Genomic DNA, 57671 nt, shown 5'->3' on the forward strand with positions numbered 1-57671 from the left:
CCCGACGTCGTCGACGACGTCGGGGCCACCGCCGTGCGCCCCGGGGGGTTCGTGCAGACCCTCGGTCTGCGCTCCTACGTCTCGCTGCCGCTGATGAGCGCCGAGGGCCTGGTCGGCACGGCCGTCTGCGGCGACGTCACCCGCAGCCGCACCTGGACCCCGGCCGACCGCGTCCTGGCCCGGCGCCTCGCCCTGCAGGGTGCCGTGGTCGTCGACAACGCGCGCCTGCGGGAGCTGGAGCAGGCCCACCTGCGCCAGCTGGAGCACCGCGCGTTCCACGACCAGCTCACCGGCCTGCCCAACCGGGCCGCCCTGCTGGGCGCGCTCGGCGACGCCCTCGACCCCGTCACGGGGGACGGCGGGGTGGCGCTGCTGCTCATCGACCTCGACGGCTTCAAGCGCGTCAACGACACCCTCGGCCACCACAGCGGCGACGTCCTGCTCCAGCAGGTCGCCGTCAGGCTGCGGGAGCTCCTGCCGGCGGGGGCGACGGGGGCGCGCCTGGGCGGCGACGAGCTCGCCGTCGCCCTGGCCGGCCCCGCCGCCGACCTCGCCGCCGACCTCGCCCGCGCCGTCCACGCGCGGCTGGGGGAGCCGTACGTGATCGAGGGCCGCACCGTGCGCACCGGCGCCAGCGTCGGCATCGCCCGCGCGCCCCGGGACGCCACCGACACCACCGGCCTGCTGCGCGCCGCCGACGAGGCGATGTACCGCGCCAAGCGCGCCGGCGACGGGCCGCGCACCGCCCGCTGACCGGCGGCGCCCCGCGCCGCGCTCAGGCGGGACGCGGGGCGTCGCGGAACGGGCCGCGCAGCGCGGCCCACTGCAGGAGCAGGACCGTCTTGGCGTCGGCGATGCCGCCGCTGCCCGCCATCTCGAGCGCTGCGGTGAAGGGCAGTTCCACGACCTCGATGTCCTCGCCCTCGTCCGCGACGCCGCCGCCGGGGCCGGTGCGGTCGGCCGGGGTGTAGGGGGCCGCGTAGCAGTGCAGGCGCTCGGTGACCGAGCCCGGGCTGGTCCAGAGGGCGAAGACGTGCTCGAGCTCGCCGACCTGGACCCCCAGCTCCTCGGCGGCCTCCCGGCGGACGGCGCCGGCCGGGTCGTCCCCGTCGAGCAGGCCCGCCGCCGTCTCCAGGAGCATCCCGTCCGGGTGGCCGTTGACGTACGCGGGGAAGCGGAACTGCCGGGTCAGCAGGACGGTGCCCCTGGCGGTGTCGTGCAGCAGCACCGTGGCCCCGTCGCCCCGGTCGTACGTCTCGCGCTGCTGCCGGGTCCACCGGCCGTCGCGCTGCCGGTGGTCGAACGTGGTGCGGCGCAGGACGTGCCAGGCGGAGGCGATCAGTTCCACGTCGCGCACGACGACGTCCGGGTTGCCGGTCAGGTCCCGGCCGGTCAGGTGCAGTCCGGTGCGGCCCCGCGCGTCGGGCACGTCGGCGCCCGGCCGGCCGGAGGGGGAGTGGGGTGGCATGCGGGGAACGTTACGCTGAAACGCGCAGGATCGTGCGGGAATGCGGAGGAGTGCGCATGCTGGTGGGTGAGCGCCGGGAACTGCTCGTGGCCCGGCTGGCGCGCGACGGCAAGCTCGTCGCCAAGGACGTGGCCGCCGACCTGGGCGTCACCGAGGACAGCGTCCGCCGCGACCTGCGCGAGCTCGCCGCCGCGGGCCTGTGCCAGCGCGTCTACGGCGGCGCGCTGCCGGCGAGCCCGGCCGTGGCGGACCACGCCCGGCGCGCGGGGATCGCCACGGAGAGCAAGCGCCGCGTCGCCGCCGCCGCCGCCCGGCTGGTCCGGCCCGGCAGCACCGTGCTCCTGGACGGCGGCACCACCGCCCTGGCCGTCACCCGCGCCCTGCCCGCCGACCTGCGCGCCACCGTCGTGACCCACAGCCCCACCGTCGCCGCCGCGCTCCTCGAGCACCCCGGCGTCGACGTCTACGTGCTCGGCGGCCGGCTGTTCAAGCACTCCGCCGTGACCTGCGGGGCGGCCACCGTCGAAGCGGCCTCCACCGTCACGGCCGACCTGTTCCTGCTGGGCGTCACCGGTGTGCACCACCGCGCCGGGCTGACGACCGGCGACCCCGACGAGGCGGCCGTGAAGCGGGCGCTGGCCGCCCGCGCCGCCGAGACCCACGTCCTGGCCAGCAGCGAGAAGGTCGGCGCCGCCTCACCCTTCGCGGTGCTGCCCCTCGCCGCCGTCAGCGGCGTCGTCACCGACGCGCCGCACGACCACCCCGTCCTGCAGCACCTCCGGGCGGCAGGGGTCCCCGTCGTCGACGCCCCCTGACCGGGGGACCGGCCGGCGCTCCGGTGTGCGTGGCGACCGCAGGGGGAGGATCGTGATCGGCCATGAGCGAGGTCCTCCAGCAACGAAGCTCCGACCACGGTTTCCTCGGCCAGCCGCGCGCCCTCGCCAACCTCTTCGGCGTGGAGATGTGGGAGCGCTTCTCCTTCTACGGGATGCAGGGCATCCTGCTGATCTACCTGTACTACTCCGCCGCCGAGGGCGGTCTCGGCCTCGACCAGACCACCGCCACGAGCATCGTCGGCGCCTACGGCGGGACGGTCTACCTCTCCACCATCGCCGCCGCGTGGCTCGCCGACCGCCTCGCCGGCCCCGAGCGCGTCCTGTTCGTCAGCGGCGTCGTCGTCCTCGCCGGTCACGTCGCGCTGGCCCTCCTGCCCGGCCTCCTCGGTGTCGGCGTGGGCCTGGTGCTCATCGCCTTCGGCAGCGGCGGCGTCAAGGCCACCGCCACCACCATCGTCGGCACCCTCTACGCCGAGGGCGACGAGCGGCGCGACGCCGGGTTCTCCCTCTTCTACCTGGGCATCAACCTCGGCGCCCTCGTCGGCCCGCTGCTGACCGGCCTGCTGCGCGACAACGCTGGTTTCCACTACGGCTTCGGCCTCGCCGCGGTCGGCATGGCCGCCGGCCTCGTGCAGTACTCCCTCGGCCGCCGCCGCCTGCCCGAGCAGGCCCGCCGGGTCCCCGACCCGCTGCCCGCCGACCGCCGCAGGCGCGTCGCGCTGCTGACCGCCGCTGCGCTCGCCGTGGTCGTGCTGCTGTGCCTGGTCGGCGTGGTGACCGCCGACCGCCTCGACACGATCGTCGTCGGGCTCGTCGTCGTGGCGTCGGTGTTCTACTTCGCGATGGTGCTCGGCAGCCGGCGCGTCGACACCACCGAGCGGCGCCGCGTGCTGGCGTTCATCCCCCTGTTCCTGGCCAGCGTCATGTTCTGGGCACTGTTCCAGCAGCAGTTCACCGTGGTCACCGTCTACTCCGACCAGCGCCTGGACCGCACCATCGCCGGCTGGGAGATGCCCGTGGCGTGGGTGCAGTCCATCAACCCGGTCTTCATCATCGCCCTGGCGCCCGTGTTCGCCGCCGTCTGGACGAAGCTCGGCAACCGCCAGCCGTCCACCCCGGTGAAGTTCGCCGTCGGCACCGCCCTCATGGGGGTGGCGTTCCTGCTGTTCATCCCGATGGCCGGCGGTGGCCCGGGCAGCGCCCCGCTGCTGGGACTCGTCGGCATCCTGCTCGTCTTCACCCTGGCGGAGCTGTTCCTGTCCCCGGTCGGGCTGTCCGTCACCACGAAGCTCGCACCCGGGGTGTACCGCACGCAGCTCGTCGCGCTGTTCTACCTGTCCATCGCGCTGGGCACCGCCCTGGCCGGGACGCTGGCCGCGTACTACTCGCCGGAGACCGAGCGCACCTACTTCGGGTTCCTCGGCGGCACCGCCATCGCGATCGGTGCGGTGCTGCTGCTCGTCAGCCCCCTGGTGCGGCGGCTGATGAGCGGGGTGCGCTGACCGCACGGCCGGGCACCCCGCCCGACACCGGGGTCAGACCTCCAGCACCAGGCGGTGCGGCACGAAGCCCTCGGCGCACCCGACGCGGGACTGGAAACCGCGGTAGCCGGCCTGGTTGCGCACGACGTCCAGGTCCACCATCCGCGAGTCGGCGACCTGGCTGCGGTGGCACCCCAGCGCGGCGGTCTTCTTGTCCAGCGCCGAGGTGATGTCCACGAACAGGTGCGGGCGGAAGCCGAAGCTGCTGGGCGACTCGTAGGTGAGGACCTGCCGGCAGTGCCGGGCCGCGCCGAGCGTGGCCAGGGCGACGGCCCGGTGGTCCTGGTGGGTGTCGTCCGCGCCGTGCGTGTAGACGACGTCGGCGGCCACGCTGCGGATGGCCGACTCGATGAGGTGCACCAGTTCCAGTTCGTGGTTGGACACCTCGCCGTCGCGCAGACCGCCCCACAGCAGGTCCGCGCCGAGGGTGGCGGCGGCGTCCTCCTGCTCGGCGATCCGGCCCAGCACGTCGCCGGGACCGGACTGGCCGTGGGTGACGACGAGCATGGTGACGCGGTCGCCGGAAGCGGCGTGGCGGGCGAGGGTGCCGCCGCAGCCGAGTTCGATGTCGTCGGGGTGGGAGCCGACGGCCAGGACGCTGCGCGGGGTGGTGGACACGGTTGGTGCTCCTCGAGGGTGTGGTTCGGTTCGGTTCGGTTCGGTGTGGTCAGGTGCCGGAGGTGAGCACGAGGGCGTACTCGGGCCACCAGGTGCCGGCGGCCGGGGCGCCGTCGCGGCAGTCGCCGTCGGACGTCCCGGGTTCCTTCACCCACAGGTAGGCGTCGGCCAGGTCGCTGCCGGTCGCCGTGGTGGGGGTGACCCCGATGCGCGCCGTGGGCGGGTTGCACCAGGCCTCGGGGTCGTCCTCCCGGGACGTCGCCCCGGCACCGTTGCGGCTGGTGTCGACGACGAAGTGCGCCCCGTCCAGGTACGCGGACAGCTCCTCGCCGTAGGCCAGGGAGTCCTCGGTGGTCTGGAAGTTCGACACGTTCAGGGCGAACCCGTCGGCGTCGTCGATGCCGGACGCCCACAGGGCGTCGGACAGGGCGTCCAGGTCGCTCACCCAGTCGGAGTTCCCGGCGTCCAGGTACACGGTCGTGGACGGCAGCGCCGCGAACGTCCCGACCGCCGAGGCGAGCGCGGCGTAGCGGTCCGCCGCGTCGACGTCGGTCGCGGAGCCGGAGACCACGTGGGCGACGGCGTCCGGCTCCACGATCACCACCGCGGGCCGGTCGCCGATGCCGGCGGCGACCTCGGCGACCCACGCCGCGTAGGCGTCGGCGTCGGCGGCCCCGCCGGAGGAGTAGTGGTCGGCGTCGCGGCCGGGGACGTTGTAGGCGACGATCACCGGGACCCGCCCGGCGGCCTGCGCCGCCGTCGTCAGCTCCTGCGCGCTGGCCGCCGGATCGGTCTGCTGGCCGGAGAACCAGGTCGCCACCGGGGCCTCGGCCACCACGGACAGCTGCTCGGCGCCGGCGGCGTCCCCCGCCGCCGCCCACTGGGCCACCTGCACCGCCGCGGGGGAGTCCGGCAGGACGTAGAACTCCGTCCCGGCCAGCGGGTTCACGGTGGCGGTGGCGGTGGCGGTGCTCGCGTGCGAGGAGCTGCCGGACGTGCCGGAGCAGGCCGCCAGCGCCCCCACGGCCATCGCCAGGAGCACCTGCCGCCTCAAGAGGCGTGCAGCCACGTGGTCACCCCGTACGCGTCCACGGCCAGGAGCACCGCTCCGGTGGCGCCGATCAGCAGGGCGTTGCGCAGCTTCAGGAACGTGGTGCGGTTCACCGCGTCACCTCCACGCGCTCCGCGGCGCGGGTGTCCGGCAGGACGACGACCCGGTGCGCTGCCGCCGGGGACTGCCGCGCCGGCACGGCGCGCTGCTGGGTGGGCAGAGCCACGCGGGTGCCGGGACGCGCGGCGCTGCGGCGGCGCGACCAGGTGCTGACCCTCCACATCACGATCGGCGCGAAGCACACCGCCACGTCCAGCAGCGTCCACAGCCGCAGGGCCGGGTAGTCGTGGTGCAGGGGGAAGGAGGCGATGAGGCAGCCCACCAGCAGCAGGCCCCACGCGATGTGCTGGCGGAACACCACCCAGCGGTCGCCCAGGGACTCCGAGCCCTTCGGGGTCACCTCGAACGGGACGGTGCGGTTGCGGATCGCGTCGACGAGCGCCACGACGTACATCGGGGCGCAGAAGATCGACACCAGCATCCCCAGGGCGCCGGTGCTGGCCTCCTCCTCGTGCGGGCTGACGTTGTAGCGGCGGTTCCAGAAGTACAGGCCGGCCTGCATGACGGCGGCGTTGGCGTACAGCACCAGCCAGGTGCTCGCCGCGACCTGCACGCCGCTGGCCCCGGTGACCAGGTAGGCGCAGAGGCTGAGGACGCCCAGGACCCAGGTGATCGCCGCGCTGGGGTAGTACGACATGAGCAGGAAGTAGTGCAGCGCGCGCTTCCAGCCGAGCCCCAGGGCGAACTTCCAGTACGTGCGGACCATCACCTCGTCGGTGCCGCGCGCCCAGCGGTTCTGCTGGGTGAAGTAGTCCGACCAGTTCGCCGGGCCCTCGCCGGCCGACAGCACGTCGGGGGTGTAGACGGACTTCCAGCGCCGGCCGGTGCGCCGGTTGCGGCTGGTGTGCCACACCAGGGAGGTCGCGGCGTCCTCGGTGATGGAGTCGGCGAGGCCGCCGATCTCGCGCAGCGCCGACAGGCGCACCGCGTTGTTGGTGCCGACGAACATCGGCACGCCCCACCGGTTCGCGGAGCGCTGCAGCACCCCGTGGAACAGGTACTGCTGGGACTCGCTGGCCTTGGTGACGAAGTTGTCGTAGTTCTGCCCGTAGACCTGCGGGCCGACGACGAACGCCACGTCCGGGTCGCGGAAGTAGCCCAGGAGGCGCTCGGCGAAGTCCGGTCGCGGGACGTGGTCGGTGTCGACCGAGAGCCAGAACTCGTAGTCGTGCCCGTGCGCGTCGAACCAGGCGTTGTAGTTGCCGTGCTTGGTCTTGCGGCGGTGCCGGCCGGTCTCCTGGTTCCACTCGGGGACGCCGTGGCGGGAGAAGTGCTTCACGCCGATGCGCTCGCACATGGCCCGGACCTCGGGGTCGTTCCCCTCGTCGAGCAGCCAGACGTCCATCGGGCCGTCGTAGCGGATGCGCTGGGCGGCGAGCAGCGTCTCCTCGGCCATCTCGACGGGTTCCTTGCCCGGCACGATGGTGGTGAGGAACGCGACGCGGCGGCCGGGTTCGGGGTGGACCGGGACGGGGTCGGTGAGGGCTGCGGTGGTGCGGACCAGCATGACCACGTTGACGAGGCGCATCAGTTCGACCAGGCCCACGGAGACCACCAGGGCCATCCCCAGCCAGTACAGCCAGGAACCGGTGTCGGTCGGCCAGTGCGACGGCAGGAGCATCCACGCGAAGAAGGTCACCTGGAACACCAGGGCCAGCGTGAGCAGCACCGCGGCGGGCAGGCGTCGCCCGTCGCGCCGCAGGATGCGCTGGTACTGGACCGTGTAGGGGCCGGGGGGTGGTTCGCGCAGCGGGCCGGCGAGTCGCGCGTGTGAGGCGTAGTCGTACTCGACGGCGGCGCCCTGGTTCTTCGGCAAGGGTTCCGTCCAGAGGGTCGTGCGGCCCCCGGTCGGGGGCCGTCGCTGGAACCACGAAACACGGCGCTCACAAGGGAACCCTGTGAGACGGCGGTGGTTTCCCTCGCCATCGACCTGGAGTAATTTGCCTGGAACCGAGGGTGATCGGCCGTAGCTCGGACGGGTGACGGCCGGCCCGCCTCCGGGCCGCTCGCGGCGAGGCGACGTCCTCGCCGGGAACGGTGACCCGTCCGCCCCGTCAGGAGTCCCCCCGTGCCCCAGCCCCGCAGGACCGCAGCGTTCCCCCTCCCGGTCGCCGTCGCCGCGACCCTCGCCGCAGCCGCCGTCACCGGCGGCCTCACCGCCGTCGCCGCTCCTGCCGCCGGCGCGGCGTCCCCCTGGACGCTGTCCTCCGGCTCCGTCGGCCGTGTCGACGGCGCCGGGGCGCACGTGTGGAGCAACGGCACCGCCACCACCAGCGCCACCAGCACCGCCTCGACCGGTGCGGGCGTCACCGGGCGGCTCGTGCTGCGCGCCGCCGCCGACCTGTGCGGGTCCGCCGCGCCGCGGGTCGAGGTCAGCGTCGACGGCGCCGTCCTCGGGCGCCTGGACGTCACCGGTGCCCTCACCGCCGGGTACCGCGACTACGCGCTGGACCTCGGCCCCGGCGTCCCCGCCGGCGCCCACCGCGTCGTCGTGCGCTACCTCAACGACCACCGCGGGGGCGGCTGCGACCGCAACGTCCACCTGCAGCGGGCCACCACCACCACCGCAGCGGCACCCACAGCCACCTCCTCGCCCGCACCCACGCCCAGCGCCACGGAACCGGCGTCGACTGCGACCGTGACCTCGAACCCCGCCTCCGTGACGACCGCCTCGCCCTGGACCGCGCCGAACCCCTTCGCCACCGCGGCCCCGTACGCCGACCCCGGCTACACCTCCGCCGCCGAGGCCGACGCCCGCCGCGCCACCGACCCCGCCGGCGCGGCCGCCCTGGACCGCATCACCCGCGGCGGGGTCTCCCTGTGGGTGGGGGACTGGAACAGCACCGCCACCGTCGCCGCCACCGTGCGCGCCTACGCCCAGCGCGCCCAGGCCGCCGGGCGCACCGGCGTCGTGACCACCTACGCCATCCCCGGCCGCGACTGCGGCAACCACTCCGCCGGCGGCCTGACCGCCTCGACGTACCCCGAGTGGAGCGCGCAGGTCGCCGCCGGCCTGCGGGGCACCCGCACCGCCGTCGTCGTCGAGCCGGACGCCGTCGCCCAGGCCGGCCTGTGCACCGACGAGGCCGAGCGCCTGGCGCTGCTGCGCACCGCCGTGCAGCAGCTGCGCGACGCCGGCGTCACCGCCGTCTACCTCGACGCCGGCAACTCCGCCTGGACCGGCTCCCAGGTGCCCCTGGTGGCGCGGCGGCTGCGCGCCGCGGGCGTCGAGCAGGCCCGCGGGTTCGCCACCAACGTCAGCAACTTCCTGACCACCGCCCAGGAGCGGGCCTACGCCGAGGCGCTGTCCGCGGAGCTGGGCGGGGCCCGCTACGTCGTCGACACCAGCCGCAACGGCGCCGGCAGCAACGGGGAGTGGTGCAACCCCGCCGGGCGCGAGCTCGGCGCCGCCCCCGGTGCGGTCGCCGACGGCAGCCGGCAGGACGCGAACCTGTGGGTCAAGCGGGTCGGGGAGTCCGACGGGCCCTGCGGCGGTGGGCCGGCCGCCGGCGTCTTCTGGACCGAGCACGCCATCGCCCTCGCCCGCTGACCCCCGCCCCGCGGTGGTCGTGCACGCGCGGGAGCCCGACCGTGCGGGACCACCGGGAGGGGGAGGGGTCAGGCGGCGGGGACCGGCTCGGGGTGGCGGGCGGTGCGCGTCGGCGCCCGGTGCGCGGCGACCACCGCGGACAGCAGCACCACCCCCACCGCCGCCGCCAGGCTGCGGTACGTGAAGAACGCGTGGATCTGCGAGTGGTTGCTCAGCGCGCAGTACCAGGCGGGCACCACCAGCGCCGGCGCCGCCGCCACCAGTGTGGCCAGCAGGCCCGCCCCGCCCCGGCGACGGGCGGTCAGCACCGCGCACACCACCACCGCGAGCGCCGTCAGCGCGAGCAGCGGGAGCGCCGTGGGGGTGTGCTCCAGCCACCACGTCCAGTTGGCCACCACGCCGGCGCCGAACTCCTGCGAGACGTCCCCGCCGTCCAGCCGGAACCGGCTCACCTCGCCGATGCTGGTGAGGGTGCCCGGGCCGTGCACCGCCGCCGCGATCGCCCAGCGCGACACCCACGTGAACGCGAACGCCACCGGCCACGCGACCCCCGCGGCCAGGGTGGTGCGCACCGGCGCCGCGAGCGTGCCGCGCCGGCGCAGCGCGACCGCCCCGGCCACGCCCGCGCTCGCCGCCCAGCTCATCGGCGGCACCGTCAGCAGGTCCACGTAGCAGAACAGCGCGCCCGCGCCCGCCGCACCCAGCGCGGCCCCGCGCCAGCCGCCGCGCGCGGCCACCGCGGTCAGCGCCACCCCGGCCGCCACCGCGGCCAGCGCGATGCCGTGGCTGAACGCCGCCGACGGCATCGCCAGCGCGTTCGTGGCCGCCGCCACCGGGAGCAGCAGCGCGAACGCCGCAGCCCGCCCCGCGCTGCGCGCCAGCGCCCAGAACGCCGCCAGCGCCGCCAGGGCGAACACCCCCGTCACCACCAGCCGCAGCCCCGGCACGTCCGTCAGCGCCAGCACCGGTCGCGTCAGCACCGAGTACCCGTTCCAGTAGCGGAAGTACGTCGCCGGCGGGACCACCGACTCCCCGGCGGCCAGCGCCTCGATCTCGGCCACGCCGTCCTCGCAGGACGACAGCCGGGGCCCGCCGGTGGCGCGGAACCACGTGCTGCGCGCGTCGTCGGCGGAACTGACCCCGTACCCCAGCACGACGCACTCGGTGAACCGGTCGGCCAGCCCGCCCACGCCGTCGGGGCCGTAGGGGGCGCCGTAGTCACCGGATCCGACGGCCTGCGCCAGGTGCCGCACGATCGGCTCGTTCGGCACCGCCTGCGCCGCCACCAGCAGCCCCAGGAACACCGCCTGCACGACCACCAGGCCCACGAGCGCCTTCGCGGCGAACCGCAGGACCGCCCTCACCGGCGCGGCCCGGCCGGCTGGCGGCCGGTGCGCACGTCCAGCTCCTGTGGAGCCGGGTGGCTCAGGTACGCCAGGCGGGACGCCTCGTCGGAGGCGCGGTGCACCGCGTCGAGGATCACGCCCACCGCGGCGACCAGCACCGCGATCATCATGAGGGCGGAGGCCAGGATCGCCGTGGGGAACTTCGGCACCAGACCCGTCCGCACGAACTCCCACACCACCGGCAGGCCCAGCGCCAGCGACACCGCGGCGACGAGGCCGCCCAGCACCGAGTGCACCAGCAGGGGCCGCTCCAGGTGCGCCAGGCGCGCGATCCAGCCCAGGATCGCCAGGCCGTCGCGGTAGGTGCGCAGCTTGCTGGCCGAACCCTCGGGGCGGTCGCGGAAACCCACCGGCACCTCCCGCTGCGGCACGCGCAGGTTCACCGCGTGCACCGTCAGCTCGGTCTCCACCTCGAAGCCCCGGGAGATCGCCGGGAACGACTTCACGAACCGCCGGGACATCACCCGGTACCCGCTGAGCATGTCCGTGACGGGGGTGCCGAACACCCGCGAGACCACCGAGTTCAGGGCGCGGTTGCCCGCGGCGTGCCCGCGGCGGTACGCGGTGAGGCTGTCGGGGCGGCGGGAGCCGACGACGTGGTCCAGGCCCTCGGCGACCAGCAGGCGCACGAGGTCGCCCGCGGCCGAGGCGTCGTAGGTGTCGTCGCCGTCGATGAGGACGTACGTGTCGGCCTCGACGTCGGCGAAGGCGCGGCGGATCACGTTGCCCTTGCCGGGACGCGGTTCGAAGCGCACCACCGCGCCGTGCCGGGCGGCGACCTCGGCGGTGCGGTCGCTGCTGCCGTTGTCGTACACGTACACGACGGCGTGCGGCAGCGCCGCCCGCAGGCCGTCCACGACCGCCCCGACCGCCGCCTCCTCGTCCAGGCACGGCACGACCACGGCGACCCGGCCGCCCGGTCCGGTGCCCGCCACCTCCCGCTCGACCCCCATGCCGCCGAGCGTAGGGCGTGCTCCGCGCCGCACCGTGCACCTCGCGTCACCCCGCGCCACCGTGCGCCACCGCGCGGGCGCGGCCCCCGGCGGTCCGCGCCTAGGCTGCCCCCGTGACGCGGGTGGGGGGGCCGGGGGCCGGAGGTGACGCGGCGACGCTCGGGGACCCGGTGGCCCTCGTCGGCGGGACGTCCCCGGCCGACCTGTCCGTCGTCGCCGGCGGTGCTTCCGCCGCCGTGCTGCTGGTCGACCTCGCGACCCGCACCGTCGTGCACGCCAACCCCGTCGCCGAGCAGCTCGCTCCCGGTGTGGAGCTGCCCGTCGGGCTGGACCGCTGGTCCGACGTGGCCGACCTGCGCGACGTCGACGGCGCCGCGTTGTCCGGCACCGGCCACCCGCTGTCCCGGGTGGCCCGCTCGCTGCCCGTGGCGGGGCAGGCCGTCTCGGCCGCCCGCGTCAGCGAGCTCGGCCGCCGGCGCGAGCCCCTGTGGGTCGTGGCGCTGCCGATGCTCGGCGCTCCCGCCCTGGCCGACCACGCCCTCGTGGCGTTCCTGCCGCTGAGCCGCCGCGAGGCCGCCCGCGACGCCGCCGACGCGGCCCAGGCCCAGGCGCAGGTCCGCGACCGGGCGGTGCTGGCGACCGGGATGTCCTTCACCGTGGCCGACGCCCGCTCCGGGGACGCGCCGCTGGTGTGGGTCAACCCGGCGTTCACCGCGATGACCGGCTACTCCCTGCAGGAGGCGGTCGGCCGGAACTGCCGGTTCCTGCAGGGCCCGGGCACCGACCGGGCCGCCGTGGCCGCCGTGGGCCGCGCGCTCGCGGCGGGGGAGGAGCTCACCGTCACCCTGCTGAACCACCGCAAGGACGGCACCGCCTTCTGGAACCAGCTGACGCTCAGCCCCGTCCACGGGCCCGACGGCGAGCTCACCCACTACGTCGGCATCCAGACCGACGTCACCGCCCGCGTCGCCGCCGACGACGAGCGCGACCGGGCGCTGGCCGCCGAGCGCACCGCCCGCGCGCAGGCCGAGGCCGCCCGCCGCGACGCCGAGGAGTCCCGGGGGCGCCTGGAGCTGCTCGCCGAGGCCACCAGCCGGCTGGCCGTCACCCTGGACGTCGCCGAGTGCCGTCAGCGGCTGCTGGACGTCGCCGTCCCCGTCCTGGCGGACTGGGCGCTGGTGATCGCCACCGACGAGCACGGTTCGGTCGCCGACGTCACGGCCCGCCACCGCGACCCCGCCCGCGCCGGCGACCTGCACCGCTACGTCGAGCACTGGGCGACGGCCCTCGCGCCCGGCCCCGTGCGGGCCACCCTGCTCGGCGGGGAGCACGCCCGGCGCATCAGCGACTACGACGCCGAGGAGCGCCGCCGCGAGCGCGAGACGTGGGTGAACGACGCCGCGGTCCTGGAGCTCAGCGACGCCCTGGGTGCGGCGTCGGTGCTGCTGGTGACGCTGCCCGGCCGCCAGGGCAGCGAGGACGTGCTGGCCCTCGTGCGCGGACCGGGCCGCTCCCGGCACACCGAGGACGACCTGCACGTGGCCGTCGACCTGGGGCGCCGCGCCGGGCTCATCATCGACAACGCCCGCCTGTACGGCGAGCAGCACCGCATCGCCGCCACCCTGCAGAACAGCCTCCTGCCGCACCTGCCGGCGATCCCGGGGGTGCGGGCGGCCGCCCGCTACCGGGCCAGCGAGTCCGGTGCGCGCGTCGGCGGCGACTTCTACGAGCTCATCGACCTGCCCGGCGAGGCCGTGGGCCTGGCCGTGGGGGACGTCGTCGGCCACGACGTCATGGCCGCCGCGGCGATGGGCCACCTGCGCGGCCTGCTGCGCGCCAGCGCCTGGGACACCACCGGCCCCTCCCCGGAGACGGTGCTGGACCGCGTGGACCGCCTGCTCGACGGCCTGGGCATGACGACCATGGCGACGCTGGCGTACGCCCGCGCCACGCCCGCCGAGGACGGGACGTGGCTGCTGGAGCACGCCACCGCGGGCCACCCGCCGCTGATGGTGCGCTCCCCGGACGGCCGGGTCGACGCCCTCGACGACGTGCACGGCCTGATGCTGGGCGTGCAGCCGACCGCGCGCGCCGGCGCCCGGCGCCGGCTGGTGCCGGGCTCCACCGTCCTGGCCTACACGGACGGGCTCGTCGAGCGCCGCGGCGAGGAGCTGACCACGGGCCTGGCGCGCCTGGCGCGCACCTTCGCCGAGGCGCCGCAGGACGTCGAGGGCCTGTGCGAGCACCTGCTGGCCCGGCTGGGGGACACCGACGACGACGTCGCGTTCGTGGCGCTGCAGCTGGGCCCGCGGTGAGCCCGCGGCGGGGCCGCGGGGGAACGAGCGGCCCCGCCGCAGCGTTGGCACCAGCAGGAGCGGTGGAACCGCAGCGCTCCTCGCCGTGCCTCCGCCCTCGGTGACGGGCACACTGGACGTGAACGCCAGCAGGCGCGGCGACGGACGCTGTCCCGCCCGCTCGAGAGGATGTCGATGACCGCTTACACCCCCGCCACCCCCGCCACGACGCCGGCCCCCCAGGGCCCGGCGGCTCCAGGGGCCCGACCCGCGGCCCGGCGCAGCGCGACGCCGTACGGCAAGCTGACCGCCCTGGTGCAGGAAGCGGGGTTGATGCGCCGAAGGCGCGGGACGTACTGGACGCGCATCGCGGCCACCACCGTCGCCTTCGGCGCCGTGGCCGCCGGCACCGTCCTGCTGCGCGACTCCTGGCTGGTCCTGCTGCCCGCTGCGGCTCTCGCGGTGGTCATCACCCAGTTCGCCTTCCTCGGCCACGACGCGGCGCACCGGCAGATCTTCGCCACGCACCGCCACAACGAGACGGCCTCGCACGTCTTCGCCGCCTTCGTCGCGGGCCTGAGCTACGGCTGGTGGATGGGCAAGCACACCCGCCACCACCAGGCGCCCAACCAGCGCGGCGTCGACGGCGACATCGAGTCGGGTGTCATCTCCTTCCACGAGGAGGCCGCCGCCAGCCGGCGCGGGCTGCTGCGCTGGTTCACCCGCCACCAGGGCGTGTTCTTCGTGCCGCTGCTGGCCTTCGAGGGTTTCGTGCTGCACATCGAGAGCACCCGCTCGCTGCTGACCGGCAAGCGCACCAAGCGCCGCTGGGTGGACGCCTCGCTGATCGCGACGCACTGGGCGATCTACGCGTCCTCGGCCGTGCTGCTGATGGGGCCGTGGAAGGCGCTGGCGTTCTTCGGCGTGCACATGGCCGTGTTCGGCTTCTGCATGGGCGGGGCGTTCGCCCCCAACCACGTGGGCATGCCGATCATCCCGCGCGAGAAGAAGGTGGACTACATCCGCCGCCAGGTCCTGACCTCCCGCAACATCTCCGGCGGCTGGTTCGTCGACCTCATCATGGGTGGGCTGAACTTCCAGGTGGAGCACCACCTCTTCCCGAGCATGCCGCGCCCCAACCTGCGCCGGGCGCAGCCGTTCGTGCGCGACTTCTGCGCCGAGCACGGCATCCCCTACACCGAGACGACGTTCATCGGTTCCTACCGGGCGATCATCAGCTACCTGAACGAGATGGGCCTCGCGGCGCGCAACAACTTCACCTGCCCGGCGGTGCAGCAGCTGCGCAGCTGAGCGGTGGCACGCTTCTTCGGGCCGTGCTACGGTCGTCGAAGTCGCTGTTCTCGATGTGCTGACAACACCCCGGGGATCGATACCGAGGGTCGCATGCTTTCCACCTGGTCAGCCCCTCTGCGACGAGCTCCGCACCGGAGCGCAACACCCGAGGAGGCCTCATGGCTCAGGGAACTGTGAAGTGGTTCAACGGCGAGAAGGGCTACGGCTTCATCGCCCCCGAGGACGGTTCCGCTGACGTGTTCGTGCACTTCAGCGAGATCAACGGCAGCGGTTTCCGCAGCCTCGAGGAGAACGACCGCGTGGAGTACACCGTGACGCAGGGCGCCAAGGGCCCCCAGGCGAGCGGCGTGACCCGCCTCTGATCCACTGCTCCACCCGCGGCCCCCGATCCCTCCCAGGGATCGGGGGCCGCGGTGCGTCCGGGCCCCGCGCGCGGCGTTGCGCCGACCGGATGACGTACCGCCCCGCGCGGCCCGCGGACCTGCAGCGCACGCCGCCCCCTGCCGAGGACCCGGGGGTGAGCAGCACCGCCGTCACGGCCACCGCGGCCCTCGTCGCGACGCGAGTGGCCGGCGGGCGCTCCCGGCGGCGCCGGCTGCGGGTGCGGACCCCGTGAGGGCCGCACCGCGCCGCGGGACGGGCGCCGTGCTCGCCGCCGCGTTCACCCTCGCCACCGCAGCCTCCGCGGTCCTGGCGCTGCTGCCCGGCGGTGCCGCGGCCGCCGGCGCAGTGCAGGCCGCCCTGTGGGTCGCCGTGGTCGCCGCGCTGGTGGCGCGCGCCGTGCGCGGCCCCGGCGGCCGCCGCGTCTGGGCGGCCTTCGCCGTCGGCACCGGCGTGCTCGTGCTGGCCCGGCTCAGGCTGTACACCGCCACCGGCAGCGCCGTCGTCGACCCTGCCGCCCTCGACCGGCACGGCCCCCTGGTGCTCGTCACCCTCGCCGGGTACGCCGCGTTCTACGCCGGGCAGGTCGCGCTGCTGCGCGACCACTTCCGGCGGCTGCGCGACCCCTGGCTGGACGGCGCCCTGGGCGTGGTGCTGCTGGCCGCGGTCTGCTCGGCCCTGTTCCTGGAACCGCTGCAGCGGGCGACCGGGACCGGGGCCGCCGCCAGCGCCGCCGCCGTGGGGCGCCCCTCGCTGGACGTGCTCGTCGCGGTCCTGGCCCTCACCGCGTGCGCCCTGGTGGGCCGCCGCGTGGACCGGCGCCTGGCGCTGGTGGCCGCCGCCCTCAGCGTCCTGACCCTCGCCGACGTCACCGACCTGGTGCGCCTGGCCGGTGCGGCGAGCCCCGCGGGCGCCACCCACCGGCTGTCCGTCGCGGTCGACGTGGCCCGGCTGGCGGCGGGAGCGCTGCTGGTGGCCGCGTCCCGGCAGCCGGCGCCGGTCGTGGCGCGACGGCGGTCCCTGCGCGGCTGGCCGGTGCTGATGGCGCCGCTCGCCGTCCTGCCCGGCAGCGTGGCGCTGCTGCTCGTGGACCAGCACCGCGAGCTGCCCACGGCCGCGGTGGTGCTGGCCTTCGCGGCCGTCGGCGGTGTCACCCTGAAGGTCGTCCTGGTGTTCGCCGAGCTGCTGCGCCTGCTCGACAGCCACCGCGAGGCCGTCACCGACGAGCTGACCGGCCTGGCCAACCGCCGGGGACTGCTCCAGCGGCTCGAGAGGACCACCGGCCAGGGCGCCGGGCTCCTGCTGGTGGACCTGGACCGCTTCAAGGACGTCAACGACACCTTCGGCCACCACCGAGGCGACGACCTGCTGCGCGCCGTGGCCGCGCGCCTGACCGCCCGGCTCCCGGACGGGGCGCTGCTGGCGCGCCTCGGTGGGGACGAGTTCGCGCTCCTGCTGCCCGGCGCGGGCGCCGGGCGGGCCCGCCGCACCGCCGACGCGTTCCTCACCGCTCTCACCGAGCCGTTCGAGCTGGGGGGCCTGACCGTGCACCTGGGCGCCAGCATCGGTGTCACCGCGTCCACCGGTGCCGCCGGCGGCGACGCGCTGCCCGGCGGGGACGTCGAACTGCTGCGGCAGGCGGACACGGCGATGTACGTGGCCAAGCGCACCGGTGGCGGCGTCGCCGTCTACGACGAGGCCGTGGACCGCGCCTCGCGCGAGCGGCTGGTCCTGCTGGAGGAGCTGCGCGCCGGCATCGCCGCCGGGCAGCTCGTGGCCCACTACCAACCGCAGCTGGAGGTGCGCACCGGCCGGGTCGTCGGCGTGGAGGCGCTGGTGCGCTGGCAGCACCCCCGGCGCGGGCTGCTGCTCCCGGCGGTCTTCCTCGACCTCGCCGAGGAGCGCGGCCTCACGGGCCCGCTGACCGAGGCGGTGCTGCGCCAGGCCGTCGCCGAGGCGGTGCGCTGGCACCGGGCGGGCCGGCCGCTGCGCATCGCGGTGAACCTGGCGACCGGCTCCCTGCTCGACCCCGGCCTGGCGGGCTTCGTGCAGCGCGTCGTCGCGGAGGCGGGGCTGGACCCGGCCGCGCTGCTCCTGGAGATCACCGAGACGACCCTCATGCGCGACCCCGAGCGCAGCCGCCGCACGGTCGCCGAGCTGCTGGCCGTCGGCGCCGGCGTCAGCATCGACGACTACGGCACCGGCTACTCCAGCCTGGCGTACCTGCGCGACCTGCCCGCCGCGGAGCTGAAGCTGGACCGCACGTTCACCGCGCGGGTCGCGCACGACGAGCGCTCTGCCGCCATCGTGGCCGGCACGGCAGACCTGGCGCACAGCCTGGGGATGCGGCTGCTCGCCGAGGGCGTCGAGGACGCCACGACCCTGCACCGGCTGAGGGAGCTCGGGGTGGACGAGACCCAGGGGTACCACCACGCCCGGCCCATGCCGGCCGCCGAGCTGCTGGCGTGGCTGGAGCGCCACGCGCCCCGCTCCCTGCCCTCGGTCGTCCTGCAGGGCTGAGCACCCGAGCGTGCAGGACCACCGCGAGGGGGAGGCGGGGGGTGGCGTCAGTCGACGCGGTGGACCTCCACCCGGCGCGCCACGGCCTCCACCGCGTCGGCGTGCCCGGTCCCGTACCCCCGCCGCGTCACGTTCACGGCACCCGCCGCGGCCGCCGTGCGGATCGCCGACAGCACGTCGGCGCCCTGCGCCAGCCGCGCCGCCACCGCCCCGCTCATCGAGTCGCCCGCCCCGCGGAACTGCACCGCCGTGAAGCTCGGCACCTCCAGCCGGTGCGCCCCCGACTCCGTGAGCACCAGGGGCGGTTGCGCGGCCCGCGTCACCAGCACCGTGCCCGCCCCCCGCTCCCGCAGCCGTCCTGCGCGCCGCAGCAGCTCCGCCTCGTCGTCGGCCCCGGCCTCACCGTCCTCGCCGGGCAGCTCGTCGTGAGCGATCTTGAGCAGGTCCACCCCGCCCCGCAGTGCGTGCTCCAGCGCGGCTCCCGACAGGTCCGCCACGACCTTCGTGCCCTGGCCCCGCGCGTCGGCGGCCAGCCGGCCGAACACGTCCGCGGGCAGCACCGCCTCGTGCTCGGGACCGGTGAGCACCAGCACCGCGCTGTCCAGCGCCGACGTGATGGCCGCCGTGTAGAGGTCGTCGATCTCGTGGCGGGTCAGGCGGGAGCTCGACGCGGCCACCCGCCCGCCCTTCTCCGCGTCCTGCTCGCCCTCGTAGCCGCGGTGGTCCAGCACCACGGTGGCGCTCGTTCCCGCGGTGCTCACCGCGCGCGGCTGCAGGCCCTCGTCGGTCAGCAGCGCCGCCAGCGCGGTCCCCGCCTCGCCGCCCAGCGGCAGGCACAGGCGCACCCGCGCCCCCAGGTGCGCAGCCATCCGGGCGACCCAGACCCCCTGCCCACCCGGGTGCAGGTGGATCTCCACCTCGCCCCCCGTCGTCGGTTCCACCGTGACGCGCAGCGTCGGGGAGGGGGCGAACACGGTCACGCTCCGACTCACACCCAGAACGTACGGTCGCAGGCCGTGCCGCGCCCACCGAGGGACCACCCCGGACCGGCGTCCCGGGACGCTCAAGGTGGCGCCTCCGGCTGCCGACGGCTCCAGGGACAGCGGACCCGCGCCCGGGAGCCGCCCGGACCGGGGAGAACCATGGCCCACGACGAGACCGCGGAACCCGCCGGCACTCCCGCGCGCGGTGCCCAGACCGTCGCACCCGTGCAGGCGTCCGCGCTGCGCTTCGCCGCGTCGATCCTCGGTGAGGCGAGCTACACGCCGCAGGCCGAGCTGAAGGGCACCCTGTCCGCGCCCTCGCGCGTCAGCGAGCCGGTCGCGGAGCCGGTCGTCCAGCCGGTCGCGGCGCCGCCCGCTCCCGCCGAGCCCGCTCCCGCCGAGCCCGCCCCCGCCGAGCCCGCCCCCGCCGAGCCGGTCGCGGACCGGGCCGCGGAGCCCGTCCCCGCCGAGCGCGGGGGCTGGTTCGGGCGCCTGATCGCCAAGCTGCTCGGGCGCGGCTGAGGGCTCAGGCGCCCGCGAGGGCGAACGCGTCGTGCAGCGCCCGGCGCGCCCGGGGCACCCGTGCGCCGGTCACCGCGTGCCGCGGCGGGCGCGGTGGCCGGCGCACGGTGCTGAACGCGCCGTGCAGCAGCACCCGGTCCCGCTCCACCGCGGGGGAGCGCCGGTGCATCCCGCAGGGGTCGGCGAACACGACCGTGCCCGCGGGGCCGCCGGTCGCCTCGAACGCCCGGGGCACCGCACCCTCGCCGCGCTGCCTGCGGTGGGTGCCGCGCACGTAGTGCAGCGGCCCGTCGCCGTCCTCGTCCGCCGTCAGGGAGATCCACACCTCCAGCACGGGCCGCCGGCCGCGCGGGGCCCGCTCCCAGCGCCGCGGCGGTACCGGGCTGCCGGTGGCCACCTCGAGCCAGCCGGTCGGCTCCACGGACCGCACCGCACGGCCGCAGTACGCCTCGGCCACGCCGCCCAGGACCGGGTGCAGGAGCAGCAGGCGGCACGAGGTGGCGGGTGCGTCGTCGCCCAGGAGCGGCACGCGGTCCGCGTCCGGCGGGCGGGCCCAGGGGTCGCCGCCGGCCTGCAGCAGGCGTCGCTGCGCGCAGACGTCCCGCGCCCGTCGCTCCACGAGCGCGTGTGCGCAGTCGACCACCTCGTCCAGCACGCCGCTGTCACCGGTGAGCGCGGCCACGCTGGTGGTGGCGATGCCGTCCCGGCGCAGCTCGGCCACGACGCGACCGGCCTCCGGCAGGACGACGGTCCGCTCCCGGGACCACCGGCCCGTGCCGCGCCCGGCTCTGCCGCCGATGTGCGCCGACGTCTTCACACTCGACCTCCTCGCGGTGATCACCCGACACTATCGTGTCATTGCGTAAAACACTGGTGACTCACTGCAGTCGAAGGGGTCGTGTCCCACCAGCCCCCTTCCGGGGGGCGAGAGCGTCGCGCCCTCCCCGGAGCCCACGGGAGGGGCTCAGGGGAGGGGCTCAGGGGAGGGCGAGGAGCACCTCCGCCAGGGCGTCCACGCCCGGGGCGACGAGGTCCGGGGCCGGCGAGGCCGACGGGTACGGCCGCCCGTCGCGGTCCAGCCACGCCGTCGGGAACCCAGCGCGCGCCGCGCCGTCCAGGTCCCACGGGTGCACGGCCGTGAACAGCGACCCCGCCGCCACCAGGCCGCACGTCCGCAGCGCGTGCGCGTACGCGTCCGGGTGGGGTTTCCAGGGCCCGGCGTCCTCCACCGACAGGACGTGCGCGAAGTCCCCGCGCAGTCCGGCGCGCTCCAGAAGGCCCTCGCACTGCACGGCGGAACCGTTCGTGAACGCGACCAGGGCCAGCCCCGCACCGCTCAGGCGCCGGACCCCCGGCGGCACGTCGGGGTGCACGGTGAACTCGGAGAACGCCCCCAGGGCGAACTCGACCGCCTCGTCGAGGTCGCGGTCCAGGTGCTCGCGGACGCCCGCGGCGCCCAGGTCGGCGCGCAGGACGTCCTCGGCCACGCGCCGGAACGGCACGGGCGCGCCGGCGAACGTGCGGGCGAAACCGTCCCGCAGCACGGAGGGCAGGAAACGCGAGTGGACGGCCTCGGCGGGGGCGCCGAGACCGTCCAGCCTGCGCCGCAACGCCGTCGTGTCCGACAACGTCTCGTTGACGTCGAACACGACGGCGTGCGGCCGGGTGCTCAGGGGCACCGCTCGACCTCTCAGCGGCGCACCGAGCGGCGGCTGCTGCCGGCGAGGATCGAGACGCCGATGGCCGCGAGGACCACCTGGATGGCCAGGGTGATCCAGCTGAAGCCGTCGTCCGTCAGGTTCAGCGCTGCGCCGATGGCCAGGCCGATGAGGGCCGCGACGATGCCGACCAGGATCGTCATGATGATCCCGATCTTCTGCTTGCCGGGCAGCACCAGGCGTGCCAGGGCCCCGATGACGAGGCCGACGATGATGGCGGAGAGGAACGAAATGCCCACGGTCCGTGCCTTTCTCGAGTGTTGTCCCGGAATCGGTTCGCCGAGAAGCTAACCCCGCCGGGAGCTTCCCGCCTCCCGAGATCGTCGAAACCCGGCTCGCCCCGGGAAAGCGTCGCGCGCAGGGCTTTCCCGGGCGTGCTCCCCGCACCCCCCGCCGCCGGTCCCTAGGGTGGTCACGCCGGCACGAACCCACCGCGAGAGCAGGAGCGCACCATGCCCGACACCCCGGCCGTCCACGTCGGCCCCGGAGAGCGGAAGGACCTCGAGGAGGCCGTGCGGCGCGCCGGTGGCCGCGTCACCGCGCTCGACGACGCCGACGCCGTCGTCTGGGCCGCAGGCCCCGGCGAGCTGCCGGACCTGCCGGACTCGGTGCGGTGGGTGCAGCTGCCCTCCGCGGGCATCGAGAGCTGGTTCTCCGCCGGGAGGGTGGACCGCGACCGCACGTGGACGTCCGCCGCCGGCGCGTACTCCGAGGCCGTCGCCGAGCACGCCGTCGCGCTCCTGCTCGCCGGCGTGCGGGGGCTGGCCTTCTCCGCCCGCGCGCGCACCTGGGACGCCGAGGCGTCCGCCGCCCCGCAGACGACGCTGCGCGGCTCCACCGTCGCGATCATCGGTGCCGGCGGCATCGGCCGGGCGATGATCCCGGCTCTCACCGCCCTGGGCGCCACCGTCCTCGCGGTGACGCGCCGCGGCCGCGACGTGCCCGGCGCGGCCGAGACCCTGCCCGCCGACCGCGTGGAGGAGGTGTGGGGGCGCGCCGACCACGTGGTCCTCGCCGCCCCCGCCACCAGCGGCACGAAGGCCCTCGTCGGCGCCGAGCAGCTCGCCGCGCTCGGCCCGCGGGGCTGGCTGGTCAACATCGCCCGCGGCAGCCTCGTCGACACCGGCGCCCTCGCCGACGCCCTCTCCCGCGGCGCGATCGCCGGCGCCGCCCTCGACGTCACCGACCCCGAGCCGCTGCCCGACGACCACCCGCTGTGGAGCGAGCCGCGGGCCCTGATCACCCCGCACGTCGCGAACCCGCCGCAGCTGCAGACCGGCGGCCTGGCCGCCCGGGTGGGGGAGAACGTGCGCCGCTTCGCCGCGGGGGAGGAGCTCGTCGGCGTCGTGGACGTCGACGCCGGCTACTGACCCCGGCTGCTGACCCCGGCTGCTGACCCCGGCTGCTGACCCCGGCCGCTGACCCCGCCCCCTCGATCGCCGAGGGGGCGGGGAGCAGGGCGGCGGGGTGGCGGGGGACGGGCGGTCGCGCCACGGTGGGGGCGTGCAGACGTTCCTCCCCTACGCCGACTTCGCCCGGTCCGCGGCCGTCCTCGACGCACCGCGGCTGGGCAAGCAGCGGGTGGAGACCCTGCAGGTCCTGCGGGCGCTGGAACTGCCCGACTACGGCTGGGTGAACCACCCCGCGGTGCGCATGTGGCGCGGCTGCACCCCCGCCCTCGTCGCCTACGGCCTGGCCTGCGTCGACGAGTGGACCCGCACCGGCCGCGCCGACTCCACCCGCCGCCTCATCGCCGAGTTCGCCCCCGAGGTCGTCGGCCGCACCCAGGACGAGCTCGCCGCCGACGGGCTCATGCCGTACTGGCTGGGCGACGAGGCCCTGCACCTCAGCCACCGCTCCGCCCTGCTGCGCAAGGACCCCGCCACCTACCGGCCGCTGTTCGGCGACGGCGAACCCGACGACCTGCCGTACGTGTGGCCCGACCCGCCCTCCCTCGAACCCCGCGCCCGCGCCGGCGGCCGGCTCGTGTGGGTGGTGCGCCCCTCGTCCCCCGAGGCGCTCGCGGAGTTCCTCACCGACGGCGTCGTCGGCCTGGGCACCGAGTCCGGCGTCGACGTCGACGTCCGCCTGGCCGAGGAGGGCACCACGCTGCGCCAGCTGCTCAAGCAGGTCGCCCCCGGCAAGCGGCCCGGCAAGGACCTGCGCGTGCTCGACACGTTCGTCCACGAGCTCGCCCCCGGCGACGAGGTCGCGCTGCCCGTCGAGCGCGAGGAGGCGCTGCTGCTGGGGGAGGTCCTCGGCGGGTACGAGTTCGACGGGCGCAAGGGCGTCACCGCACGGCACCGCCGCCGGGTGCGCTGGGGAGGGCGCGTCACGCGCTCCGACGTCCAGCCGCCGGCGATGCTGCAGGACCCCCGCAGGCTGTTCTGCGTGGACGTCTCCGCGTGAGCCGGCCCGTGCGCGGGTAGGGGACCCGCATGGCCGACACCGCTCTGCTCGACGTCGACGGCACCCTCGTCGACACCAACTACCAGCACGCCCTCGCCTGGTTCCGCGCGTTCCGCCGCCACGACCTCACCGTCCCGATCTGGCGCATCCACCGCGCCATCGGCATGGGCGGTGACCAGCTCGTGGCCTCGGTCGCCGGCGACGGGTTCGAGCGGTCCCACGGCGACGACGCCCGCGAGGCGTGGGTGGAGGAGTTCGACCGCCTCCTGCCCGAGGTCCAGCCCTTCGACGGCGCGCGCGACCTGATCGCCGAGCTCGGCCGGCGGGGGTGGAAGGTCGTGCTCGCCTCCTCCGGCAAGGGCAAGCACGTCGACGCGTTCCTCGACCTGCTCGACGCCCGCGAGCTGTGCGAGGCCTGGACCTCCTCGGACGACGCGGAGGCCACCAAGCCCGCCCCGGACCTGTTCCAGGTGGCGCTGCAGCGCGTGGAGGGTTCCTCCGGCGTCGTGCTGGGCGACTCCACGTGGGACGTCGAGGCCGCCGCGAAGGCCGGTCTGCCGGCCGTGGCCGTGCGCACCGGCGGGTACTCCGTGGAGGAGCTGCGCGACGCCGGCGCGGAGGCGGTGCACGACTCGCTGCGCGGGCTGGTCGAGGCCCTGGACTCCACCCCGTTCGCCGCGCCCACCCCCTCCTGACCCGACCCGCCCCACCCCGCCCCCCGACCGCCGGGTGGGGCGGGGTGGGGCGGGGTCAGGAGCGGACGGCGCGGGCGCGGCGGGGCACGAGCGGGGTGGTGGGGAGCGGGGTCGCGGGGGTCGCGGCGGCGCGGACCGCGGCGGCCACGTCCAGCACCCCCGTGCCGTACCCCGCCGGCCACGACGGGCGCGGTGCGGCGGTGGTGCGCAGCAGCTCCTCCACCCGCGCCGGCGTCGCCGCCGGGTCCACCGAGCGCACCAGGGCGGCGGCCGCCGCCACCTGCGGCGCGGAGAACGACGTGCCCGTCACGGCGTGGTACCCGTAGCCCTGGCTGGCCGGGCCGCCCGCGGGGATCCCCTCGCCCGGTGCGCTGACGTCCACGGCCGGGTTGTGCTGCGCCCACGCGGCGGCGCCGCCGTCGCGGGCCGAGGCCGACACCGAGACGACGCCCGGGTAGGAGGCCGGGTACTCCACCGGGTTCCCCCGGTCGCCGGTGTTCCCCGCGGCCGCCACGACGACCACCCCCTTGCCCAGCGCGTAGTCCACCGCGTCCGCGGTCACCGCGCTGTAGCGCGGCCCGCCCAGGGAGAGGTTCACGACGTCGGCGCCGTGGTCGGCGGCCCACACGATCCCCTGCGCGACAGCGCTGCCGGGGCAGCCGTCCGGTGCGCACACGCGCACCGGCAGGACCTCGACGTCCGGCGCGACGCCCGCGGCACCCTCCCCGTTGCCGTGCGCGCCGGCGACCACGGTGGCGACCTGCGTGCCGTGGGTGCCGATGTCGGTGCCCTCCGCGAAGTTCGCGCCCGGCAGCACGCGTCCCGCCAGGTCCGGGGTGGCGGGGTCGACGCCGCTGTCGAGGACGGCGACGGTGACTCCGCGACCGGTCGTGGTCGGCCAGGCCGAGAAGGCGCCGACCTCGGACAGGTGGGTGGCGTGGCGCAGGAGCGGGTCCGTCGCGAGCAGCCCGCGCACCTGCAGGCGCTCGGCGGCGACCGGCGCCAGGTGGTACGTCGTGCGGGGTTCGGCCGAGGACACCGACTCCAGCGCGGTGAGGCGCTCGGCGAGGCGCTCGGCGGCCGCCGCGTCGGGGGCGGTGACGGTCTCCACGACGAGGCGGTCGCCGACGTGCCGCACCAGGTCGACGGGGACGCTCCCGCCGGCCGGGAGCGCGGTGGCGGGAGCGCAGGGCAGCGCGGCCAGCGCGCAGCCGAGGGCGACCGCGGTGGCGCGCCGCGCGGGGCGGGCCGCGGTGCGGTGGTGCTTCGGCACGGGGGGCTCCCTGGTCGGCGGGGACGTCCGGAGGGGCATCGGCACGTGAGGGGTCGGGCTGGAGGGGTCCTTGCCGCCCGGCGCCGGGACGGGTACGGTCCTCCTCGATACGCATCGACGGCGAGCGTGGAGGAGGCGACGTGGCTCGGGTCCCGACCAGCAAGGACGTGGCGCGCATCGCCGGCGTCTCGCAGAGCACCGTCTCCTACGTGATGAGCGGCAAGCGCCCCATCTCGGAGAGGACCCGCCGGCTCGTCGAGGACGCGATGGCGCAGTTGACGTACCAGCCGCACGCGGGGGCGCGGGCGCTGGCCAGCCAGCGCACCCACGTCGTCGCGGCCGTGGTGCCGTTCCGCAGCCCCCTGAGCGCGCACGGGCTGATGGCGTTCGTCGAGGAGATCGCCCTGGCCGCCCGCGCCCACGACCACGACCTGCTCATCGTCACGGCCGACGAGGGACCCGGTGCCCTGCAGCGGGTCGCGGGTGGTGCGCTGTGCGACGCGGTCGTCGTCATGGAGGTCCGCGCGCAGGACGAGCGGGCCGCGGTGGCGCGGGCGATGGCGCGGCCGACCCTGTTCATCGGGGTGCCGGACGACGCGGCGGACCTGCACTGCATCGACTTCGACTTCGAGACCGCCGCACGCCTGCTGGTGGCGGAGCTGGCCGGCGCCGGTGCGCGCGAGGTGGCGGTGCTGGGCTGGAGCCCCGAGGTCGAGGAGCGCGGCATCAACTACGTGCCGCGGTTCCGGGCCGCCGCCGCGGCGGCGGCCGCCGAGCACGGGGTCGCGCTGCGCTGGTGCGCGGTCCCGGCCGGGCAGGAGGCCGCCGAACGGTGCCTGGCGGACCTGCTGGCCGGGCCCGGTGCACCGCCGGGGCTGCTGACGACGACGGGCACGCAGGAGGTCGTCAACGCCCTGGTGCGCCGGGGGCTGGTGCCGGGGCGCGACGTCGACCTCGTCGCGCTGGCCACCGACGCGGAGGCCGAGGCGCAGTCCGTGCCGCTGACGGCGGTGTCCACGCAGCCGCGGGACGTGTCGCGGCAGGCCATGGAGTGGCTGTTCGCGCTGCTCGAGGACCCGTCGGCCCCCGGCGAGGTGCGCCGGGTGCCGGCGCAGCTCACCCGCCGGCGCTCCGTGCGCAGCGCCGGCTGACCCACCGCGGTTCCAGCAGGGGCCGCAGCACGACGTTCATCGATACGCATCGACGACCGATCGCCGACAGCCCGCACAGCCGCGGGCAGGACGAGGAGAACGACATGGCTCGACGAGGAACCGTGCGCGCAGGCGTCGCCGCCCTGGCGCTGCTGCCCCTGGCGCTGGGCGCCTGCGGCGGCGGCAGCGGGGGTGGCACCACCTCCGGCGACCCGAACACCCTGCGCGTGCTGGACTACCACAACGACGACCCCAACAAGACGGTGTGGCAGGGCCTCCTGGAGGACTGCGGCACCGAGGTGGGGGTGACGGTCGAGCGCGAGTCCGTGCCGGGGGAGACCCTCATCTCCAAGGTGCTGCAGCAGAGCTCCTCGCGCACGCTGCCCGACGTCCTCATGCTCGACAACCCCGACCTGCAGCAGATCGCCGCCACCGGCGCGCTCGCCCCGCTGGGCGACTACGGCGTCACCACCGAGGGGTACGCCGAGGGCGTCGTCGACGCCTCCACCTACGAGGGCGAGCTGTACGGCCTGCAGCCGGTCACCAACACGATCGCCCTGTTCTACAACGAGGCGATCTTCGAGGAGGCCGGGCTGCAGCCGCCCACCACCTGGGACGAGCTGCGGACCACCGCGCAGGCGCTCACGCAGGGCGACCAGTACGGCGTCGCGTTCTCCGCCATGAACAGCTTCGAGGGGACCTGGCAGTTCCTGCCGTTCATGTGGTCCAACGGCGGCGACGAACGGGACATCGCGACCTCCGAGACGGAGGAGGCGCTGCAGCTGTGGGTGGACCTGGTCTCCTCCGGGGCCGCTTCGAAGTCGGTCGTCACCTGGGGCCAGGCCGACGTGGCCGACCAGTTCAAGGCGGGCAACGCCGCCATGATGGTCAACGGCCCGTGGAACTTCGGCTCGCTGGCCGAGAACCCCGACCTGGAGTACGGCATCGTGCCGATCCCCGCGCCCACCGCCGGCACCCCGGTGGTCTCCCCGTTCGGCGGGGAGACGTGGACGGTCCCGCGGACGGGCGACGAGGAGAAGCAGGCCAAGGCCGCGGAGTTCGTGCAGTGCCTGAACTCCGACGAGAACATGGTCGCGGCGGCCGTCGGGACGAACACCGTGCCGACCAAGCCGGAGCTGACCGACGAGGCCGTGGCCCAGGTGCCGGCGCTGGCCTCCTTCGCCGAGCAGGTCCCCGACCTGCGCTCGCGCACCGGGCAGCTGGGCGAGGAGTGGCCCGACGCCGCCACGAAGATCTACACCGCGGTCCAGAACGCCCTCGTGGGCGGGATGACCCCGGCGGACGCCCTGCGGCAGGCCCAGGATGGCTGAGGTCCACGCCGCGGAGCGGGCACCCGGCCGCACGAGGGCCCCGGGGGGCCCGGCCCCCGCGCCCCGGCGCGGCGGGCGGAACGTGCGCACCCGGCTCGTCGAGGTCGCCTTCCTGGCCCCCGCGGTCGCCTACCTGCTGCTGTTCTTCGGGTACCCCGTCGTCAAGAACGTCGTCATGGGGTTCCAGGCCTACACGACCTCCACCTTCTACACCGGTGAGGCGCCGTGGGTGGGCCTGGACAACTACACCGCGGTGCTGTCCTCGGCCGTCTTCGACCGGGCGCTGCTGAACACCGTCCTGTTCACGGTGGGCTCCATCGTGGGGCAGTTCGTCCTGGGGCTGGCCATCGCGGTCTTCTTCCGCCGCCGCTTCCCGCTGTCCGGGTTCCTGCGCTCGCTGATGCTGCTGCCGTGGCTGATCCCCATGATCGCCGCCACCGCCGTGTGGCGCTGGATCCTGGACACCGACAACGGGGTGCTGAACCGGCTGCTGACCCTCCTGCCCTTCGTCGAGGCGCGCCCCGACTGGCTGACCAGCACCACGCTCGCGCTCGTCGCGGTCATCGGCGTCAACATCTGGCTGGGGATCCCCTTCAACATGACGATCCTGTACGGCGGTCTGCAGGAGATCCCCGACGAGCTGTACGAGGCGGGGGCCCTCGACGGGGCCACGGGGTGGCGAGCGTTCCGCCACATCACCTGGCCGATGCTGCGGCCCGTCGTCACCGTGGTCCTGGTGCTCGGGGTCGTCTACACCCTGAAGGTCCTGGACGTGATCCTGGGGCTCACCAACGGCGGCCCCGCGAACTCCACCCAGACCATCGCGACGCTGTCGTACGCCGTGTCGTTCCGCCAGTTCGACTTCGGGCAGGGTGCCGCCCTCGGCAACATCCTCGTCCTGCTCTCGCTGGCCTTCGCCGTCGTGTACCTGCGGATGAACCGCCGCGCCGTGGACGAGTGAGGAGAACCGTGAGCACCACGACGAAACCCGCGGCGAGCACCGCGCCCGGGGGCCGGCGCGCCCGGGCCCGGCAGCCGCGCCGCCTCGGTCACACCGTCATCGGGGTGGCCATCATCGCCTTCATGCTGTTCCCGCTGTACTGGATGCTCAACGTCTCCCTGCAGCCGGCCGGGGGAGCGGTGGCCACCCCGTGGCTGCCGTTCGACCTCACCCTCGACGGCTACGCGACCGCGATCCGCGAGCAGGGCGGCAACCTCGTCACCAGCCTGCTGGTCGGCCTGGGCAGCGTGGTGTTCAGCCTGCTCATCGCCACGCCCGCCGCCTACGCGATGGCCCAGTTCGAGCTGCGCTGGGCGACGCCCGTGCTGTTCGGCATCCTCATCACCCAGATGGTCCCCGGCATCGTCGTCGCGAACGCCCTGTACAGCGCGTACAGCGACCTGGGCATGCTCAACACCATCGGCGGGCTGATCCTGGCCGACTCCGCGGCGGGTGTGCCGTTCTCCATCCTCGTCATGCGCGCCTTCATGGGCGGGATCCCGCGCTCCATCGTGGAGGCCGCCTACGTCGACGGTGCCGGGCACGTTCGGGCCTTCGTGTCCGTGGTGCTGCCCATGGCGCGCAACGCCCTCATCACCGCCGGCCTGTTCACGTTCCTGTTCGCGTGGGGCGACTTCCTGTTCGCCCTCACGCTCACCACCACCGAGGACGTCCGTCCGATCACGCTGAGCCTGTACACGTACGTCGGCAGCTTCGTGAACGACTGGTCCCCGATCATGGCGACGGCTGTGCTGTCGTCGCTGCCCGCCATCGCCCTGCTGCTCGTGGCCCAGCGCTACGTGGCGACCGGGGTGACCGGCGGAGCCGTCAAGTCCTGAGGGACGAAACCGAACCACGACAGTCCCGAGGAGGACCCGTGACCGACCCGATCCGCGTGACCGTCTGGGGCGAGAACCGCCACGAGCAGCTCGAACCCGAGGTCGCGAAGCGCTACCCCGACGGCATGCACGGCGCCGTCGCACAGGGCATCGAGGCCAACCTGGGCGAGAGCGCCGTGGTCCGCACCGCCACCCTGGACGAACCCGAGCACGGCCTGACCGAGGAGGTCCTGCGCGGCACCGACGTCCTCACCTGGTGGGGGCACGCCGCCCACGGCGAGGTGTCCGACGAGGTCGCCGAACGGGTGCAGCGCCACGTCCTGGAGGGCATGGGCCTGATCGTCCTGCACTCCGGGCACTGGTCGAAGGTGTTCACCCGGCTCATGGGCACCACGTGCACGCTGCGCTGGCGCGCCGAGCACGACCGCGAGCTGGTGTGGACGGTCGACCCCACGCACCCCATCGCGCAGGGCGTCCCCCACCCCATGATCATCGACGAGGACGAGATGTACGGGGAGTTCTTCGACATCCCCGCGCCCGACGAGCTCGTGTTCATCTCCTCCTTCTCCGGTGGAGAGGTGTTCCGCTCCGGCTGCACCTTCAAGCGCGGGCACGGCAAGATCTTCTACTTCCGTCCCGGTGACCAGGAGTACCCCACCTACTTCCACGAGGGCGTCCGCAAGGTGATCTCCAACGCGGTCGAGTGGGCCGTCACCCGGCGCCCGGAGCGGGCGCTGCCCACGCTGCTGCGCTACGAGACCGAGGACTTCTACAACGGCCACGGCTACCGGGGGGCGCTGCGCGCGGACGCCGGGGAGGCGTCCGAGTGAGCAGCGGGGCGGGCGAGGTGCTGCGCGTCGTCCTCGTCGGCGCCGGCGGCATGGGGCGGGCGTGGTTGCGCACGATCCTCGCCGACCCCGACGTGGAGCTGGCCGGCGTGGTCGACCTCGACCGGGACGTGGCGGCCGCGGCCGTCGCCGAGGCCGGGGTGCCCGGCGTGCCGCTGGGCCGCGACGCCGTCGACCTGGCCCGGGCCACCGGGGCGGACGCCGTCGTCAACGTCACGGTGCCGCGGGCCCACCACCCGGTGACCACGGCGGCGCTGTTCGCCGGGCTGCCGGTGCTGGGGGAGAAGCCCGTCGCCGAGGACGTCGCGCAGGCGCTGTCGCTGGCGGCCGCCGCGCAGGTGACCGGCCGGCTGTTCGTGGTCAGCCAGTCGCGCCGCTACAACGCCCACCTGTTCGCGTTCAAGGAGCAGGCGCGGGTGCTGGGGCAGCCGGGCGTGCTGACGACCGAGTTCTTCAAGGCGCCGCACTTCGGCGGCTTCCGGGAGGAGATGGACCACCCGCTGCTGCTGGACATGGCCATCCACCCCTTCGACACCGCCCGCTTCCTGCTGGACGCCGAGCCGGTGTCGGTCTACTGCGAGGAGTTCAACCCGCCGGGCAGCTGGTACGCCGGGGACGCCGCGGCCAGCGCCGTCTTCGAGATGACCGGTGGTGTGCGCTACGCCTACACCGGCAGCTGGTGCGCGCCGGGCCTGGAGACGTCGTGGAACGGCTCGTGGCGGCTGTCCGCCTCGGGCGGCTCGGCCCTGTGGGACGGCGAGGGGCCGCCCGTCCTGGAGGCCGCCGACGGGGTCGTGGCCGCCGCCGGCGAGGACCCGGGCCGGGAGATCGCCGGTTCGCTGCGGGCGTTCGCGCGCGCCCTGCGCACGGGGGAGGTCCCGATGGGGGAGGTCCACGAGAACGTCATGAGCCTGGTCATGGTGGAGGCCGCGGTGACCTCGGCCACCACGGGCGCGCGGGTGCGCGTGGACGACGTGCTGGAGCGGGCGCACGAGCGCGCCCTGGCGCAGGAGCGCCGCGAGGACGTGCGGGCGGTGCTGGGGTCGTGGACGTCGGTGCGCGACGCCCTGGCGGCGCGCGTGCCCGCCGGCTCCGCCCGGCCCGCCGCCTGACCCGCCCGCCCCCTCGCCCCCTCCCCCCGCCTCGTGGTGGTCGAGGGAGTGGCGACGTCCTCGACCACCGCGAGGTGGGGGGTAGGGGGGCGGGGTGTTCCGGGAGCTGAACCGGATCAGTACGATCGCCGCGACGACGAGGAGGTCCCAGGTGTCCGAGCCCACACCGAACGAACTGCCCGAGCTGGGGGTGGCCGTCGTCGGCCACTCCTTCATGGGCGCCGTCCACTCCCACGCCTGGCGCAGCGTCGACCACGTCGGTGAGCCGCGCTTCCGCACCCGCCGGGTGGCCCTGGCCGGGCGCGACGCCGGCCGCGCCGCCGCGGCGGCCCGGCAGTTCGGCTGGGAGGAGGGCGTGGACGACTGGCGCCCGCTGCTGGAGCGCGACGACATCCAGGTCGTCGACGTCCTCACCCCGGGCGACAGCCACGCCGAGATCGCCATCGCGGCCCTGGAGGCCGGCAAGCACGTCATCTGCGAGAAGCCCCTGGCCAAGACCGTGGAGGAGGCCGAGCGGATGACCGCGGCCGCCGAGGCGGCCTCCGCGCGCGGCGTGCGCAGCATGGTGGCCTTCAACTACCGCAAGGTGCCCGCCATCGGCCTGGCGCAGCAGCTGGTCGCGCAGGGCCGTCTCGGCGAGGTGCGCCAGGTGCGCGCCCTGTACCTGCAGGACTGGATCGTCGACCCGGAGTTCCCGCTGACGTGGCGGCTGCAGAAGGACCGCTCCGGCGCCGGTGCGCTGGGCGACATCGGCTCGCACATCGTCGACGCCGCGCAGTTCATCACCGGCCAACGGCTGGTGGGCGTCAACGGCACGCTGGAGACGTTCGTCAAGACCCGCCCGCTGGAGGCGGCCCGCACCGGCCGGAACACCGGCCTGGGCGCCGAGGCCTCCGCCGAGCGCGGCGAGGTCACCGTGGACGACGCGGCGGTGTTCTTCGGCCGCGGCGACGGCGGCGCGCTGATGACCTTCGAGGCCACCCGCATGGCGCTGGGCCGCAAGAACGGCATGCGCATCGAGGTCAACGGCTCGCGCGGGTCGCTCGCGTTCGACTTCGAGTCGATGAACGAGCTGTGGTTCTTCGACGGCGACCTGCCCGACGCCGAGAACGGCTTCCGCCGGATCCTGGCGACCGAGCCGGAGCACCCCGGCGTGTCGAACTGGTGGCCGGCCGGGCACGGCCTGGGCTACGACCACCCGTTCGTGCACGAGCTGCAGGAGTTCCTCGGCGCGATCGCCGACGGCCGCGACCCGTCGCCGTCCTTCGCCGACGGCCTGCAGGTGCAGAAGGTGCTGGAAGCGGTGCAGCGCAGCGCCGAGAACTCGTCCGCCTACACCGAGATCTGAGGAGAGCGACGATGCCTCGTCCCGTGACCCTGTTCACCGGCCAGTGGGCCGACCTGCCGTTCGAGGAGGTGTGCCGGCTCGCCTCCGAGTGGGGCTTCGACGGGCTGGAGATCGCCACCTGGGGCGACCACCTGGACTCCGCCCGCGGTGCCCGCGACGACGACTACATCGCCGAGAAGAAGGCCACGCTGGAGAAGCACGGCCTGAAGGTGTGGACGATCTCGTGCCACCTGACCGGCCAGGCGGTGTGCGACCTCATCGACGAGCGGCACCGGGACATCGTGTCCGAGCAGGTGTGGGGCGACGGCGACCCCGAGGGCGTGCGGCAGCGCGCCGCGGAGTACGTCAAGGACACCGCGCGCACCGCCGCCAAGCTGGGCGTGAAGACCGTCACCGGCTTCACCGGCTCCTCGATCTGGCACACGGTGGCGATGTTCCCGCCCACCCCGGAGTCGATGGTGGAACGCGGCTACCAGGACTTCGCCGACCGCTGGAACCCCATCCTCGACGTCTTCGACGAGGTGGGCGTGAAGTTCGCCCACGAGGTGCACCCGTCCGAGATCGCGTACGACTACTGGACGACGAAGCGGGCGCTGGAGGCCATCGGCCACCGCGAGGCGTTCGGGCTGAACTTCGACCCCAGCCACTTCGTGTGGCAGGACCTGGACACGGTCGGGTTCCTGCGCGACTTCGCCGACCGGATCTACCACGTGCACTGCAAGGACTCCAAGAAGCAGCTCGACGGCCGCGCGGGCCGTCTGGGCTCCCACCTGCCGTGGGCGGACTCCCGTCGCGGCTGGGACTTCGTCTCCGTCGGGCACGGCGACGTGCCGTGGGAGGCGATCTTCCGCCAGCTGAACCAGATCGGCTACGAGGGCCCCACCAGCGTGGAGTGGGAGGACGCCGGGGTGGACCGCCTCCGCGGCGCCCCGGACGCGCTGGCGTTCGTGCGCCGGATCGGTGAGCTGATCCAGCCGCCGTCCGCGGCGTTCGACGCGGCCTTCAGCTCCAAGGGCTGAGGGGGCCGGCCCGCTCAAGGTGGGCCGCCTCCCGGCCGATGCCGGATCCTGGTGCGTCCAACCCCGGGCGCGCGCGAGGAGGCATCGGCCGGGAGGTGGTCGCCCTGCGCACCGCGGAGCGTCTCACCCCGCTGGTCGGGGAACCCGCCGCCCTCGGGCGGCGCCCGTGGCTGCGCCGTGCCGTCTTCGCCTGCCTCATGGCGGTGGCCGTCGTCGCGGGTCACGCTGCCCAGTTCGCCGGCACGGTGCCGGTGCTGTCGCCCGTGCCCGCCGTGGCCGTGCTCTGGTTGGCGGGATCGCCCGGGCGCCGCGCGCGGGCGCTCGACGCCTGCCTGCTCGTCGCCGTCACGTCGCTCGTGATGCTCGTCACCGGCGCACCACCGGCGGGCGTTCCCCTGCTGGCCGCCGCCATCACCGCGCACGGGCTCGCCAGCGCCTGGGCGTACCGCGCGCTGCGGCCGGCGGGGCTGGAGCTGCACGCCCCCCGCGACCTTCTGGTCCTCGCCGTGGGCACCGCGGTCGGCGCGGCCGTCTCCGTGCCCGTCGCCCTGCTCGCCTTCGCCGGCGTGCCCGATCGGCTGAGCCCGGTGTCGGGTGCGCAGTGGCTGCTGCACGGTGCCGTCAGCGCCTTCATCGTCCTGGCCGCCGCCCTGCGGATCGGCGGTGGTCCCGCCGGCGAGCACCGGCACGCCTCGGCGCTCGAGCGCTGCGGCATCGTGCTGAGTTCCGCGCTGACGTACGCGCTCGCGTTCTGGGTGGTGCCCGGGTTCGCGATCATCTCCTGCCTGCTCCCCGTCGCCGTCTGGGCCGCGCTGCGCGAGAGCCTGCGCGCCGTGACGGTCCACCTCGTCGTCGTCTGCGCCGCCGTGGTCGTCGCCGTCCGGGCGGGGTACGACCCGTGGGCCGCTCTCCCGGCCCCCCTGCAGGTGGTGGCCGCCGAGGTCTACCTGGGGGTGATGGCCCTGATCACGCTCGTCCTGGCCCTCTACCGGGCCGAGAGCGAGCGCAGCGCGCGGCGCGTGCGCGAGCAGGCCGACCTGCTGGCGGCGGTGTTCGCCTCCACCAGCGACGCGGTCACCGTGCTGGACGCCCGCGGGGACGCGGTGCTGCGCAACCCGGCGGCCGCTGCCCTGTTCGGCGACGTGGGCATCCCCGGGATGGCCGCCCCGGAGTCCGGGTACGGCTTCTTCCGCCCCGACGGCACGCGGGTCGAGCGCGAGGACCTGCCGGTGGTGCGGGCCCTGGGCGGGGTGCCCGTCGACGGCGTCGAGGGGCGTCTGGTGACGCCGGCCCACCCGGCCGGTCGCCTCGTCAGCGTCAGCGCCCGCCCGCTGGCCGTGGCCCCGGGGGCGTCATGGAGCGGCGGGGCCGTCGCGGCCCTGCGCGACGTCACCGAGGTGCGCGCGGCGACCGACGAGGTGGCCCGCGCCCACGACCTGTTCGCGAGCGTCCTGGACGCCGCGACCGAGCACGCGATCGTGGCCTGCGACCCGCACGGCGCCATCACCGTGTTCAACGAGGGCGCCGAGCGCGTCCTCGGCTGGACGGAGCCGGAGGTGCTGGGGCGCGGCGTGCTGGAGCTGTACGACTCGGCCAGCCTGCAGCAGGTCGCGGACCAGCTGCGGATGCGCGGCCCCGCGGACTTCTTCACGGGCGATCTCGGCGGGCGGCCGGTGACCTTCCGTGCCCGCTACCGCCGCCGCGACGGCAGCCTGGTGCCGGTGAGCGTGACCTGCGCCGCCATGACGGACGACGGCCGCGTCACGGGCTACACCACCCTGGCCACCGACATCACGGCCCAGCTGGCGGCCGAGCAGCGCCTGGAGGAGTCCGAGGCGCTGTTCCGCGCCGCGTTCGACCGCAACCCCGTGGGCATCGTGCTCGCCGGGATCGAGGACGGCGGGCCGGGCCGGGTCCTGCGCACCAACCGCTCGGTGCGCCGGTTCTCGGGGCACCCGCAGGAGTCGCTGCTCGGCCTGTCCCTGACCGACCTCGTCGAGCCCGCCGGGGGCGGGCGGTTCCGCGACGCGCTCGCGGCGGTGGTCTCGGGCGCGGTGCCCGAGACGACCCTGGACGCGGCGTTCACCCACGCCGAGGGCGGCGCGGTCGTCGGCGAGGTGACCGCGACGTTGCTGCGCCCGCGCGACGGCGAGCCGCTGCTGCTGTGCCTGCTCGAGGACGTCACCGAACGCCGGGCCGGCGAGGAGCGCCTCGTCCACCAGGCGCTGCACGACGCCTTGACCGGCCTGCCGAACCGGACGCTGCTGCAGGACCGGCTGGAGGGGGCCATCACCTCCGCGGCCCGCGTCGGCGGGGGCCTCGGCGTGCTCTACCTGGACCTCGACGGGTTCAAGGCCGTGAACGACACCGCCGGTCACGAGGCCGGTGACGCGCTGCTGCGCCGGGTCGCGCACCTGCTGCTCACCTGCGTGCGCCCGGGCGACACGGTCGCGCGCCTGGGCGGCGACGAGTTCGCGGTCGTCTGCCCCGGACCGGTGCGGGAGGCGGACCTGGTGGCCGTCGGCGAGCGCGTCCTGGACCGGCTGCGCTCCCCGGTCCGGCTGCAGGTCACGGGCGCGACCCTGGACGCCGTGGTCGGCGCGAGCATCGGCGTGAGCACCGGTGACGGGACGTCCGCGGTGCCCGCGCTGCTGCACGAGGCGGACGCGGCCATGTACGCGGCCAAGCGCGCCGGCGGGGGGCGGGTGCACGTGCACGGCCGTGCGCGGGGGCGCGCGGGTGAACCGGTGGCTGCCGCGGACGTCGGCCGCGTCGACAGCAGGTGACATCGGTACCCAGCGGCTGTGGCCTGGGTCACAGGCGTCTCGTGGAGATCCTGTGACCTGGTTGGGTCGAGGTCATGACGACGTCCCCCCGCCGCCAGCGCCCCACCCTGCCCGCCACCTTGACCTCCGCCACCCTCGCCGCCGCCGCGCTGACCGCCGCGGCGCTGTGCGGCGCCGCCCCCGCCTCCGCGCACGAGCTCCTCCCCGCCGCCCCCGCCCCCCTCGAACCGGGCGTGCAGCTCGTCCTGGACCGCACCAACGCCGCCCGCGCCGACGCCGGGTGCGCTCCGCTGGCCGTGGCCGAGGCCATGACCGACACCGCCACCGGCCACAGCGCCGAGATGGCCGCCACCGGCCGCATGACCCACGTCGGCGCCGACGGCAGCACCCCCCGGGTCCGCCTGGCCGCGCACGGCGTGCAGCCGTGGCGCACCGCCGAGAACGTCGCGCACGGCTACGACGCGGCCTCCGTCGTCGAGGCCTGGCTGGCCAGCCCCGGGCACCGCGCGAACATCCTCGACTGCCGCCTGACGCTCGTCGGGATCGCCGAGGCCCCCGGCGCCACCGGGCCCTACTGGACGCAGGTCTTCGCCGGCTTCTGAGCAGCTCCTGAGCCGCCCGGGCCGCTCCCCCCGAGGTCCCAGCGGCACCAGCGGCACCGCCGGCACCACCCGTTCCAGCCACCCGCCCCGCCCGGGGCGCGCGACGGGCTCCAGCGCGCGCCCCGGGCCCACCCGCGGCATCCTGCGGGAGCGGGAAGCGCCCGGGGAACCGGGCGCGGACGGGGTGCGTCGGACCGGAGGCGCATCGAGCGCAGCAGCCGGGGAGGACGCCGTCGTGTCGGGAGCACCGTGGCAGGACCACGCCGCCGCGCAGCTCACCACCCGTGCCCTGCAGGGGCTCTGCGCCGTCCTGGGTGTCGTCCTGGTCGTCCTCGTGGCGCTGCTGGCGCTGCGCACCCTCGGCGGCACCGGGCAGCCGGCCCTCGGCGCGGACGTCGTGGGCGTCTCCGCCCCGGGCGCGGGCCCCGGGACCCCCACCCCGACCGCCACGGTCCCCGCAGGCTCCGGCGCCGCCCTCGTGGGGGAGCGGGCCGCGGCCGACGAGCGGGCCCTGGCGACGCTGCGGGAGCTGCGCCGGCAGGGCCTGGCCGAGCACCCGCCCCAGGGGCAGTGGGTCGCCCAGCTCGCCGCCAAGAGCGTCGGCACCACCGACCCGGTGCAGACCGCCGCCAACGGCAGCAGCACCTTCTACGCCACCGACATCCTCGAGCAGACCCGGCGGATCGCCTCCCGGACCGCCGGGGGCGACGTCTTCGTGCTGGCCAGCACGGACTTCGCCCCCGGCACCGTCGACGCCCGCGGCAACCCCTACTGGACGACGTTCGCCACCGGGCCGTTCGCCGACGCGGACGACGTGCGCACCTGGTGCGACAGCGTCTTCGCCTCCACCCCCGCGGACGAGCGCACCAACGTCTGCTTCCCCGAGCGGCTGCTCCCGCCGTCCTGACCGGCGCCCTCGCGGCAGCCCTCGGGAGCGCCGGGGCGGGGGTCAGAGGCTGAGGCTGGGGTGCAGCTCGGCCACCGTCCAGGTGCGCCGGCGGTGGCAGGCCAGGGCCGTGAGCGCCAGCCCCAGCGCCCCGAAACCGGCCAGCGCCGCCACGTCCAGCCACACCGCGCCGGACGGGCCGGCGCTGACGAGGTGGCGCAGCCCGTCGGTGGCGTAGGTCATCGGCAGGTACGGGTGGATCGCGCGGAAGAACGCCGGGGAGGTCTCCACCGGGTAGGTGCCGCCCGCGGCGGTCAGCTGCAGGACCAGCAGCACGAGGGCCGCGAGGCGACCCACCCCGCCCAGCAGGGCGTTCAGCGCCTGGTGCAGAGCGGTGAAGGACACCGCCACCAGCGCCGTGAACACCACCGTCGCCAGCGGCGAGGGGGACTCGACGCCGACGGCGATCAGCAGCACCGCCACCAGCACCACCGCCTGCAGCACGCCGAGCACCGCACCCGGCAGCAGCCCGGCCACCGCGGTGCGCACCGAGCCGGCCGTGGAGGCCAGCGCCCGGGCCGACACCGCCCGCAGCACCATGTACGTCACCATGCCGCCCACCCACAGCGAGACCGGCACGAACAGCGGCGCGAGCCCGTCGCTGTAGTGGGCGACCGCGTGGGCGCGCACCCGCTCGGCCTCGACCGGGGCGGCGACGACGCCGGCGCGCTGGGCGGCGTCCGCCTCGTCGTGGGCGGGGACCCCCGCCCGCCCGTCGGCCAGCTGCCCGGCCAGGGTGCCCGCGCCCTCGGCCAGCTGCCCGGTGCCGGCGGCCAGGTCCCCGGCGCCCGTGCGCGCCTGCGACGCGCCGCTCAGCAGGGCGCCCGCGCCGTCGTCGACCCGCGCCGCGCCGACGGCGAGCTGCTCGACGCCGTCCGCTGCGGAGCGCGCACCGGCGGCCACCCGCCCGGTCCCGCCGGCCAGCGCCGCGGCGCCGTCGGCGGCGCCCGCGACGCCCTGCTGCAGGGCGGGGGCGGCTCCGGCCAGCGCCGCGGCGCCGCCGGCGACGGACGCGGCCCCCGCCGACAGCTGCTGCGCGCCGGCGGCGAGGGCGTCGACCTGCTCCTCGACCCGCCGGGCGGTGCCCGCCAGGTCGGTGGCGGCCAGGGCGTCGCGCAGCTCCTGCAGGCGCCGCGCAGCCTCGGCCAGCTCGGCGTCCCCCGGGTTCGCCGCCGCCAGGTCCCGGGCCCGCTCCACGAGCCGGTCGAGGGCGGGCAGCGCCTCCTCGGCGGTGGAGCCCAGCTCACCGAGGCCGTCGGCGGCCTCGGCGGCCCGCGCGGTGGCCCCGGCGACCTGCGCGGCCCCGGCGGCGACGTCCTGCGCCCCGTCGGCCAGCCGGCCGGTCCGCGCGGGCAGCTCCGCGGTGGCGGTGCGCAGCTCCTCCAGCCCGACGCTCAGCGCCCCGGCGCCCGAGGCGGTCTCACCGGCACCGGTGGCGAGGGCCGCGGTGCCGTCGGCGAGGTCGCCCGCACCCGTGCGCAGCGCCCCGGTGCCGTCGACCAGCTCGGCGGCACCGGAGCTCAGGTCCCCCAGCCCCACGACGAGCCGGTCGGCCCCGTCGCCGGCCTCGCGCGCACCCGCGGCGAGCTGCTCGGCGCCCTCGGCGGCCTCGCCGAGGGAGTCGTGGATCGAGCGGAACGCGACGTAGACGTTCTCCAGGTGGTCCTGCGTGGCGCCGGTGGCGACCCGGGTGCGGATCGAGGTCGCCACGGTGTTCGCGACCTGGCCGATGACGTAGTTCTCGGAGTCGTCGGTGGTCACGCTGAGGCGCGCCTGCTGCGGGTCGTCGCCGCCGGCGGAGGCGAGCGCGGCGGAGAAGCCCTCCGGCACCCGCAGGACGGCGGCGTAGGTGCCGTCCTGCAGACCCCGCTCGGCCTGGGCCTCGGTGGCCTCCTCCCACGTGAAGCCGGCGTCCGCGCCGGGGCCGGTGAGGGTCCGCACCAGGTCGGCCCCCGCGTCCAGGGTGCGTTCGGCGCCGTCGGCGCCGGCGACCCCCACCGCCTCGTCGGCGTCGACCACCGCGGCCCGCAGGTTCCCCAGCTCACCGACCGGGTCGTGGTTGGCGGACAGGTACAGCCCGCCGTACACCAGCGGCACCAGCACGACGGTGAGCAGCGCCAGGCGGGTGATGACGGCGCGGCGGAACCGGGCCAGCTCCAGGCCGGGCAGGGAGAAGCGGGGCGGGCGTGCGCGTCGCGGGGCGGGCATCAGGCGTCCTGGAGGTCGAGGAGGAGGGTGTCGGCGTCGGCGCCTCGGGGCAGGTCGGGGTCGTCGGTGCAGCTGGCGACGACGGTGAGGGGTTCGGTGGAGGTGCGCCGCAGGACGGTCAGGGCCTGCCACGCCCGGCGGCGGTCCTCGACGCGGCGCAGGGAGTCCACGTCGTCCACGACGAGCACGTCGGGGCGCCCCACGAGGGCCAGCACGACGCCCAGCGCCGTGCGCTCCAGCGGGTCGACGTCGCTGACGAACTCACGCCGGTGCAGGGGCGGCACGGCACCGCCCGATCCGCCCGTCCCGGCCAGGGTGCGCTCGACGCGGTCCAGCAGGTCGTCGACCTGCGCGCGCCCGGTCCACGGGCGCCACCACGGCTGGTGCAGCACGAGGCGCTCGGCGACGTGCTGCTCGACGGTGAGGGCGTCGTCGAGGTCGTTGACGCCGCGCACCTCGCCCAGGGCGACGCGGCGGCGCACGGCGCCGGCCCGCGCGGGCAGGTCGTGGCCCAGGACGCGCAGGGAGCCGCGGGTGGGGCGCATCCGCCCGGCGAGGGTGAGCAGCAGCGACGTCTTGCCGCTGCCGGTGCGGCCGCGCACCACGAGCATCGAGCCGACGGGCAGGTCCACGTCCACGCCGGTGAAGACGTCGCGGCCACCGCTGCGCAGGGACAGGTCCCGGGCGCGCACGGCCAGCTCCACGTGGCGGCCGCTCACCGCGCACCCGCGGGCAGGGGGGCGGAGAACGCCTCCAGCACGGCCGTGAGCAGGCGCACCTCGAAGCCGCGGCCGGGCCCACCGGCCGCGGCGCCGGGAGCGGTGGCGCCCTCGTGCGCGGCGAGGACGGCGCGGGCCACCTCGGCCGCCGGGGCGGTGGCGGTGCGCCCGGCGCGGGTGAGGCCCTCGGCCAGCAGCGGTGCGAGCTGCGTCAGCAGCTCCTCGCGCGCGGTGGTGAGCACCTGCGCGGCGGCGGGGTTGCGCAGCGCCTGCGCCGAGAACTCCGCCCGCACGGCGAGCCACTGGCGGTCCACGGGGAGCAGGTCCAGCACGCGGGCGACGAGGTCGGGCAGGCCGGTGGGCTCTCCGGTGCGGGGCAGGCGCGCGCGGACGTGCCCCAGGACGCGGCCGGCCTGCTGCGCGAACAGGGCCGCGACCACCTCGTCCATGCTGGCGAAGTTGGAGTAGAAGGCGCCGCGGGTGAAGCCGGCGCGCTCGCAGACGCCCTCGACGCTGCTGCGGGCCAGGCCCTGCTCGGCGAGCAGCTCCAGGGCCGCGGCCAGCAGGCGGGTGCGGGTCTGCTCGCGGCGCCGGGTGGTGCGGGGGCCCCGGGGGCGTGCGGGGTGCGCCGGCGGGTGCGCGGGGGCGGTGGTCACGGGCGGAGCGTACGCCCCTCTCGATGCATTCCGTATCGGATGCGGAGTGGATCGCCGCGGCTCCGCCCGATGTGGCCGGACCACTCCCGCGGGCTGCTTAGGCTGGCCGGGGGGTTGCGCGGCGCAGGCCGCGCGCAGCGAGCGGGGGATGAGCACGTGCACGATCGGCAGGACCGGCCGGCGCAGCAGGACGCGGTGGGACGCCGCAGGCGCAGTCCCCGCGGGCGCACCCGTCTCCTCGTCGGCCTCGGTGCCGGCGCCGCCGTCCTCGCCGGGGGCTACAGCGCCGCCGCGCTCGTCGCAGGCGGCCAGGCCCCGCGCGGCACCACGGTCCTGGGCGCCGACGTCGGCGGCATGGACCGCTCCGCGATCGAGCGGGCCCTCGCCGACCCCGCCGCCGCGGTGGCGGCCCGGCCCGTCGCCGTGCGCGTGACCAGCCCCACCGGCGACGTCGACGGCACCGTCGACCCCGCCGCCGCCGGGCTCGCCGTCGACGTGCCCGCCACCGCCCGCGCCCTCACCGGCCCCGCGTGGGACCCCCGCGAGCTGTGGCACCACCTGGCCGGCGGCGGCGAGGAGCAGCCCGTCACCGACGTCGACCGCGCCGCGCTGCGCACCGGTCTGCAACCCCTCGCCGAGGCCGTCGAGCAGCCCCCCGTGGAGGGTGCCGTCACCTTCGAGGTGCGCCCCGGCGCGGACGGCGCGCCCGCCGCCGTCGAGCCCGTCCCCACCGACCCCGCCCCCGGCCGGGCGCTGGACGCCGAGCGCGCCGCGGACGCCGTCGCCGGCGTCTGGCCCGCCGACGAGCCCGTCGAGGTCGCCGCGCGCGTCGTGCGCCCCGCGCTGAACGGCGAGGACGTCACCACCGCCCTGGAGCAGGTCGCCCGCCCCGCCGTCGCCGGGGACCTCGTCGTCGCCGGCGGCGGGCGCGAGGTCGTCCTCGCCCCGCCCGCCTTCGCCCCCGCGCTGGCCGTGCGCGCCGTCGACGGCCGGGCCGGGCTGGTCGCCGACGGCGCCGCGCTGGAGGCCGCCGTCCTGGCCGCCGACCCCGCCTTCGAGACCGCGCCGCAGGACGCCCGCATCGAGGTCACCGACGCCGTGCCGAGCGTGGTGCCGGCCGTCGAGGGCGCCGACGTGCCGCCCGACGCGCTGGCCGCGGCGGTCGTCGCGGCGCTCACGGCACCGCCGGCGCAGACGCCGTCGGGTTCGCCGTCGGCGACGGCGACCCCCGCCGCGCCCGCGCCGCCCACCCGTCGCGCCGAGGTGACGCTCGTGCCCGCGCCGCCCGCGCTGGGCACCGAGGAGCTGGCCGGCCTGGGGATCGTCGAGCAGATCTCCACCTTCACCACGAACCTCACCTCCGACCGCGACCGCACCGAGAACATCCGCATCGCCGCGGCCGCCGTGGACGGGACCCTGCTGCGGCCGGGGGAGGAGTTCTCCATGAACGACACCGTCGGCGAACGCACCCCCGCCCGCGGCTACAACCGCGCCGGCGTCATCTCCAACGGCCGCCTGGTCGAGGGCTACGGCGGCGGCGTCTCCCAGCTGTCCACCACGCTGTTCAACGCGGTGTTCTTCGCCGGCCTGGACGAGATCGAGCACAAGCCGCACTCGTTCTACATCTCCCGCTACCCCGAGGGGCGCGAGGCGACGATCGACTGGCGCAGCATCGACAACCGCTTCCGCAACGACTCCGGGCACGGCGTCTACATCACCGCCGGCATCAGCGGGAACCAGCTCACCGTGTCGATGTACGGCACCAAGCGCTGGGACGTGCGCGCGGAGAAGAGCCCGCGCCGCAACATCCGCACCCCGCGCACGATCTACGACACGAGCTCGGACTGCTCCCCGCAGTCGTCGAACACGGGTTTCGACGTCACGGTCACGCGCGTCATGACCCCCGTGGGGGGTGGTGCGGAGCAGCGCGAGAGCTGGACGACCACGTACAACGCGCAGAACCGCGTGGTGTGCGGGCCCGACCCGGCGACGGTGCGGCCCAGCCCGACCCCCACGCCCAGCGGCACGACGTCCACCACCGCCCCCACCACTGCGCCCACCGCCGCGCCCCCTGCCCCGCCCGCGTCCCCGGCGGGGTAGGGGCCCGCCGGCACCGACCTGGCCGCGCGGCTGCCGGCCGCCGACGCGGCGACGGACGAGTTCAGGAGCAGCGGCGCGCAGCCCGCTCCGCTGCTCAGCCGGCGTCGCCGAACAGCGGTTCCAGCACCGCGCGGGCCGCGGCCACGTCCCAGCCGCGGGAGGCCACCCAGGTGTCGTCGCCGTAGGTGTCCAGGTAGCGCGCGCCGCCGTCGCAGACGAGGGTGACGACGCTGCCGCTCTCGCCCGCGCGGCGCATCCCGTCCACCAGCCGCAGCGCGAGCGCGAGGTTCGTGCCGGTGGAGGGGCCCGCGCTGACACCGAGGCGCTCGTGCAGCAACCGGGTCGCGGCCACCGACTCCGCGTCGGGGACGGTGGCGACGAGGTCGATGACCGACGGCACGAACGACGGTTCCACGCGGGGCCGCCCGATCCCCTCGATCGCCGACCCGGGGGCGGTGACGTCGCGGGAGCCGGTGCGCCACGCCTCGGCGAACGCCGAGCCCTCGGGGTCGGCGACGGCCAGGCGGGTGCGCCGGCGCGTGTGGCGGCAGTACCGCCCGATCGTGGCGCTGGTGCCGCCGGTGCCGGCACCCACCACGATCCACTCCGGTTCGGGATTCTCCTCCATCGCCATCTGCTCGAAGATCGAGGAGGCGATGTTGTTGTTGCCGCGCCAGTCGGTGACGGTGGAGGCCATCGCGAACTGGTCCAGGTAGTGCCACCCGGGCCGCGCGCCCAGCTCCTCGGCCACGGCGTACACCTCGCCGGGGTGGTCCACCAGGTGCAGGCGCCCGCCGTGGCGGCGGATCAGCTCCAGCTTGGCGGCGGCCGTGGTGCGCGGCACGACGGCGAGGAACTCCAGGCCCAGCATCCGCGCGAAGTACGCCTCGGAGACCGCGGTGGACCCGCTGGAGGCCTCCACGAGCGTCGTGCCCGGGCCGATGTCGCCGTTGGCCAGGCCGAACAGGAACAGCGAGCGCGCCAGGCGGTGCTTCAGCGACCCGGTCGGGTGGACGGACTCGTCCTTGAGGTAGAGCTGCACGCCCCACTCCGGCGGCAGGGGCAGCACCCGCAGGTGCGTGTCGGCGCTCCGGTTGCCGTCGGCCTCCACCAGGCGCACCGCCCGGTGCACCCACGCCCGTGCCCCGCCCCGGGCGGTGCCGCTGGCCCGGGCGGTCACCGCTGCCCGTCCCCGTGGCCGTCCGCGCCGGGGGTGACGGGGTGGGCCGCGGCCCCCGCCCGGGCGGTGAGCTCGGCCAGGTCCGCGTCGTCGGTGGAGCGCCCCGGCGCGTCGATGGCGAGCAGGACGTTCGTGAGCATCCCGCGGGCGACGAAGGCGGTGGCCGCCTCGGGGTCGCCGAGGCGGTCGCGGACCGTGCGGTAGACGTCCGCCACCGCCGAGCGCGCCAGCGCCCCGATGGCCGGGTCGGAGCCGGCGGCGAAGCCGTGCATGAGGACCAGCAGGTCGTCACCGTCCCGCACGAGGTCCAGGTGGGCCCGGCCGAGCGCGTCGTCCGGCGCCTCGTCGGCGGGGGCGGCGCGGAAGGCGTCGACGGTCCGCTGCGCGGCCCGGCTGAACAGCGCCTCGAACAGCGCTCCCTTGCCGCCGAAGGCGCGCACCACGTACGGCTGGGAGACGCCGGCGGCCCGTGCGATCGCGTCGGTGCTCGTCCCGGCGAAACCCCTGCGGGCCACGACACCCGCTGCGGCGTCGAGGATCTGCTCCCGGCGGCCCTCCCGGGACATCCGCCGGGCCGGCGCGGTGGCCCGTGGTTCCTCCAGCACCGGCGCAAGGTATCACTCGATGCTCCGCGCCCCGCCGGGGTCGTCGGCGGGGCCGCGGCCGATGCCCGGCGCGGTGTCGTCCGGTGCGCCCGGGACGACCGTCGCCACCGGGTCCACCGCGTGGGCCGGGTGTCAGTCGTCCGAGGGGACCGGCCACAGGTCCAGGTCCACCCCGATGCCCGGCAGGGCGCGGTCCAGCTCCTCGCGCAGCTGCTCGCCCTCGCTGGCGTACCGGTGGCACGAGCCCGGCGAGTCCCACCCGCACAGGTCGGCCGGGTGGTGCTCGTCGAAGTACTCCTGCCAGCGCAGCAGGCGGGTGCGCAGCGACTCGTCGAGGCCGAGGTGGTCCAGGTGGGCGGTGGACAGCACGAACGCGCCCACGTCGGCGGGCGCCCACACGGGGGTCGGTGCCTGGTAGTCGCTCATCAGCCGCAAGCGCTCGAACACGCAGTCGAGGGTAGATGCCTCCCGGGGGTGGTCTCGACCACTGAGCGTGGTCCGCTGGTCGCCCCGTGGCCACCTGCCGGTCGCGCGGCGTCCACTAGCGTCGCGGGCGACCGCCCGTCGACGTGTGGAGGGACCCGTGCAGGAGACCGTGCAGCAGGCCGTCGTGCAGCAGGCCGTCGTTCAGGACGTCGGGGAACGCGTCGTGGAGGACCGCCGCGCCCCCGGGCCGCACGGCGACGTGGACGTGCGCGTCCACGTCCCGCGCGGCGCACCGGTCTCGGCGCTGGTGTGGGCCCACGGCGGCGCGTTCGCCCGGGGCGACCTCGACATGCCCGAGTCGGACGCGGTGGCGCGCTCGCTGCAGCGCGCCGGGCACCTCGTCGTGACCGTCGGGTACCGGCTGGCCGGCGACGGCACCCGCTACCCCGTGCCCTCCGACGACGTCCTGGCGGCGTGGCGCTGGGGCCGGGGCCTGGCCGCCGCCTCCGGCGTGCCGGCCACCCGCACGTTCCTCGGCGGCGCCAGCGCCGGCGGGAACCTGGCGGCAGGCGCCGTCCTGCGGCTGCTGGAGGCGGGGGAGGAGCTGCCCGCCGGGGTGGTGCTGGCATACCCCACCCTGCACGCCGTCCCGCCGGCCGCCTCCCCGGCGGCGCTGCGGGCCCTGGGGACCCTCCCCGAGGGCGAGGAGCGCTGGGGCCCGGACGCCGTGCGGGAGATGTACGCCGGCTACGTCGGCGGTGACCCGGCGGGTGCCCCGGCCGCGGTGACGCCCGGCACCGCGCCGCTGGAGGGGTTCCCGCCGGCGCTGGTGCTGGTCAGCGAGGTGGACGGCCTGCGCGGGTCGGCGGAGGACTTCGCGGCCCGGCTGGTGGCCGCGCAGGTGCCGGTGGCGTGCGTGCTGGAGCCCGGCACCCGCCACGGCCACCTGAACCGGCCCGGGGAGCCGGGCTTCGGCGCGAGCGTGCGCCGCGTCGACGCCTGGCTGCGGGCGGCGCCCGACCTCGCCGGTCCCGCCTGAGGCGGCCCTCGTCCCCCGCCTCGGCGGTGGTCGAGGAAGTCGCGGCTCCCTCGACCACCGCGGACCACCGCGGACCACCGCGGGGGTCGGGGGTGGGCCGGAGGGGTGAGGTGGGTGCGCCGGAGGTGCGGTCGGCGGCAGTGCGGTGCTACCCACGAGGGGTGGAACGCCGGAACCTCCTCCTGCGGGCGCTGCTGCGCGGCGCCTGGGCCGGTGGCGGCCTGAGCGCCGTCGCGGTCGCGACCGCGTGGGCGGTCGCCGTCCTGCGCCGGGTCGACGGCCCGGTGCACGCCCTGGACGCCGTGCCGCTGCTGCTCGCGCCGGCCGGGGTGGCGCTCGGTGCCGCGCTCGGCGCGGTCACCGGCCTGGCAGCCGCGGTGGTCCTGCTCGCGCTGGCGCGCGGGCACCTGCGCGTGCACCCCTCACGGGTGGTGCTGGCCGCCCTCGTCGCCCGCGGCCCGCGGCGGCGCCCCGTGCGCTGAGGCCCGCCGCGAGCGCCCCGGGGTCACCAGCGGGAGTGCACGTGCTCCGCGACGAGCTCGTCGTACACCTCGCGCACCGCGCGCTGCTGCTCCTGCGTCGGCGCCGGCAGGTCCGCGGCGGACGCGTTGCGCCGCGCCTGCTCGCCGTTGCGGGCGCCGGGGATGACGACGCTCACCCCCGGCTGCTCCACGATCCAGCGCAGCGCGAAACCCGCCAGCGGGGCGTCGCCGGCGACCGCCGCGAGGCGCTGCGCGGCCCGCACGCCCACCTCGAACGGAACCCCCGCGAACGTCTCGCCGACGTCGAACGCCGAGCCGTCCCGGTTGTAGCTGCGGTGGTCGTCGGCGGCGAACGTGGTGTTCTCGTCGTACTTGCCCGACAGCAGCCCGGAGGCCAGCGGGACCCGCACCACCACGCCCACCCCGGCCTCCGCCGCTGCGGGCAGGAACTCGGTGACCGGCTTGAGTCGCAGCGGGTTCAGGATGATCTGCACGCTCGCCACGTTCGGCCGCGCCACCGCCGCCAGGCCCTCGGCGACGGTCTCCACGGAGACGCCGTAGGCGGCGGTGCGGCCCTCCTGCACGAGCGTGTCCAGGGCGTCGAACACCGCGTCCGCGGCGTACACCTCCGGCGGCGGGCAGTGCAGCTGCACCAGGTCCAGCGTCTGCACCCCGAGGTTCTCGCGGCTGCGGTCGTTCCAGGCGCGGAAGTTCTCCAGCGAGTACGCGTCCGCGACGTGCGGGTCCGCGCGGCGGCCCATCTTCGTGGCCACGGTGACGCCCGCCGCGCCGCTCTCGCGCAGGAACCGCCCCACCAGGCGCTCGCTGCGCCCGTCGCCGTACACGTCGGCGGTGTCGAGGAACGTCACGCCCGCGTCGACGGCCGCGGCCAGCGTGGCCAGCGCGTCGTCCTCCCCGACCGTGCCCCAGTCCCCGCCGAGCTGCCAGCAGCCCAGCCCCACGACCCCGACCTGCCGGCCGGTCCTGCCCAGCGTCCTCGTCTGCACCCGCCGAACCCTACGCACGCCCCGCCCGCGCCGCAGGGCGGCGCTCACCCCGCCGAGGCGGTGAAGCGCGAGTCCGGGTCCAGCCGGGTGAGCAGCTTGCCGCCCAGCTCCTCGAGCGCGGCGACGTCCTCGCGCTCCAGCACGTCGAACACCAGCCGCCGCACCGCCTCCACGTGACCGGGCGCCGTGGCGACGATCTTGTCCCAGCCTGCGTCGGTGAGGACGGCGAACTGCCCGCGGCCGTCGGCGGGGTCGGCCTCCCGGCGCACCCAGCCGCGGTCCTCCAGCTTGCGCACCACGTGCGAGACGCGGGGCGGGGAGGAGTTGGTGCGCGCGGCGACGTCGCTCATGCGCAGCCGCCGCTCAGCGGACTCCGACAGCATCGCCAGCACGAGGTAGCCGGTGTGGGTGAGGTCGGCCTCGCGCTGCAGCTGCGAGTCCAGCGCGGCGGGCAGCAGGGTGAAGACCGCCGCCAGCTTCAGCCACGCGCGGCGCTCGTCCGCGTCCAGCCAGCGCGGCTCCGTCGCCGCCGGTCCTGCGTCTTCGTCCACGACCCCATCGTAGGAGTTGGTTGCCCGGACAACATGCCGGGCGGGGCGCCGGGGCGTCCCCGCTGAACCGCCGCGCACCCGGCCCCGTTGTGCGGTCGAGACCGCCGAGGTGTGCGGTCGAGACCGCCGAGGACGGGGGAGCGCCGTGACCACCACCAGCAGCGCCGGCACCGGCCGGCCGCCCGCGCACGGCCGCCGGAGCCGGTGGCCGTGGGTCCTGCTCGCCGTCGCGGCCGTGCTCGGCCTGCTCGCCGTGCTCGTCGGCCCCCGCGTGTACGCGCGGCTGCAGGAGGGCCGGGCCGCCGCGCCGCTGAGCCCCCCCGCCGCCGGGGCGAGCACCCCGACCGCCCCGGCCACCGACCCCGCCCTGGAGGGCACCTGGGCGGTGACCGGCGGGACCGCCGGCTACCGCGTCGACGAGGTCCTCAACGGGCAGGACGTCACCGTCACCGGCCGCACCGAGCAGGTCACCGGCGAGCTGACCGTCACCGGCGGCGAGCTCACCGCCGGCACCGTCGCCGTCGACCTCACCGCCGTCGCCACCGACTCCGCCAACCGCGACGGGCAGTTCCGCCGGCTCCTGGGCGTCGACGAGGACCCCACCGCCACCTTCACCCTCACCGGACCCGTCCCCCTCGGCGGGCTCGACGTCGGCGCCGTCCTGGCCGTCACCCTGCCCGGCACCCTGGCCGTCAACGGCAGGGAGGTCGCCGTGCGGGCCCTCGCCACCGTCGAGCGCGCCGCCGAGGACGCCGTCACCGTCACCGGCGCCGTCCCCCTCACCTGGTCCGACGTGGGCGTGCAGGCCCCGGACCTCGGGTTCGTCTCCGTGGAGGACACCGGCACCGTCGAGTTCGCCGTCACCGCGACCCCCGCCTGAGCGCCCCGCGCCCGGCACCGCCCGGCGCGCCGCACCCCGCCCGCCGCCTACCATCGGCGTTCGTGAGCGAGCAGGGGGACCAGCAGGAGCAGGACCAGCAGGACCAGCAGGAGCAGCGGCCGGTCGTGTTCGAGGGGCGCACCGGCGCCGCCCACCCGATCACCACCTACGGCACGCCCGTCCTGCACCGCCGCTGCACCGAGGTCACCGCCTTCGACGACGACCTCGTCCAGCTCGTCGCCGACATGTTCGCCTCCATGGCCGCCGCCGACGGCGTGGGCCTGGCCGCCAACCAGATCGGCGTGGACGCCCGCGTCTTCGTCGTCGACTGCCCCGACGAGGACGGCGAGCACGTCGTCGCCCACGTCGTGAACCCCGTCCTGCACCTGCCCACCGGCCGCAGGCGCCGCCTCGACGTCGACGACGAGGGGTGCCTGTCGGTGCCCGGCCAGTACGCCGAGCTGGGTCGCCCGGACCGCTCCGAGGTCACCGGCGTCGACGTGCACGGCGAGCCGGTGCGCATCGTCGGCACCGGCCTGCTGGCCCGCTGCCTGCAGCACGAGGTCGACCACCTCGAGGGCGTCGTCTACGTGGACCGGCTGCCCGCCGGCGAGCGCGTGGACGTCCTCACCGCCGCCGGGCTGCCCACCGAGCCGCGCCGGTGAGCCGCACCAGCCCCGTCGTCCTGGGCATCGAGTCCAGCTGCGACGAGACCGGCGCCGGCCTGGTCAGCGACGGCGTCCTGCTCGGCGACGCCCTGGCCTCCAGCATGGACGCCCACGCCCGCTACGGCGGCGTCGTGCCCGAGGTCGCCGCCCGCGCCCACCTGGAGGCCATGGTCCCCGTCGTGCGGCAGGCCCTCGACGCCGCCTCGCTGGACCTCGCGGACGTCGACGCCGTCGCCGTGACCGCCGGTCCCGGGCTGTCCACCGCCGTGCAGGTGGGGCTGGCCTCCGCGAAGGCGCTCGCCTTCGCCATCGGCAAGCCGCTCTACGGGGTGCACCACCTCGCCGGGCACGCCGCCGTCGACGTCCTCGAGCACGGGCCGCTGCCGGCGCGGTGCGTGGCGCTCGTCGTCTCCGGCGGCCACACCTCCCTGCTGCTGCTCGGCGACCTGGGCCGCGACCCGGTCGTGCACCTGGGCGACACCACCGACGACGCCGCCGGGGAGGCGTTCGACAAGGTCGCCCGCGTCCTGGGCCTGGGCTACCCCGGCGGCCCCGCGGTCGACCGCGCCGCCCGCGACGGCGACCCGCGCGCCATCGCCTTCCCGCGCGCGCTGTCCCGACCCCAGGACCCCGCCTACGGGTTCTCCTTCTCCGGGCTCAAGACCGCCGTGGCGCGCTGGGTGGAGGCCCGCACCGACGCCGGCGGGCAGGTGCCGGTGGCGGACGTGGCCGCCTCCTTCCAGGAGGCCGTCGCCGACGTCCTGACCCGCAAGGCCGTCGCGGCCTGCCGCGAGCACGGCGTCGGCACGCTCCTGCTCGTCGGGGGCGTCGCCGCGAACACCCGCGTCCGGTCGCTGGCCGAGGAGCGCTGCGCCGCCGCGGGCCTGGAGCTTCGGGTACCGCCGGTTCGGCTGTGCACCGACAACGGCGCCATGATCGCCGCCGTGGGGGACCTGCTCGTGCGCGCCGGAGCGCCCGCCTCACCGCTCTCGCTGGCCGCCGACCCCTCCGCACCGCTGACGGGGGCCCTGCTGTCCGGTCCCTGGGCCTGAGCGGGCACTCCCCGCCCGCACGGCTCGTTGACCGGCCGTGGCCATCGAATACTCGAAGAAGCGGAACGAGCCGGACCCCACGCCCTCCGGCGGCTCCGGCGGCGGGGTCTCCCTCAGCAAGGTGACGCTGACGAAGTCCGCGCCGAAGGTGTCGCTCACCAAGTCCGGCGGCGCCGGCGGCACGCTGAAGGTGCACCTGGCGTGGAACGCCCGCCCCGCGCAGGCGCCCTCCGGCGGCGGCGGGTTCCTCGCCAAGCTCAAGCAGGCCGCCTCCGGCGGCAGCGGGGGCATCGACCTCGACCTGGGCGCCCTGTACGAGTTCACCGACGGCTCCAAGGGCGTCGTGCAGGCCCTCGGCAACGCCTTCCGCGACCGCGGCCCCGGTGAGCCGCTGGTGTGGCTGGACGGCGACGACCGCACCGGCGGCGGCGGGGAGAACCTCTACGTCGACCTGCGCGACCCGTCCCGCCTGAAGCGGGTGCTGGTGTTCGCGTTCATCTACGAGGGTGTGCCGAACTGGGCCGCCGCCGACGGCGTGGTGACGCTGAAGCCGGCCAGCGGCCCCGAGATCGAGGTGCGCCTCGACGAGCACGACGACCGCTCGCCGATGTGCGCGATCGCGCAGATCGTCTCCGACGGGCGCGAGGTGTCCGTGCAGCGCGAGGTCCGCTACGTGCAGGGCGGGCAGCAGGCCCTGGACGAGGCGTACGGCTGGGGCATGCGCTGGCAGACCGGCCGCAAGTGAGCTGAGCACCCCCTGCCGCGGGCCTCAGGCCCGCGGCAGGGGCAGCGTCAGGACGGTCGCGCCGGACTCGTCGACCACCTCGAAGGCCGTGGCGTCCTGCCGCAGCACCGCCGCCTGCATGTCGCACGTCAGCTCACGCGCACCCACGCCGAGGAACTCCCCGGCCGGGCTGGTCGCCCCGTCCTCGGTGCGCACCAGCGCCCGGTAGGTGCGCCCCTCCTCGAAACCGGCCGCCTCGAACGTCACCTCCACCCCCCACGTGTGCGGCACCACGACCGCCGGGCCCGCGGCGCGCACGCCCTCCACCACCACCGTCAGGGGCAGCCGTTCCACCGCCACCGCGGGCGCCGGGTCCGGTCGCGTCAGCCCGTACGTCAGCCCGCCGGCCAGCACCGCCGCCGCCGCCGCGGCGGCCAGCGGCACCAGCACCGCCCGCAGCCGCCCGCGCCGCGCGTCGCGGCGCTCGCGCGCCGCGCGCAGCACCGACTCCTCGCGCACCGCGCCCAGCACCCGCTCGCCCAGCGCGCGCGGCGGTGCCGGCGGACCGGGCAACCGGGCCGGGTCGACCAGGCGCAGGTCGCCGGCGAGCGGCGCCAGCTCCGCCAGTTCCGCGCGGCAGCCCGCGCAGCCGTCCAGGTGCGCCCGCAGCTGCACGGCGTCCGCCTCCGGCAGCGCGCCCAGGGCGTGCAGGCCGAGCATCTCGCGCAGCTCGCGGTGCGTGCCCGCGTCCGTCACGGCTGCACCCCCATCTCGTCCATCGCCACCCGCAGCGCCTTCAGCCCGTAGAACACCCGGCTGCGCACGGTCCCCACCGGCACCCCCAGCTCGGCGGCCACCTCTCCCGGCGGCCGGTCGCGCAGGTACGTCTCCACGATCGCCGTGCGGTGCTCGTCGGACAGCCGGCGCAGCGCCTCCTCCACGACCCACCCGCGCATCAGCTGCTCGCCGGGGTCCTCGACGGGCTGCCCGGCACCGTCCCCGGCCGCGTCGGCCACGTCCGCCACGAGCGCACCCTGCCAGGGCCGGGCCCCCGCCGCGCGCACGTGGTCCAGCACGGCGTTGCGGGCGATGGCGAACAGCCACACCCGCAGGCTCGCCAGTGACGGGTCGTAGCGGTCCGCGGCCCGCCAGGCGCGCAGGAACGTCTCCTGCACGACGTCCTGCGCGGCGGCGGCGTCGCCCAGGGCGCGCAGCGCGAAGCGGTGCAGCTCGGCGCCGTGCGCCTCGTAGGCGCGCGCCACGTCCGCCTCGTCGTGCAGCCCGCCCGCGGCGGGCGGCACCGCGCGACGTCCCTGCCGCGGTCCCATCGCGCTCCTCGTCCTGGTGCCGGGGTGGTGCCGGTCGTCGTGCCGGGCCCGGCGGCCCGGCGGCCCCCCTCCGGCCGCCGGACCGCGATCGGGGTCAGCGCAGCTGCAGCGCCAGGTCCGTCACCGCCGCGCGCAGGTGGCCCTTCGCGGTGGCCTCGCCCGTCAGCAGGGACACCTCGTGCACGACGGTCCGGCCCGCGTGCTCCCCGGTGCCCGGGACGACCGCGTAGCCGGTGGTGCCGGCGATGTCGAACCCGGCGTCACCGGTCACGTCCACCCCCAGCGCCCCCGTGGCGGCCAGCGTGCCCGCGTTCGCGGGGGACTGCAGCGCCACCCGGTCGGTGGCGCCGTCGAGCACGAACAGCGTTGTCGCGGTGGACTCGTCGAGGTCGTTGTTCGTGTAGGCGGCGGCCACGACGCCGGTGGTGGTGCCCTCGGCCGGCGGGGTGCTCAGGGAGCCGTCCACGACGGTCGCCGCGCCGGGGGTGGCGAACGGCTGGCGCAGGTTCTGCCCCGTGTCGCTGACGACGCGCAGGGCGTTCGCGGCCGGGTTGAAGTCCACGCCGAAGCTGCTGCCCTCGAGCGGCACGCTCAGGCGCAGGACGGGCGTGGCGGTGGCGCGGTGCACGTCCAGCACGTACACGCCGCCGCGGTCGCCCACGCCGTAGACCTGCCGGTCCTGCACGCGCGCGTCGATGCCGACGAGCTTCGTGTCCCCCTGCAGGCCCGTCAGGGTGCCGGTCTCGCGCACCTGTCCGGGGTGGGTGGCGGAGAACGTGACGAGGCGGGTGCCGTCCACCAGGCCGACGGCGCGCAGGTTCCCGCCGCGCGCGCGCTCGGCGGAGCCCGCGTCCGCGGAGGCGGCGGCGGTGGGGACGAGGACGACGGCGGCTGCGGCTGCGGCTGCGGCGGCGGTGAGCGCGGTACGGGTTCGCACGGTTTCCTCCTGGTTGTCGTACCCGGCGTCCGTGCCGGGCTCGACGGTGCTTACGCGCCCCACCCCGCCCGCGTTCACCGCGCGCCGTCTTCTTCCTCCGCCCACCGCGGCGACGGGCGGACGGCGGCGGCCCGGGGAGGGCGTGGCGGTGGGTAGCGTGGCGGCCCGTGAGCGCCGCGCCGTCCCGCAGCACCTCCCCCACGGCGGCGGTCGCGATGGTGCTCGGCGCCGCCACCAGCGTGCAGGTCGGCGCCACCGCCGCCAGCGCCCTGTTCCCCGCCGTCGGCGCCACCGGCGCCGCGGCGCTGCGGCTGCTGCTCGCCGCCGTCGTCATGGCCCTGGCCGTGCGGCCGCGCGCGTGGCGGTGGGACCGCCGGCAGCTGGGCCTGTCCGCGGCCTTCGGCGCAGTGCTCGCCGCGATGAACACCTCCTTCTACGCCGCCCTCACCCACGTCCCCCTCGGCGTGGCCGTCACCTGCGAGTTCCTCGGGCCGCTGACCCTGTCCGCGGTGCTCACCCGCCGCCGCCGCGACCTCGTCTGGGTGGCGCTCGCCCTCGCCGGGGTCGTGGCGCTCGGCCTCGGCGGCGACGGCGAGGGCGGCGACCTGGAACCGGTGGGCGTGCTCCTGGCGCTGCTCGCCGGCGCCTTCTGGGCCGGGTACGTCCTGCTCAGCTCCCGGGTGGGAGCGGCCGTGCCCGGGCAGGGCGGCCTCGCCGTCGCCAGCGTCGTGGCCGGGGCCCTCGTGCTGCCGCTGGGCGCCGCCACCGCCGGCACCGACCTGCTGCACCCGCACGTGCTGCTGCTCGGCCTGGCCGCCGCCCTGATGTCCTCGGTGCTGCCGTACTCGCTGGAACTGGTGGCGCTGCGCCGCCTGCCCGAGCGCACCTTCGGGGTCCTGCTCAGCCTGGAACCGGCCATCGCCGCCCTCGTGGGGTGGCTGCTGCTGTCCCAGGGGCTGCCCGCCACGTCCGTGCTGGCCATCGCCGTCGTCGTGGTCGCCAGCGCCGGGGCCACCGCCACCGCCCGCCGCGGCGAACCCGCCGCCGGGGGCGCCCTCGCCGATCCCGGTGTCGCCACGCACGGGCAGCGCCGGGACGGATAGCCTCGCACCGCGGCCGCGCCCCGCGGCCCGCAGCAGCGTTTGTCGAGGAGGACGACGATGACCACGACCGAGGGCACACCGCCGGTGCAGACGGTCGCCCCCGACCCGGAGTTCGCCGCCCAGGCCGTCGCGCAGGCCGACCTCTACGAGCGGGCCGCCGCCGACCGCCTGGGTTTCTGGGCCGAGCAGGCGCGCGAGCACGTCACCTGGGACACCGACTTCGACCAGGTGCTCGACTGGTCGAACGCGCCGTTCGCGAAGTGGTTCGTCGGTGGCCGGCTCAACGTCGCCGTCAACTGCGTGGACCGCCACGTCGCCGCCGGCAACGGCGACCGCGTCGCGATCCACTTCGAGGGCGAGCCCGGCGACACCACGTCCCTCACCTACGCCCAGCTGCAGGAACAGGTCTCCCGCGCCGCCAACGCCCTGGCCGCCCTCGGCGTCGGCGCGGGCGACCGCGTCGCGATCTACCTGCCGATGCTGGTGGAGTCCGTCGTCGCGATGCTGGCCTGCGCGCGCCTGGGCGCACCGCACTCGGTGGTCTTCGGCGGGTTCTCCGCCGACGCGCTGCACTCGCGCATCGTCGACGCCGAGGCGAAGGTCGTCATCACCTGCGACGGCAGCTACCGCCGCGGCAAGCCCACCACCCTCAAGCCCGCCGTGGACGCGGCGCTCGCCAAGGGCGCCCCCAGCGTCACGAACGTGCTCGTCGTCAAGCGCAACGGCGAGGACGTGGACTTCACCGAGGGCCGCGACGTGTGGTGGCACGAGGCCCTGGAGGCCGCGAGCCCCGAGCACGAGGCGCAGGCGTTCGACGCCGAGCAGCCGCTGTTCATCCTCTACACCTCCGGGACCACCGGGAAGCCCAAGGGCATCCTGCACACCTCCGGCGGGTACCTCGTCCAGACCGCGTTCACCTTCCGCAACGTCTTCGACATCCGCCCCGAGCGCGACGTGTACTGGTGCACCGCCGACGTCGGCTGGGTCACCGGACACAGCTACGTGGTCTACGGGCCCCTCGCCGCCGGCGCCACCCAGGTGGTCTACGAGGGCACCCCCGACACCCCCGACAAGGACCGCTGGTGGTCCATCGTCGAGAAGCACCGCGTCACCGTGCTCTACACCGCCCCCACCGCGATCCGCACCTGCATGAAGTGGGGCGAGGAGTACCCCGCCCGCCACGACCTGTCCAGCCTGCGGGTGCTGGGGAGCGTGGGGGAGAACATCAACCCCGAGGCGTGGAACTGGTACCGCCGCGTCATCGGCGGGAACCGCACCCCCATCGCCGACACCTGGTGGCAGACCGAGACCGGCGCCCACATGATCGCCCCGCTGCCGGGCGTGACGACCCTCAAGCCCGGCTCGGCGCAGG

54 protein-coding genes (1 of these 54 running past the window's edge) are annotated in these 57671 nt (G+C 76.1%); 32 read left to right on the forward strand and 22 right to left on the reverse strand.

Annotated elements, in window-relative coordinates:
* Positions 1-753 (forward strand): GAF domain-containing protein (locus ACRYR8_RS06230; protein ID WP_432483252.1); only part of this gene is annotated, 753 nt, incomplete at its 5' end.
* Between the two features lie 22 nt (positions 754-775).
* Here the strand turns inward: ACRYR8_RS06230 and ACRYR8_RS06235 are convergent.
* A complete protein-coding gene (locus ACRYR8_RS06235; RefSeq protein WP_432483253.1) occupies positions 776-1468 on the reverse strand; it encodes an NUDIX domain-containing protein in 693 nt (230 codons plus the stop codon).
* 56 nt (positions 1469-1524) lie between these two features.
* On the opposite strand from ACRYR8_RS06235, the gene ACRYR8_RS06240 reads away from it, so the two are divergent.
* Both ACRYR8_RS06240 and ACRYR8_RS06245 read left to right on the forward strand, forming a co-directional pair.
* On the forward strand, positions 1525-2283 hold the full coding sequence (locus tag ACRYR8_RS06240) for a DeoR/GlpR family DNA-binding transcription regulator (protein WP_432483254.1): 759 nt from the start codon (positions 1525-1527) through the stop codon (positions 2281-2283).
* Positions 2284-2345: 62 nt separating this feature from the next.
* Complete coding sequence (locus tag ACRYR8_RS06245) at positions 2346-3806, forward strand: peptide MFS transporter (RefSeq protein WP_432483255.1); 1461 nt, start codon at positions 2346-2348, stop codon at positions 3804-3806.
* 33 nt (positions 3807-3839) lie between these two features.
* Here ACRYR8_RS06245 and ACRYR8_RS06250 read toward each other — a convergent pair whose 3' ends face one another.
* From ACRYR8_RS06250 to ACRYR8_RS06260, 3 genes are all read right to left on the reverse strand, one after another.
* Entirely contained in the window at positions 3840-4463 is a 624-nt protein-coding gene (locus ACRYR8_RS06250; RefSeq protein WP_432483256.1) for a PIG-L deacetylase family protein, read from the reverse strand.
* A 49-nt stretch (positions 4464-4512) separates the two neighbouring features.
* Positions 4513-5532, reverse strand: coding sequence for a glycoside hydrolase family 6 protein (locus ACRYR8_RS06255; RefSeq protein WP_432483258.1), 1020 nt, complete (start codon positions 5530-5532; stop codon positions 4513-4515).
* A gap of 91 nt (positions 5533-5623) precedes the next feature.
* Positions 5624-7450: a glycosyltransferase family 2 protein gene (locus ACRYR8_RS06260; RefSeq protein WP_432483259.1), complete on the reverse strand. Its 1827-nt coding sequence runs from the start codon at positions 7448-7450 to the stop codon at positions 5624-5626.
* Between the two features lie 252 nt (positions 7451-7702).
* On the opposite strand from ACRYR8_RS06260, the gene ACRYR8_RS06265 reads away from it, so the two are divergent.
* Entirely contained in the window at positions 7703-9184 is a 1482-nt protein-coding gene (locus tag ACRYR8_RS06265) for a glycoside hydrolase family 6 protein (RefSeq protein WP_432483261.1), read from the forward strand.
* A 68-nt stretch (positions 9185-9252) separates the two neighbouring features.
* On the opposite strand, the gene ACRYR8_RS06270 is transcribed toward ACRYR8_RS06265, so the two are convergent.
* Together ACRYR8_RS06270 and ACRYR8_RS06275 are read right to left on the reverse strand one after the other, a co-directional pair.
* Positions 9253-10548 (reverse strand): hypothetical protein, encoded by a 1296-nt coding sequence (locus ACRYR8_RS06270; RefSeq protein ID WP_432483262.1) that lies wholly within the window; start codon positions 10546-10548, stop codon positions 9253-9255.
* On the reverse strand, positions 10545-11543 hold the full coding sequence (locus ACRYR8_RS06275) for a glycosyltransferase (RefSeq protein ID WP_432483263.1): 999 nt from the start codon (positions 11541-11543) through the stop codon (positions 10545-10547). Before ACRYR8_RS06275 ends, ACRYR8_RS06270 begins: the two co-directional genes overlap by 4 nt.
* A 113-nt stretch (positions 11544-11656) precedes the next feature.
* On the opposite strand from ACRYR8_RS06275, the gene ACRYR8_RS06280 reads away from it, so the two are divergent.
* From ACRYR8_RS06280 to ACRYR8_RS06295, 4 genes are all read left to right on the forward strand, one after another.
* Positions 11657-13858 (forward strand): SpoIIE family protein phosphatase, encoded by a 2202-nt coding sequence (locus ACRYR8_RS06280; protein ID WP_432483264.1) that lies wholly within the window; start codon positions 11657-11659, stop codon positions 13856-13858.
* A 174-nt stretch (positions 13859-14032) separates the two neighbouring features.
* On the forward strand, positions 14033-15148 hold the full coding sequence (locus tag ACRYR8_RS06285; RefSeq protein WP_432483265.1) for a fatty acid desaturase family protein: 1116 nt from the start codon (positions 14033-14035) through the stop codon (positions 15146-15148).
* 161 nt (positions 15149-15309) lie between these two features.
* Positions 15310-15513, forward strand: a complete 204-nt coding sequence (locus ACRYR8_RS06290; RefSeq protein ID WP_432483267.1) for a cold-shock protein — start codon at positions 15310-15312, stop codon at positions 15511-15513.
* A 250-nt stretch (positions 15514-15763) separates the two neighbouring features.
* A complete protein-coding gene (locus ACRYR8_RS06295) occupies positions 15764-18052 on the forward strand; it encodes a putative bifunctional diguanylate cyclase/phosphodiesterase (protein WP_432483269.1) in 2289 nt (762 codons plus the stop codon).
* A 47-nt stretch (positions 18053-18099) separates the two neighbouring features.
* Here the strand turns inward: ACRYR8_RS06295 and ACRYR8_RS06300 are convergent, their stop codons facing one another.
* Positions 18100-19044 (reverse strand): PfkB family carbohydrate kinase, encoded by a 945-nt coding sequence (locus ACRYR8_RS06300; protein ID WP_432483271.1) that lies wholly within the window; start codon positions 19042-19044, stop codon positions 18100-18102.
* A 150-nt stretch (positions 19045-19194) separates the two neighbouring features.
* On the opposite strand from ACRYR8_RS06300, the gene ACRYR8_RS06305 reads away from it, so the two are divergent.
* Positions 19195-19557 (forward strand): hypothetical protein, encoded by a 363-nt coding sequence (locus tag ACRYR8_RS06305; RefSeq protein WP_432483273.1) that lies wholly within the window; start codon positions 19195-19197, stop codon positions 19555-19557.
* Positions 19558-19561: 4 nt separating this feature from the next.
* Here the strand turns inward: ACRYR8_RS06305 and ACRYR8_RS06310 are convergent, their stop codons facing one another.
* The 3 genes from ACRYR8_RS06310 to ACRYR8_RS06320 form a co-directional block, all read right to left on the reverse strand.
* Complete coding sequence (locus ACRYR8_RS06310) at positions 19562-20374, reverse strand: phytanoyl-CoA dioxygenase family protein (RefSeq protein ID WP_432483275.1); 813 nt, start codon at positions 20372-20374, stop codon at positions 19562-19564.
* A 160-nt stretch (positions 20375-20534) separates the two neighbouring features.
* Positions 20535-21236: a haloacid dehalogenase type II gene (locus ACRYR8_RS06315; protein ID WP_432483277.1), complete on the reverse strand. Its 702-nt coding sequence runs from the start codon at positions 21234-21236 to the stop codon at positions 20535-20537.
* An 11-nt stretch (positions 21237-21247) separates the two neighbouring features.
* Positions 21248-21514 carry a GlsB/YeaQ/YmgE family stress response membrane protein gene (locus ACRYR8_RS06320; protein ID WP_432483279.1) on the reverse strand — a complete coding sequence of 89 codons (267 nt, stop codon included), beginning with the start codon at positions 21512-21514 and terminating at the stop codon, positions 21248-21250.
* A gap of 213 nt (positions 21515-21727) precedes the next feature.
* Between ACRYR8_RS06320 and ACRYR8_RS06325 the strand changes: the two genes are divergently transcribed.
* From ACRYR8_RS06325 to ACRYR8_RS06335, 3 genes are all read left to right on the forward strand, one after another.
* The gene (locus ACRYR8_RS06325) at positions 21728-22645 is read left to right on the forward strand and encodes a D-isomer specific 2-hydroxyacid dehydrogenase family protein (protein ID WP_432483281.1); all 918 of its coding nucleotides are present in this window, start codon (positions 21728-21730) and stop codon (positions 22643-22645) included.
* 133 nt (positions 22646-22778) lie between these two features.
* Complete coding sequence (locus ACRYR8_RS06330) at positions 22779-23684, forward strand: MSMEG_6728 family protein (protein ID WP_432483283.1); 906 nt, start codon at positions 22779-22781, stop codon at positions 23682-23684.
* A gap of 29 nt (positions 23685-23713) precedes the next feature.
* Positions 23714-24379 carry an HAD family hydrolase gene (locus ACRYR8_RS06335; protein ID WP_432483285.1) on the forward strand — a complete coding sequence of 222 codons (666 nt, stop codon included), beginning with the start codon at positions 23714-23716 and terminating at the stop codon, positions 24377-24379.
* Between the two features lie 55 nt (positions 24380-24434).
* Here ACRYR8_RS06335 and ACRYR8_RS06340 read toward each other — a convergent pair whose 3' ends face one another.
* The gene (locus tag ACRYR8_RS06340; protein WP_432483287.1) at positions 24435-25652 is read right to left on the reverse strand and encodes a S8 family serine peptidase; all 1218 of its coding nucleotides are present in this window, start codon (positions 25650-25652) and stop codon (positions 24435-24437) included.
* 140 nt (positions 25653-25792) lie between these two features.
* Between ACRYR8_RS06340 and ACRYR8_RS06345 the strand changes: the two genes are divergently transcribed.
* The 11 genes from ACRYR8_RS06345 (at position 25793) to ACRYR8_RS06395 (ending at position 38595) form a co-directional block, all read left to right on the forward strand.
* A complete protein-coding gene (locus ACRYR8_RS06345) occupies positions 25793-26803 on the forward strand; it encodes a LacI family DNA-binding transcriptional regulator (RefSeq protein WP_432483289.1) in 1011 nt (336 codons plus the stop codon).
* Positions 26804-26907: 104 nt separating this feature from the next.
* A complete protein-coding gene (locus ACRYR8_RS06350; protein WP_432483291.1) occupies positions 26908-28134 on the forward strand; it encodes a sugar ABC transporter substrate-binding protein in 1227 nt (408 codons plus the stop codon).
* The gene (locus ACRYR8_RS06355) at positions 28127-29095 is read left to right on the forward strand and encodes a carbohydrate ABC transporter permease (RefSeq protein ID WP_432483293.1); all 969 of its coding nucleotides are present in this window, start codon (positions 28127-28129) and stop codon (positions 29093-29095) included. The genes ACRYR8_RS06350 and ACRYR8_RS06355 overlap by 8 nt, the downstream gene beginning before the upstream one ends.
* Before the next feature lie 8 nt (positions 29096-29103).
* On the forward strand, positions 29104-29973 hold the full coding sequence (locus ACRYR8_RS06360) for a carbohydrate ABC transporter permease (protein ID WP_432483295.1): 870 nt from the start codon (positions 29104-29106) through the stop codon (positions 29971-29973).
* 38 nt (positions 29974-30011) lie between these two features.
* Positions 30012-30803, forward strand: a complete 792-nt coding sequence (locus tag ACRYR8_RS06365; RefSeq protein WP_432483297.1) for a ThuA domain-containing protein — start codon at positions 30012-30014, stop codon at positions 30801-30803.
* Entirely contained in the window at positions 30800-31933 is a 1134-nt protein-coding gene (locus ACRYR8_RS06370; RefSeq protein ID WP_432483299.1) for a Gfo/Idh/MocA family protein, read from the forward strand. Before ACRYR8_RS06365 ends, ACRYR8_RS06370 begins: the two co-directional genes overlap by 4 nt.
* 151 nt (positions 31934-32084) lie before the next feature.
* On the forward strand, positions 32085-33281 hold the full coding sequence (locus ACRYR8_RS06375) for a Gfo/Idh/MocA family protein (protein ID WP_432483301.1): 1197 nt from the start codon (positions 32085-32087) through the stop codon (positions 33279-33281).
* An 11-nt stretch (positions 33282-33292) separates the two neighbouring features.
* Positions 33293-34300 carry a sugar phosphate isomerase/epimerase family protein gene (locus tag ACRYR8_RS06380; RefSeq protein ID WP_432483303.1) on the forward strand — a complete coding sequence of 336 codons (1008 nt, stop codon included), beginning with the start codon at positions 33293-33295 and terminating at the stop codon, positions 34298-34300.
* Between the two features lie 95 nt (positions 34301-34395).
* Positions 34396-37086, forward strand: coding sequence for a diguanylate cyclase domain-containing protein (locus ACRYR8_RS06385; protein WP_432483305.1), 2691 nt, complete (start codon positions 34396-34398; stop codon positions 37084-37086).
* 74 nt (positions 37087-37160) lie between these two features.
* Positions 37161-37688 carry a CAP domain-containing protein gene (locus ACRYR8_RS06390; protein WP_432483307.1) on the forward strand — a complete coding sequence of 176 codons (528 nt, stop codon included), beginning with the start codon at positions 37161-37163 and terminating at the stop codon, positions 37686-37688.
* A gap of 235 nt (positions 37689-37923) precedes the next feature.
* On the forward strand, positions 37924-38595 hold the full coding sequence (locus ACRYR8_RS06395; RefSeq protein WP_432483309.1) for a hypothetical protein: 672 nt from the start codon (positions 37924-37926) through the stop codon (positions 38593-38595).
* 42 nt (positions 38596-38637) lie between these two features.
* Here ACRYR8_RS06395 and ACRYR8_RS06400 read toward each other — a convergent pair whose 3' ends face one another.
* The 3 genes from ACRYR8_RS06400 to ACRYR8_RS06410 are packed head-to-tail and all read right to left on the reverse strand — an operon-like array spanning position 38638 to position 42217.
* Positions 38638-40842 (reverse strand): YhgE/Pip family protein, encoded by a 2205-nt coding sequence (locus ACRYR8_RS06400; RefSeq protein WP_432483311.1) that lies wholly within the window; start codon positions 40840-40842, stop codon positions 38638-38640.
* The gene (locus ACRYR8_RS06405) at positions 40842-41561 is read right to left on the reverse strand and encodes an ABC transporter ATP-binding protein (protein WP_432483313.1); all 720 of its coding nucleotides are present in this window, start codon (positions 41559-41561) and stop codon (positions 40842-40844) included. Before ACRYR8_RS06405 ends, ACRYR8_RS06400 begins: the two co-directional genes overlap by 1 nt.
* Positions 41558-42217 (reverse strand): TetR/AcrR family transcriptional regulator, encoded by a 660-nt coding sequence (locus ACRYR8_RS06410; RefSeq protein ID WP_432483315.1) that lies wholly within the window; start codon positions 42215-42217, stop codon positions 41558-41560. The genes ACRYR8_RS06405 and ACRYR8_RS06410 overlap by 4 nt, the downstream gene beginning before the upstream one ends.
* Before the next feature lie 156 nt (positions 42218-42373).
* Here ACRYR8_RS06410 and ACRYR8_RS06415 point away from each other — a divergent pair, with 156 nt between their 5' ends.
* Positions 42374-44317 (forward strand): VanW family protein, encoded by a 1944-nt coding sequence (locus ACRYR8_RS06415; RefSeq protein ID WP_432483317.1) that lies wholly within the window; start codon positions 42374-42376, stop codon positions 44315-44317.
* A gap of 94 nt (positions 44318-44411) precedes the next feature.
* Here the strand turns inward: ACRYR8_RS06415 and ACRYR8_RS06420 are convergent, their stop codons facing one another.
* The 3 genes from ACRYR8_RS06420 to ACRYR8_RS06430 all read right to left on the reverse strand — a co-directional run bounded on the left by ACRYR8_RS06420 (position 44412) and on the right by ACRYR8_RS06430 (position 46549).
* Positions 44412-45497 carry a PLP-dependent cysteine synthase family protein gene (locus ACRYR8_RS06420; protein WP_432483319.1) on the reverse strand — a complete coding sequence of 362 codons (1086 nt, stop codon included), beginning with the start codon at positions 45495-45497 and terminating at the stop codon, positions 44412-44414.
* Entirely contained in the window at positions 45494-46102 is a 609-nt protein-coding gene (locus ACRYR8_RS06425; RefSeq protein WP_432483321.1) for a TetR/AcrR family transcriptional regulator, read from the reverse strand. The genes ACRYR8_RS06420 and ACRYR8_RS06425 overlap by 4 nt, the downstream gene beginning before the upstream one ends.
* A 132-nt stretch (positions 46103-46234) precedes the next feature.
* Positions 46235-46549, reverse strand: coding sequence for an immunity protein CdiI family protein (locus ACRYR8_RS06430; RefSeq protein WP_432483323.1), 315 nt, complete (start codon positions 46547-46549; stop codon positions 46235-46237).
* A gap of 136 nt (positions 46550-46685) precedes the next feature.
* On the opposite strand from ACRYR8_RS06430, the gene ACRYR8_RS06435 reads away from it, so the two are divergent.
* Together ACRYR8_RS06435 and ACRYR8_RS06440 are read left to right on the forward strand one after the other, a co-directional pair.
* Complete coding sequence (locus tag ACRYR8_RS06435) at positions 46686-47567, forward strand: alpha/beta hydrolase (RefSeq protein ID WP_432483325.1); 882 nt, start codon at positions 46686-46688, stop codon at positions 47565-47567.
* Between the two features lie 161 nt (positions 47568-47728).
* On the forward strand, positions 47729-48049 hold the full coding sequence (locus ACRYR8_RS06440) for a hypothetical protein (RefSeq protein ID WP_432483327.1): 321 nt from the start codon (positions 47729-47731) through the stop codon (positions 48047-48049).
* 23 nt (positions 48050-48072) lie between these two features.
* On the opposite strand, the gene ACRYR8_RS06445 is transcribed toward ACRYR8_RS06440, so the two are convergent.
* Both ACRYR8_RS06445 and ACRYR8_RS06450 read right to left on the reverse strand, forming a co-directional pair.
* Complete coding sequence (locus tag ACRYR8_RS06445) at positions 48073-49056, reverse strand: aldo/keto reductase (protein WP_432483329.1); 984 nt, start codon at positions 49054-49056, stop codon at positions 48073-48075.
* A gap of 44 nt (positions 49057-49100) precedes the next feature.
* Positions 49101-49607, reverse strand: a complete 507-nt coding sequence (locus ACRYR8_RS06450; RefSeq protein WP_432483331.1) for a MarR family winged helix-turn-helix transcriptional regulator — start codon at positions 49605-49607, stop codon at positions 49101-49103.
* 145 nt (positions 49608-49752) lie between these two features.
* Here ACRYR8_RS06450 and ACRYR8_RS06455 point away from each other — a divergent pair, with 145 nt between their 5' ends.
* The 4 genes from ACRYR8_RS06455 to ACRYR8_RS06470 all read left to right on the forward strand — a co-directional run bounded on the left by ACRYR8_RS06455 (position 49753) and on the right by ACRYR8_RS06470 (position 52952).
* Entirely contained in the window at positions 49753-50487 is a 735-nt protein-coding gene (locus ACRYR8_RS06455; protein WP_432483333.1) for a YceI family protein, read from the forward strand.
* Between the two features lie 125 nt (positions 50488-50612).
* Positions 50613-51152, forward strand: coding sequence for a peptide deformylase (def, locus tag ACRYR8_RS06460; RefSeq protein ID WP_432483369.1), 540 nt, complete (start codon positions 50613-50615; stop codon positions 51150-51152).
* The gene (gene tsaD, locus ACRYR8_RS06465; protein ID WP_432483335.1) at positions 51149-52207 is read left to right on the forward strand and encodes a tRNA (adenosine(37)-N6)-threonylcarbamoyltransferase complex transferase subunit TsaD; all 1059 of its coding nucleotides are present in this window, start codon (positions 51149-51151) and stop codon (positions 52205-52207) included. Before def ends, tsaD begins: the two co-directional genes overlap by 4 nt.
* Before the next feature lie 37 nt (positions 52208-52244).
* Positions 52245-52952 carry a TerD family protein gene (locus ACRYR8_RS06470; protein ID WP_432483337.1) on the forward strand — a complete coding sequence of 236 codons (708 nt, stop codon included), beginning with the start codon at positions 52245-52247 and terminating at the stop codon, positions 52950-52952.
* A gap of 24 nt (positions 52953-52976) precedes the next feature.
* On the opposite strand, the gene ACRYR8_RS06475 is transcribed toward ACRYR8_RS06470, so the two are convergent.
* The 3 genes from ACRYR8_RS06475 to ACRYR8_RS06485 form a co-directional block, all read right to left on the reverse strand.
* Positions 52977-53687, reverse strand: coding sequence for a zf-HC2 domain-containing protein (locus ACRYR8_RS06475; protein ID WP_432483339.1), 711 nt, complete (start codon positions 53685-53687; stop codon positions 52977-52979).
* The gene (locus ACRYR8_RS06480) at positions 53684-54259 is read right to left on the reverse strand and encodes a sigma-70 family RNA polymerase sigma factor (protein ID WP_432483341.1); all 576 of its coding nucleotides are present in this window, start codon (positions 54257-54259) and stop codon (positions 53684-53686) included. The genes ACRYR8_RS06475 and ACRYR8_RS06480 overlap by 4 nt, the downstream gene beginning before the upstream one ends.
* A gap of 94 nt (positions 54260-54353) precedes the next feature.
* On the reverse strand, positions 54354-55196 hold the full coding sequence (locus tag ACRYR8_RS06485) for a DUF4394 domain-containing protein (RefSeq protein ID WP_432483343.1): 843 nt from the start codon (positions 55194-55196) through the stop codon (positions 54354-54356).
* A gap of 167 nt (positions 55197-55363) precedes the next feature.
* Between ACRYR8_RS06485 and ACRYR8_RS06490 the strand changes: the two genes are divergently transcribed.
* Positions 55364-56299, forward strand: a complete 936-nt coding sequence (locus tag ACRYR8_RS06490) for an EamA family transporter (protein ID WP_432483345.1) — start codon at positions 55364-55366, stop codon at positions 56297-56299.
* Positions 56300-56356: 57 nt separating this feature from the next.
* A protein-coding gene (gene acs / locus ACRYR8_RS06495; RefSeq protein ID WP_432483347.1) for an acetate--CoA ligase crosses the window boundary here: on the forward strand, positions 56357-57671 show its 5' portion. It continues 629 nt past the right edge of the window; 1315 of the gene's 1944 nt are visible here — the first part of the coding sequence; the start codon lies at positions 56357-56359; the stop codon falls past the right edge of the window.

Origin of the sequence: Kineococcus esterisolvens, from assembly GCF_050871405.1 — a bacterium.
GTDB lineage: Bacteria > Actinomycetota > Actinomycetes > Actinomycetales > Kineococcaceae > Kineococcus.

Bases quoted from the DNA above. Each gene is read 5' to 3' on its own strand.
- ACRYR8_RS06235 (WP_432483253.1), bottom strand. From the start codon at position 1,468: ATGCCACCCCACTCCCCCTCCGGCCGGCCGGGCGCCGACGTGCCCGAC.
- ACRYR8_RS06240 (WP_432483254.1), top strand. From the start codon at position 1,525: ATGCTGGTGGGTGAGCGCCGGGAACTGCTCGTGGCCCGGCTGGCGCGC.
- ACRYR8_RS06245 (WP_432483255.1), top strand. From the start codon at position 2,346: ATGAGCGAGGTCCTCCAGCAACGAAGCTCCGACCACGGTTTCCTCGGC.
- ACRYR8_RS06275 (WP_432483263.1), bottom strand. From the start codon at position 11,543: ATGGGGGTCGAGCGGGAGGTGGCGGGCACCGGACCGGGCGGCCGGGTC.
- ACRYR8_RS06285 (WP_432483265.1), top strand. From the start codon at position 14,033: ATGACCGCTTACACCCCCGCCACCCCCGCCACGACGCCGGCCCCCCAG.
- ACRYR8_RS06290 (WP_432483267.1), top strand. From the start codon at position 15,310: ATGGCTCAGGGAACTGTGAAGTGGTTCAACGGCGAGAAGGGCTACGGC.
- ACRYR8_RS06305 (WP_432483273.1), top strand. From the start codon at position 19,195: ATGGCCCACGACGAGACCGCGGAACCCGCCGGCACTCCCGCGCGCGGT.
- ACRYR8_RS06325 (WP_432483281.1), top strand. From the start codon at position 21,728: ATGCCCGACACCCCGGCCGTCCACGTCGGCCCCGGAGAGCGGAAGGAC.
- ACRYR8_RS06335 (WP_432483285.1), top strand. From the start codon at position 23,714: ATGGCCGACACCGCTCTGCTCGACGTCGACGGCACCCTCGTCGACACC.
- ACRYR8_RS06350 (WP_432483291.1), top strand. From the start codon at position 26,908: ATGGCTCGACGAGGAACCGTGCGCGCAGGCGTCGCCGCCCTGGCGCTG.
- ACRYR8_RS06355 (WP_432483293.1), top strand. From the start codon at position 28,127: ATGGCTGAGGTCCACGCCGCGGAGCGGGCACCCGGCCGCACGAGGGCC.
- ACRYR8_RS06380 (WP_432483303.1), top strand. From the start codon at position 33,293: ATGCCTCGTCCCGTGACCCTGTTCACCGGCCAGTGGGCCGACCTGCCG.
- ACRYR8_RS06390 (WP_432483307.1), top strand. From the start codon at position 37,161: ATGACGACGTCCCCCCGCCGCCAGCGCCCCACCCTGCCCGCCACCTTG.
- ACRYR8_RS06400 (WP_432483311.1), bottom strand. From the start codon at position 40,842: ATGCCCGCCCCGCGACGCGCACGCCCGCCCCGCTTCTCCCTGCCCGGC.
- ACRYR8_RS06480 (WP_432483341.1), bottom strand. From the start codon at position 54,259: ATGGGACCGCGGCAGGGACGTCGCGCGGTGCCGCCCGCCGCGGGCGGG.